This is a genomic window from Microbulbifer mixtoriginis (SeqCode) (genome assembly GCF_052466865.1).
Window position 1 is genome coordinate 3,316,875 of sequence record NZ_CP174293.1, and the last position, 57,671, is coordinate 3,374,545.

Annotated in this window: 43 protein-coding genes and 5 pseudogenes (2 of these 48 cut by a window edge); 28 read left to right on the forward strand and 20 right to left on the reverse strand. The window is 42.2% G+C overall.

Annotated elements, in window-relative coordinates; translation table 11 throughout:
- The 10 genes and pseudogenes from ahpF to ACJJJA_RS15140 form a co-directional block, all read left to right on the forward strand.
- On the forward strand, positions 1–722 hold the 3' end of the coding sequence (ahpF, locus tag ACJJJA_RS15095) for an alkyl hydroperoxide reductase subunit F (protein WP_444905185.1). The gene continues 829 nt to the left of window position 1, outside the view; the window shows 722 of its 1,551 coding nt (coding positions 830–1,551); its start codon lies off the left edge, out of view; the stop codon is at positions 720–722.
- Between the two features lie 432 nt (positions 723–1,154).
- Positions 1,155–1,373: pseudogene (locus ACJJJA_RS15100) on the forward strand (acetyl-CoA hydrolase/transferase C-terminal domain-containing protein); the annotation flags it as partial.
- Between the two features lie 652 nt (positions 1,374–2,025).
- A complete protein-coding gene (locus tag ACJJJA_RS15105; protein WP_444905186.1) occupies positions 2,026–3,546 on the forward strand; it encodes a lytic polysaccharide monooxygenase in 1,521 nt (506 codons plus the stop codon).
- 1,265 nt (positions 3,547–4,811) lie between these two features.
- On the forward strand, positions 4,812–6,125 hold the full coding sequence (locus ACJJJA_RS15110; protein ID WP_444905187.1) for an acetyl-CoA hydrolase/transferase family protein: 1,314 nt from the start codon (positions 4,812–4,814) through the stop codon (positions 6,123–6,125).
- Between the two features lie 8 nt (positions 6,126–6,133).
- Positions 6,134–6,982, forward strand: a complete 849-nt coding sequence (locus ACJJJA_RS15115; protein WP_444886594.1) for an HpcH/HpaI aldolase/citrate lyase family protein — start codon at positions 6,134–6,136, stop codon at positions 6,980–6,982.
- A 22-nt stretch (positions 6,983–7,004) separates the two neighbouring features.
- Complete coding sequence (locus ACJJJA_RS15120; protein ID WP_252082173.1) at positions 7,005–7,535, forward strand: MaoC/PaaZ C-terminal domain-containing protein; 531 nt, start codon at positions 7,005–7,007, stop codon at positions 7,533–7,535.
- A 319-nt stretch (positions 7,536–7,854) separates the two neighbouring features.
- Positions 7,855–9,285 (forward strand): alpha/beta hydrolase family protein, encoded by a 1,431-nt coding sequence (locus tag ACJJJA_RS15125; RefSeq protein ID WP_444905189.1) that lies wholly within the window; start codon positions 7,855–7,857, stop codon positions 9,283–9,285.
- A gap of 453 nt (positions 9,286–9,738) precedes the next feature.
- Entirely contained in the window at positions 9,739–11,166 is a 1,428-nt protein-coding gene (locus tag ACJJJA_RS15130) for an alpha/beta hydrolase family protein (protein ID WP_444905190.1), read from the forward strand.
- 65 nt (positions 11,167–11,231) lie between these two features.
- Positions 11,232–12,317 (forward strand): sensor histidine kinase, encoded by a 1,086-nt coding sequence (locus ACJJJA_RS15135; RefSeq protein WP_444905191.1) that lies wholly within the window; start codon positions 11,232–11,234, stop codon positions 12,315–12,317.
- Positions 12,318–12,320: 3 nt separating this feature from the next.
- Positions 12,321–13,037 (forward strand): LytR/AlgR family response regulator transcription factor, encoded by a 717-nt coding sequence (locus ACJJJA_RS15140; RefSeq protein ID WP_444905192.1) that lies wholly within the window; start codon positions 12,321–12,323, stop codon positions 13,035–13,037.
- A 353-nt stretch (positions 13,038–13,390) separates the two neighbouring features.
- Here ACJJJA_RS15140 and ACJJJA_RS15145 read toward each other — a convergent pair whose 3' ends face one another.
- Positions 13,391–14,686 carry a hypothetical protein gene (locus ACJJJA_RS15145; RefSeq protein WP_444905193.1) on the reverse strand — a complete coding sequence of 432 codons (1,296 nt, stop codon included), beginning with the start codon at positions 14,684–14,686 and terminating at the stop codon, positions 13,391–13,393.
- 530 nt (positions 14,687–15,216) lie between these two features.
- Here ACJJJA_RS15145 and tkt point away from each other — a divergent pair.
- The 5 genes from tkt to ACJJJA_RS15170 all read left to right on the forward strand — a co-directional run bounded on the left by tkt (position 15,217) and on the right by ACJJJA_RS15170 (position 22,794).
- On the forward strand, positions 15,217–17,217 hold the full coding sequence (gene tkt / locus ACJJJA_RS15150; RefSeq protein ID WP_444905194.1) for a transketolase: 2,001 nt from the start codon (positions 15,217–15,219) through the stop codon (positions 17,215–17,217).
- A gap of 384 nt (positions 17,218–17,601) precedes the next feature.
- Entirely contained in the window at positions 17,602–18,111 is a 510-nt protein-coding gene (locus ACJJJA_RS15155) for an ester cyclase (RefSeq protein WP_444905195.1), read from the forward strand.
- Positions 18,112–19,268: 1,157 nt separating this feature from the next.
- Positions 19,269–19,868 (forward strand): DUF4360 domain-containing protein, encoded by a 600-nt coding sequence (locus ACJJJA_RS15160; protein WP_444905196.1) that lies wholly within the window; start codon positions 19,269–19,271, stop codon positions 19,866–19,868.
- A 431-nt stretch (positions 19,869–20,299) separates the two neighbouring features.
- Positions 20,300–22,303, forward strand: coding sequence for a TonB-dependent receptor plug domain-containing protein (locus ACJJJA_RS15165; RefSeq protein WP_444905197.1), 2,004 nt, complete (start codon positions 20,300–20,302; stop codon positions 22,301–22,303).
- On the forward strand, positions 22,303–22,794 hold the full coding sequence (locus ACJJJA_RS15170) for a TlpA family protein disulfide reductase (protein WP_444905198.1): 492 nt from the start codon (positions 22,303–22,305) through the stop codon (positions 22,792–22,794). The genes ACJJJA_RS15165 and ACJJJA_RS15170 overlap by 1 nt, the downstream gene beginning before the upstream one ends.
- On the opposite strand, the pseudogene ACJJJA_RS15175 reads toward ACJJJA_RS15170, so the two are convergent.
- The 3 genes and pseudogenes from ACJJJA_RS15175 to ACJJJA_RS15185 all read right to left on the reverse strand — a co-directional run.
- Positions 22,772–23,103: pseudogene (locus ACJJJA_RS15175) on the reverse strand (IS30 family transposase); the annotation flags it as partial. The gene ACJJJA_RS15170 and the pseudogene ACJJJA_RS15175 sit on opposite strands and share 23 nt — an antisense overlap.
- 172 nt (positions 23,104–23,275) lie before the next feature.
- Entirely contained in the window at positions 23,276–24,124 is an 849-nt protein-coding gene (locus ACJJJA_RS15180) for a TolB-like translocation protein (RefSeq protein WP_444886605.1), read from the reverse strand.
- A gap of 489 nt (positions 24,125–24,613) precedes the next feature.
- A complete protein-coding gene (locus ACJJJA_RS15185; protein ID WP_444905199.1) occupies positions 24,614–25,033 on the reverse strand; it encodes a DUF2267 domain-containing protein in 420 nt (139 codons plus the stop codon).
- A 233-nt stretch (positions 25,034–25,266) separates the two neighbouring features.
- Between ACJJJA_RS15185 and ACJJJA_RS15190 the strand changes: the two genes are divergently transcribed.
- From ACJJJA_RS15190 to ACJJJA_RS15200, 3 genes are all read left to right on the forward strand, one after another.
- Positions 25,267–26,664, forward strand: coding sequence for an amidase family protein (locus ACJJJA_RS15190; RefSeq protein ID WP_444905200.1), 1,398 nt, complete (start codon positions 25,267–25,269; stop codon positions 26,662–26,664).
- Positions 26,665–27,519: 855 nt separating this feature from the next.
- Entirely contained in the window at positions 27,520–28,980 is a 1,461-nt protein-coding gene (locus tag ACJJJA_RS15195) for a DKNYY domain-containing protein (protein ID WP_444905201.1), read from the forward strand.
- Positions 28,981–29,012: 32 nt separating this feature from the next.
- Entirely contained in the window at positions 29,013–29,987 is a 975-nt protein-coding gene (locus ACJJJA_RS15200; RefSeq protein ID WP_444886609.1) for a hypothetical protein, read from the forward strand.
- 214 nt (positions 29,988–30,201) lie between these two features.
- On the opposite strand, the gene ACJJJA_RS15205 is transcribed toward ACJJJA_RS15200, so the two are convergent.
- Entirely contained in the window at positions 30,202–31,338 is a 1,137-nt protein-coding gene (locus ACJJJA_RS15205) for a methyltransferase (RefSeq protein WP_444886610.1), read from the reverse strand.
- 82 nt (positions 31,339–31,420) lie between these two features.
- Positions 31,421–32,014 carry a TetR/AcrR family transcriptional regulator gene (locus ACJJJA_RS15210; RefSeq protein WP_444905202.1) on the reverse strand — a complete coding sequence of 198 codons (594 nt, stop codon included), beginning with the start codon at positions 32,012–32,014 and terminating at the stop codon, positions 31,421–31,423.
- Positions 32,015–32,867: 853 nt separating this feature from the next.
- Here ACJJJA_RS15210 and csrA (ACJJJA_RS15215) point away from each other — a divergent pair.
- Complete coding sequence (csrA, locus tag ACJJJA_RS15215; protein WP_444905203.1) at positions 32,868–33,056, forward strand: carbon storage regulator CsrA; 189 nt, start codon at positions 32,868–32,870, stop codon at positions 33,054–33,056.
- A gap of 265 nt (positions 33,057–33,321) precedes the next feature.
- On the opposite strand, the gene ACJJJA_RS15220 is transcribed toward csrA (ACJJJA_RS15215), so the two are convergent.
- The 3 genes from ACJJJA_RS15220 to ACJJJA_RS15230 form a co-directional block, all read right to left on the reverse strand.
- Complete coding sequence (locus tag ACJJJA_RS15220; RefSeq protein WP_444884380.1) at positions 33,322–34,197, reverse strand: SDR family oxidoreductase; 876 nt, start codon at positions 34,195–34,197, stop codon at positions 33,322–33,324.
- A gap of 455 nt (positions 34,198–34,652) precedes the next feature.
- Positions 34,653–35,480, reverse strand: a complete 828-nt coding sequence (locus ACJJJA_RS15225; RefSeq protein WP_444905204.1) for an SDR family oxidoreductase — start codon at positions 35,478–35,480, stop codon at positions 34,653–34,655.
- Between the two features lie 160 nt (positions 35,481–35,640).
- Positions 35,641–36,483, reverse strand: a complete 843-nt coding sequence (locus ACJJJA_RS15230) for a type 1 glutamine amidotransferase domain-containing protein (protein ID WP_444884378.1) — start codon at positions 36,481–36,483, stop codon at positions 35,641–35,643.
- A gap of 126 nt (positions 36,484–36,609) precedes the next feature.
- Between ACJJJA_RS15230 and ACJJJA_RS15235 the strand changes: the two genes are divergently transcribed.
- From ACJJJA_RS15235 to ACJJJA_RS15245, 3 genes are all read left to right on the forward strand, one after another.
- A complete protein-coding gene (locus ACJJJA_RS15235) occupies positions 36,610–37,521 on the forward strand; it encodes a LysR family transcriptional regulator (RefSeq protein ID WP_444905205.1) in 912 nt (303 codons plus the stop codon).
- A gap of 934 nt (positions 37,522–38,455) precedes the next feature.
- Complete coding sequence (locus ACJJJA_RS15240; RefSeq protein WP_444905206.1) at positions 38,456–40,633, forward strand: hypothetical protein; 2,178 nt, start codon at positions 38,456–38,458, stop codon at positions 40,631–40,633.
- Between the two features lie 1,063 nt (positions 40,634–41,696).
- Positions 41,697–43,628, forward strand: coding sequence for an Ig-like domain-containing protein (locus ACJJJA_RS15245; RefSeq protein ID WP_444905207.1), 1,932 nt, complete (start codon positions 41,697–41,699; stop codon positions 43,626–43,628).
- Positions 43,629–43,867: 239 nt separating this feature from the next.
- Here ACJJJA_RS15245 and ACJJJA_RS15250 read toward each other — a convergent pair whose 3' ends face one another.
- Positions 43,868–44,710: a hypothetical protein gene (locus ACJJJA_RS15250; protein WP_444905208.1), complete on the reverse strand. Its 843-nt coding sequence runs from the start codon at positions 44,708–44,710 to the stop codon at positions 43,868–43,870.
- A gap of 157 nt (positions 44,711–44,867) precedes the next feature.
- Between ACJJJA_RS15250 and ACJJJA_RS15255 the strand changes: the two genes are divergently transcribed.
- Positions 44,868–45,308, forward strand: coding sequence for a DUF3859 domain-containing protein (locus ACJJJA_RS15255; RefSeq protein ID WP_444905209.1), 441 nt, complete (start codon positions 44,868–44,870; stop codon positions 45,306–45,308).
- Positions 45,309–45,510: 202 nt separating this feature from the next.
- Here ACJJJA_RS15255 and ACJJJA_RS15260 read toward each other — a convergent pair whose 3' ends face one another.
- Positions 45,511–46,068: a hypothetical protein gene (locus tag ACJJJA_RS15260; protein WP_444905210.1), complete on the reverse strand. Its 558-nt coding sequence runs from the start codon at positions 46,066–46,068 to the stop codon at positions 45,511–45,513.
- Between the two features lie 731 nt (positions 46,069–46,799).
- Here ACJJJA_RS15260 and csrA (ACJJJA_RS15265) point away from each other — a divergent pair.
- From csrA (ACJJJA_RS15265) to ACJJJA_RS15280, 4 genes are all read left to right on the forward strand, one after another.
- On the forward strand, positions 46,800–46,988 hold the full coding sequence (csrA, locus tag ACJJJA_RS15265) for a carbon storage regulator CsrA (protein WP_444905211.1): 189 nt from the start codon (positions 46,800–46,802) through the stop codon (positions 46,986–46,988).
- A 794-nt stretch (positions 46,989–47,782) separates the two neighbouring features.
- On the forward strand, positions 47,783–48,325 hold the full coding sequence (locus ACJJJA_RS15270) for a hypothetical protein (RefSeq protein ID WP_444905212.1): 543 nt from the start codon (positions 47,783–47,785) through the stop codon (positions 48,323–48,325).
- A complete protein-coding gene (locus ACJJJA_RS15275; protein WP_444905213.1) occupies positions 48,322–50,277 on the forward strand; it encodes an alpha/beta hydrolase family protein in 1,956 nt (651 codons plus the stop codon). Before ACJJJA_RS15270 ends, ACJJJA_RS15275 begins: the two co-directional genes overlap by 4 nt.
- A gap of 432 nt (positions 50,278–50,709) precedes the next feature.
- The gene (locus ACJJJA_RS15280) at positions 50,710–50,898 is read left to right on the forward strand and encodes a hypothetical protein (RefSeq protein WP_444905214.1); all 189 of its coding nucleotides are present in this window, start codon (positions 50,710–50,712) and stop codon (positions 50,896–50,898) included.
- Between the two features lie 173 nt (positions 50,899–51,071).
- On the opposite strand, the pseudogene ACJJJA_RS22385 reads toward ACJJJA_RS15280, so the two are convergent.
- The 7 genes and pseudogenes from ACJJJA_RS22385 to ACJJJA_RS15310 all read right to left on the reverse strand — a co-directional run.
- Positions 51,072–51,281, reverse strand: a pseudogene (locus tag ACJJJA_RS22385) (UCP019853 family protein); the annotation flags it as partial.
- A 167-nt stretch (positions 51,282–51,448) separates the two neighbouring features.
- Positions 51,449–51,733 (reverse strand): hypothetical protein, encoded by a 285-nt coding sequence (locus tag ACJJJA_RS15285; protein WP_444905215.1) that lies wholly within the window; start codon positions 51,731–51,733, stop codon positions 51,449–51,451.
- Positions 51,734–51,752: 19 nt separating this feature from the next.
- Positions 51,753–52,166: pseudogene (locus ACJJJA_RS15290) on the reverse strand (transposase); the annotation flags it as partial.
- Positions 52,082–52,549: a transposase gene (locus tag ACJJJA_RS15295; RefSeq protein WP_444905216.1), complete on the reverse strand. Its 468-nt coding sequence runs from the start codon at positions 52,547–52,549 to the stop codon at positions 52,082–52,084. The pseudogene ACJJJA_RS15290 and the gene ACJJJA_RS15295, both read right to left, overlap by 85 nt.
- Before the next feature lie 27 nt (positions 52,550–52,576).
- Positions 52,577–53,959 (reverse strand): RHS repeat domain-containing protein, encoded by a 1,383-nt coding sequence (locus tag ACJJJA_RS15300; RefSeq protein WP_444905217.1) that lies wholly within the window; start codon positions 53,957–53,959, stop codon positions 52,577–52,579.
- Positions 53,960–54,180: 221 nt separating this feature from the next.
- Positions 54,181–54,456 (reverse strand): hypothetical protein, encoded by a 276-nt coding sequence (locus ACJJJA_RS15305; RefSeq protein ID WP_444905218.1) that lies wholly within the window; start codon positions 54,454–54,456, stop codon positions 54,181–54,183.
- 540 nt (positions 54,457–54,996) lie between these two features.
- On the reverse strand, positions 54,997–55,629 hold the full coding sequence (locus tag ACJJJA_RS15310; RefSeq protein ID WP_444905219.1) for a hypothetical protein: 633 nt from the start codon (positions 55,627–55,629) through the stop codon (positions 54,997–54,999).
- Between ACJJJA_RS15310 and ACJJJA_RS15315 the strand changes: the two are divergent.
- Positions 55,598–55,705: pseudogene (locus ACJJJA_RS15315) on the forward strand (carbon storage regulator); the annotation flags it as partial. The gene ACJJJA_RS15310 and the pseudogene ACJJJA_RS15315 overlap by 32 nt on opposite strands.
- A gap of 480 nt (positions 55,706–56,185) precedes the next feature.
- Here the strand turns inward: ACJJJA_RS15315 and ACJJJA_RS22390 are convergent.
- Together ACJJJA_RS22390 and ACJJJA_RS15320 are read right to left on the reverse strand one after the other, a co-directional pair.
- Positions 56,186–56,416, reverse strand: a complete 231-nt coding sequence (locus tag ACJJJA_RS22390) for a DUF8617 domain-containing protein (protein ID WP_507021853.1) — start codon at positions 56,414–56,416, stop codon at positions 56,186–56,188.
- A gap of 1 nt (position 56,417) precedes the next feature.
- Positions 56,418–57,671: the 3' portion of an RHS repeat-associated core domain-containing protein gene (locus ACJJJA_RS15320; RefSeq protein WP_444905220.1), read on the reverse strand. 312 nt of this gene lie beyond the right edge of the window; the window shows 1,254 of its 1,566 coding nt (coding positions 313–1,566); its start codon lies off the right edge, out of view; its stop codon occupies positions 56,418–56,420.

Sequence of the window (57,671 nt, forward strand, 5' to 3'; positions counted from 1 at the left end):
AATACGGTGTAGATATTATTACTGACCAACGTGCGGCAAATTTACAGCGCAATGAACTGGTAGATATAGAACTAAAGAGCGGTGCCACCCTATCCAGTCGCTCTGTGGTGCTGGCCACTGGTGCAAGATGGAGAGAGCTTGGTGTACCTGGCGAAGCGGAATACCGTACCAAAGGCGTTGCCTACTGCCCCCATTGTGATGGGCCCTTCTTTAAAGGTAAGCACGTAGCGGTTATTGGCGGCGGTAACTCTGGTATTGAAGCGGCTATTGATCTTGCTGGAATTGTCGAACATGTCACCGTACTGGAGTTCGCTGACTCACTGCGTGCCGATGAAGTACTGGTGCGCAAGACACAACAAATGGACAACATCGATATTATCCTCAATGCACAAACTACCGAAGTATTGGGGGATGGTAACAAAGTCAATGGCCTTGCCTACACCGATCGCAAATCGGGAGAGAGTAAAAAGCTCGACCTTGCAGGAGTCTTTGTGCAAATCGGACTAGTGCCAAATACAGAATTCCTCAAAGAGAGTGATGTCGTAATGAATCGTATGGGTGAAATTCAAATCGATGAGCGCGGCGCAACTTCCATTCCAGGCGTCTACGCTGCCGGCGATGCCACTACTGCCCCCTACAAACAAATTGTGATCTCAATGGGAGCAGGGGCCACAGCGGCACTGGGAGCGTTTGACTACTTAATTCGGTCTTCTGTGGAATAAAGACAGGAATATCATACGGCCGGTCATTGACCGGCCACTCAATCTTCGCGTTCTTTTTATCCACGCCAAGCCGCTATAAGGGCTTTCCTGCCAAGTTCAATAACAATCTCGTTTTACTTACCTTTTCGTAAAACAAATAGCCTACTGCCTATTGAATGGTTTACAAGCTCATAGTGACATCAGCAACTTCCTCATGGATACGTACAAATCGGTATACATACAAGCAATTTGAGGCATTCCAACAAACAGACTGCTTTACTATTCCAGAATGAAAAATTGACAACTTGATCTCGGTTGGCCCCTTTATTGGGATCGATTTCAATGGGCTGGTTAACGTCAAATTTATTGATCATCAATTCCAGGTGTTGATGGTCAGATGGATTTTATAAAACTATATTAGCAAGTGGCTCTACCATTTAAAAAGGAAGCGTCTCAAAAATTGAGCCTCGATTAAATACACTCTCAACAGACTCGAGACTTGATGTTGACTACATTGTTACAGAATATGGCTACTGTCAATCAATGGGAAAACCCACGACTGACCACACACACGCACTGACCAACATTGCTCACCTAAGCTTTAGAGAGGGCCTGTTCAAGTGGGCAGAGAACACAACTTCAAATAAACCACCAAATAAGTGCCCTAAATAAAATTCCCACAATGCCTTTAACTCCAAGTAATTTACCTGAAGCCCCTCAAGCAAACTGAAAGCGTGTTATGCCAAAATCGTCACAGTGTGGCCCTGTGGTCATTGAGCCACGATGTTTGCAATAAAAAGAAATGACCATACAGACTATCCAGCTTTTTTATCCATCCCGGTCACTAAAACCAGATGTTCACGAAGCCACATATAAATCCGCTAAAGAGAAAAAAACCAGAAGTTTTACCCTTAACATCGTATTTTGACTTTATTTAACTGAGATATCGGGATCAAAAAAGACATATCTAGACCAAAATGGCAAATCTGGTCACCGACAATTTATCCGGAAAGAGAAACCAAGAAGTTAGATTTTACCCTACCAACGGGAACCCACATCCAAACCGAATGTCTGTTTGAGTGATGCAACTGAACAAACACAAATATTAATTCGAAATTTTTTTACATTTTTTAAGTAATAAAAAACTCAACCTTCGTCACAGTTCACACTGGATTTTAAATTTAGAGTGTCACCTAGATTTTTCGACATCATCTAAAGAAACACTCTACAAACAGATTTTTATTACAAAAATTCAACCACCGTGAAGCACTCTTATTCACGAAGTTAACGGACTCACAAAAATAGAGATACCAGGAGTAAATCCATGCTACTAAGAACAAAATGTGCCATTGCCACATTACTACTGATGCCTTTCAGCTTGCAGGTTCAAGCTCACGGCTGGTCTGAATACCCAAAGGCGAGGCAAAAGATATGCTATGACCAAGGGAATGTCTGGTCTGGAACTCCCCCAAATCCTGGCTGTGCATTAGCAAAAACCATCTCCGGGTCTTATCCATTTCAGCAACACAATGAATTTTCCATCAACATTACTGACTACAATAATTTTACGGCCGTAAAAGCAGCCATTCCAGATGGAACACTCTGCTATGCCAATGACCCACAAAAAAAGGGCATGGGTGCAGCTACAGACACTTGGAGCCGAGTTGAAGTTAACGCTGGAACTTTTGAATACGTATTCAATGCAACCGCACCGCACAACCCCTCTTTTTGGCAGTTTTATCTAACCAAACCCAACGCTGACCTTTCAAAGCCTCTCGCCTGGGATGACTTGGAGCTTATTCAGGAAGTGGGCGATGTGCCAGTTGTGAATAGCCAATACCGAATGAATGTTACGATCCCTCAAGACAGGGTAGGCAATGCGATTTTATTTGTACGCTGGCAACGAGTAGATGCAGCGGGTGAAGGTTTCTACAACTGTAGTGATATCACCATTGTAAATGGTGATGTTCAACCGCCTACCGAACCTGATCCGGGTACAACAGAGCCATACCTTATTCAAGGCAACACCTTTATCCCGCAGGGTATTAATATCGATTCAGTAGCTGTAGGGGATACTGTCAATTATACGGTCTTCAATAAAAATGGTGAGGAACACTCATCGTTTTCATTAGCAATTACTGAGGACAATAAAAATGATTGGGATAGACTGCTGGCATCTCAAGTTACTGGCTGGTATCAATCCAATCACAATGGAAATGTCTTTATCGGTCGCTGGCATGAGGAAATGAACCATTACATGTATTTCCAAGGCGACTTGCATGGCAACTATTTTAACTCTAAAGATGCACGCGCTTCAGGCCAGTTCAGCATCACAAGTAATGGCAGTGAACTGATTGCGTCTATTACGCCCAAGGTGTTAAAGCCTCTCGACATAGCCAAGGTCGAGCACGGTGAATTACTGGTGCTCTCTACAGGAGAAAGCACAGGAAACATCACTGATACCCAGTGGTCACAAGTGAGTGGCAGCCCAGTGGAAACAGCAGCCGGGCCGAGTGGTGCATTGGTTATTGACACTTCAAGTTTAACCAATGCCCGACACGAGTTGAGTTTCAAGTTAACCGTAAGTAGTAGTTCTGCCAATGATGACGAGGTCTACTCCTTTGTCGTTGAACCCTCGACACCCACAGATCCCACAGATCCCACAGATCCCACAGATCCCACAGATCCCACAGATCCCACAGATCCCACTATTCAAACCTGGGACAGTAACCAAATCTACACTGCTGGGGACACGGTAAGCCATAACGGTAAAACATGGACTGCCGGATGGTGGACCAGGGGTGAAGAGCCAGGCACAACCGGGCAATGGGGTGTTTGGCGCTAAGTAACCAATCAATAATTTATCTCACAGGCTTCGGGGGTTTATGGCAATAAGCCTCCGTTTTTTACACACCAAGAAATTAAAAAAAATCGATTGAACCTGCAGAGACCCTGACGGAATTCTCTATACAGCCCGCCTAAAACCCTATCAAATCTGGTTTATGATATTTCACGGTCGCTTTACATCGCTACAATTTATAAACTGAATTTCTAACCACCGCCAAAACCATAATCACCAAAGTAAACCAACATTTTTCTAGATTATATTCGGCCGCTCACACAAACCTGATCAAACTTCTATTCCACATCACATAAATACATGATTGTTGAATCTATTCACGATCCCATGCACAAACACAATCAAAGTAAAACATCACAATTCATTACCCGTGAATTTAATTGACATTGCCAATATTTATTTCACGGAGAGAGTCAACTCTCTAGCGAGAAATCAAATAATATTAGAAACTTTTTCATAAATTGAAATCAGTTATTCTTATGATCGAATAGAATGATAAGAACAGCAGGTGTGAGTAGAATTAAGTCAGAATTAACAGACACACAGTGGAATTTCTTGAGCCATGTCTTCCCCCAACTAAAACGTGACAAAGGTAGTCCCAACCTCGTTGATAACTCTGTTTATTTTGAAGATCTCTTGTGGATTTTGCATTCAGGGGCAAGATAGAAAACAAAGAAATGACGCCTGTTCGTACAACAAAGCTCCGGATTGGGAATCCGCTACGATACAGCCTGCCCGCCGTAAAATTGGCCTTATTTCCCCTCACCGCAGGAATAGAAAGACACCTTCGAAAAAAAATGGCAGAAGGTTTAGAAAGTATGTGCAACATCTTAAGTTTGAGCAAACTTTAACATGACAAGGAAACTGCCGTCGTTAGGTAGAATCGCTATGCATCTACTTAAAGAGCATTTTTCTATATTGCCTGCAAATCAATTAATTTAATGAAGCTTTGAAACAGTTGCTAGAAAAATAGTCGCGAAACAACCCCAACATATCACTTTATCGATCTTAGCCCTCTAAATGTCACCTATAATGCCCTGGAACAATGGCATAGATTCGTAGCAAGGCAAGGTAAACCTGCAGAATATTCATCTTCCCCAACAGGTCAAAAGTATAATTTAAACCTTACGAAATCTACTTTATTAAAAATATTTCAAACCCTACACATAAAAGTCAAGGCTCACGGAAGACAAGAAATCCACCAAAAACACGGCAAGAACCCACCTAAGGCACCGGAAATTTAGCCCACTATGAATCACGACGATGAATACCACAGAAAGCTAACCACAGCCGATAATGCCGTAGCCTCTATCCCCAGCGAGAGTATCATCTCCATGGGTATGCGCGTAGCAACCCCGCCAGCTTTACTTAAAGCTTTAGAAAACCGAGTTCGGACAGGCGACATAAAAAAACTCATGGTTTATTACATGCGTTGTGGCGGTGTCGCGATGAAAACAATCTTTCAGGAGGACTTGCTAGATCGCGTCAGACCCTTCTCATCCATGCTTACCAAAGACGAGGTCAAGCTTGCAAAGAAAGGCTTCGCCAAAGGAAAGAAGTATATCAATTATGTTCCCATTTCTTTTAGTCGATACCCGGAAATTATAAAAAGGCAAGTGAATCTAGATGCTTTCCTCGTAACTGTATCCCCAATGGATAAATATGGATATTTCAATTTTGGTACTAGTGGAGATTATGCGATTGAGTTATCCAGACATGCAGACCAACTCATCGTTGAAGTCAACAAAAACATGCCGAGAACTTCTGGGGGCACTTTACTTCACATTAGTGAGGTAGATGCAATTATAGAAAACGACACTCCATTAATTGAAGAACCGCAAAGAGAAACCTCTGAACTGGATAAGAAAATTAGCGATTATATTGCACCGCTAATACCCGATGGAGCCACAATTCAAATGGGGATTGGAGGTGTTCCCAATGCCGTGTGCGAGCAGCTGAGAAACAAGAAGGATCTAGGGATACATACAGAGGTCATCACCTCCGGAATGATAGACCTAATCAAATCTGGTGCGGTTAATAATTCACGCAAAAAACTAAACACCCACCTCAATGTGTTCACCTTTGCCATAGGGGATAGGACACTCTATGACTTTATTGATAACAACCCTTCAATGGCCTGCCTTCCAGTCTCCTACGTGAATGAACCACAAACTATTGCTCAAATTGACAACATGATCTCAGTCAATTCCTTTATTGAGATCGATTTCAATGGGCAAGTAAATGCAGAATTTATCGATCATCAATTCTCTGGGGTGGGTGGACAATTGGATTTTATCAGAGGCGTATATTACTCAAGAAATGGTAAAACCATATTGGCGAGTAGTTCTACGGCACAGGGAGGGAAAATTTCCCGGGTTGTACCGCGCCTAAATACAATCACAACAGACTCTAGACTGGATGTTGACTATGTCGTTACTGAGTACGGTTGCTGCCAGCTTATGGGTAAGTCAACCACAGAACGCACACATGCCCTAATTAACATTGCACACCCAGACTTTAGAGACAACCTGATAAAGCAGGCTAAAGAACACAACTTTATCTAACCAACCTTATGATCAACCTATACATTCATCCTGCACTGCTTTTTACGCCAGGTAATAAGCCTAATCTTTTTCAGAAAGCAACAGAGGTAGAAGCCAGCGCAATTATTATTGATCTCGAAGACAGTGTACCTGCTAGTGATAAGCAATTAGCCAGAGACAATGCTATTCACTACTGTTCCAAGATCCAAAGCGACAATACTGCCAACATTATTCGAATCAACCACCTAACGAGCAATGAAGGACTAAAAGACATACTTGCCATTACTACAACCAAGTTACAAATCGACGCTGTACTTTACCCAAAGACAGAGTCTCCTAATGATATCCAACAACTTGGTAAACTCCTCGCTCAAACTTATACAGACATAGCCATTATTGCTTTAATCGAAACTGCCTGTGGAACAATGAATATCCACAATATTGTTAAGGACAGCCCCAAAAAACTGCAGGCCTTAATGTTTGGTGCCGCAGACTATGCCAGCGACCTCAATTGTGACAACTCAATAAACGCCCTAAGCTCTGCACGTAGTAAAATCGTGGAAGCTTCAGCGGCAAACAATCTGGCCTGCTTTGACTCCCCCTATTTTGATTTCAATAATGAAGATGGACTAAATAAAGAACTAAATATCGTTAAGGGGATGGGATTCAATGGCAAGGCCGCCATTCACCCCAAACAAATTTCTGCTATCAAGTCCTCTTTTAAGCCTACTCAAGAACAATACGAAAAAGCAGAGAAAATAGTAGAAATCTATAACAATTCAAAGGGTAAAGCCTGTCAATACCAAGGGGAGATGATTGATGTACCGGTTTACTCCAAAGCAAAGCAAGTTATCTCTATATTCAATAAACTTAGCTAAAACTTAAAGGGAAGTGGTGGTCATGCAATTCCAGCCATATAAAAAAATTAACGATAATCGCTACCGGGAAGACTTTGGATTTTACTTCGAAGACTTCACAGAAGGTATGATCATTGAACATCGTCCAGGTAGGACATTAACTCGAACAGACAATACCTGGATGACACTATTAACAATGAATACGGCACAGTTACACTTTGACGCCCACTATGCACAAAAAACCGAGTGGCAGTTACCGCTAGTGGATAGTACTTTAACCCTGGCGATTATAACTGGTATGACAGTAAACACTATCAGCAAGAAGGTAGTAGCCAATTTAGAGTGGGATAAGGTACAGCTACTGAAACCTGTTTTTGAGGGGGACACCATCTACGCAGAGAGTGAGATCCTATCTAAACGAGAATCACATTCCCGCCCCACTCAGGGAATAGTGACGGTTGAGACTCGTGGCTTCAAGCAAGATGGCGAACTATTTATGCGCTTTATGAGAACAGTATTAGTGTATAAGAAAGGACACTCACCAAACTATAACATTGACGAAGCCTCAGAATAACTCCGAGATTCCCCTGACTTTTAGAGCGATTGACAGTAAGAGTGGTCCTTTTGAGCTACTTATGCTGTATGCTCAACTGCTAAAACTGACCGTCTACACAGAACCATCTTTCGCCTAGCGAACAAAAACAAGCTGAAAGGACATTACCCAAAGTAACTGGCACGATAGAACCTGTTTACTTTTGCGCAGGACCTAGCCATTCATCATCTTTCTTTACCGCTCATCCATTATATAAAACCTCCCCTACTAAATTAACTGCACAAAGTTAATCAACATCTAGAATGCCAGCCATTCAACTAACCCTATGGAATAATTACTGGTGCAAACGATCAAAACGAAATTTAGAGTTACCAAGTGGCGATTAAAGTCATTAATCCTAGCCGCTTTATTGACTTCCAATGCTATGGCCACTGACATTGAAGGCGACTGGAGATCGATGCTTAAAACAAATGATGAGAAGATCATACCAATAGTGATTCAACTAGAGGAGAATAGCGGTGAATGGACTGGCGTATTAAGTAGCCCATCTTTAGAGGAAATGAAATTAGACATTACGAGGCTGGAAGTTATAGATAATAGAATTGCTTTCGAAGTAAAATCCCTAGATATCAAATACGAGGGAAGTTACATTAATCAGGTAGACCTAATCGCTGGTGCAAACATTAAGAAAGGCGCATCATCTCTTACATTTTTTAGCAGAATAAATGACCATATTGATGGTTCTAGCAATCATTCACAAACACAAAAAAAATCTACTCCATATATTATTGAAGATGTCAATTTTAAAAATAAAGAGACAAGCAATCTAATTTCGGGAACTTTAACCAAGCCAGCATCCAGAATTAAAGCAACGGCTGTTCTTATCAGTGGTAGTGGTCCCCAAGATAGAGATGAATCTCTTTTTGGACATAAACCTTTTGCCGTAATAGCCGATCACCTAACCCGGCAAGGATATGCAGTATTACGCTACGATGACCGAGGCGTTGGTGGATCTAGTGGCAGCTATCAAACAGCAACTACAAAAGACTTCGCAAGTGACACCAGTGCAGCTGTTGACTATTTGAACAGCCGTAGCGACCTACCTCAGGGTAAAACTGGCTTAATTGGCCACAGTGAAGGCGGTATGATAGCTCCTATGGTTGCCAGTAGGCGTGATGATATTGCATTTGCCATTTTACTTGCTGGGCCTGCAGTTAAAATACCAACTATGCTTGCTGATCAGTGGTACCGTGGTCGTAAATTTAATGGTTTATCCGAAGAAATATTAAGCAAACTCAAAGAGTTAGATAAGGAAATCCTAGAGAAAATTGGTAATCTTGAATTAAATGAACCGCTTAATGATGCCATTCAGGATCTTATTTATTCCAGCATCAGGCTTGAGGGGGTGCCCGAAGAAGACATAAATACCCAATTTGAAGAGGTAAAGAAAGAGTACTCTCTTTTGATATTTCGTGATTACTTAAAGTTCAATCCAGAATTCTATTTAGAACAAATAAAAGCTCCGCTATTGGCTCTTAATGGTTCTTTAGACTTTCAAGTTGATGCAAAAATGAATTTAGGTAATATACAATCAGTGTTAAATAGAACCGGACATAAAGATTTTACGGTCATTGAACTTGACAGAATGAATCATCTTTTTCAAATAGCTAACAAAGGTTCAAGTACTGAGTATGCTGAAATAAAAGAAAGCTTTTCGCCAAAAGCATTACATGTAATTTCTGAATGGTTAAACGAACGATTCAAAATCTAGATTTGACTTGAATTTATGGCTCCAATTTGGGAGCCATTTTATTACATTCAAACGAAATGCTATTTAAAAAAAAATTAAATCGAGTGGGTATACTTAAATTAACCTAAAGATTAAAATCTATTGGGAAAACCTTATAGATATTGATAATAAACGCCCCATACTGGAGCTGATAATTAGTAAACCCTCAAAGATCTATCGGCCGACTAATTCCCTTATAGAGAGATCGATCACAGCAAAACTAGAATACTTTGCACCCTAGTCTCAAGTCTGTGGTCAACCACTTTATGAGCAAGATATCTGTTTGAATTTCCTATTCAGAGTAATCCTAGACCGCTCATCGCCCCTCCCTACCATTCATCCCCTCAGGAAGCCACTCCTACTAAATTTATAACACCAGGCTAATCGACAGGTAGAATATCAACCATTAAACAAGTAGGTACAGGAAGAGTACAAATGCAGCCTATCAAAACACTCTTTGCAGAAGCCAAGTGGCACTTGAAAACAGTAATCCTCACAACTGGCTTAATATCAACCAATGTAATGGCTTCAGGTTTAGAGGGGGATTGGAGGTCCGTAGCCCAGATTAATGGTGAAAAGAATATACCTGTAGTCATTCACCTGGAAGAAGATAACGGTATGTGGAAAGGCTCCTTAGATAGCCCTTCCCTTGGGGCTAAGGGAGTAGAAATATCTATGCTGGAAATCCGGGACAGCAGTATCACTTTCGAAGTAGAAGACTTACAGATTAACTACAAAGGCACTTACAGTGCAGCAGTTGATCTTGTATTTGGGTTTATCAGCCAGGAAGTGACATCCCCTCTGAACTTTAGCCGGGCATCTGAAGATGCAAAGAACAGGACTAGCAATCGACCCCAAACACCAAAGGGCCCATTTCCGTATGCTATAGAGGAAGTAAGCTTTAAGAATGCTGCGACAGGCAATATCATTTCGGGAACACTGACTAAACCAAAGTCTAATATCAAAGCAACTGCTGTTCTTATCAGTGGTTCTGGGCCTCAAGACCGGGATGAAACCCTGTTTGGCCATAAGCCATTTGCGGTAATCGCCGATCATTTGACACGGCAAGGATATGCAGTATTTCGCTATGACGACCGCGGTATTGGCGGCTCAAGTGGTGATTTTCAAGCAGCAACCAGCAAGGATTTCGCCAGTGACGCTAACGCAGCTGTAGATTATTTAAACAGTCGTAAAGATCTCCCAAAGGGTAAAGTTGGATTAATTGGACACAGCGAAGGCGGTATGATAGCTCCCATGGTTGCCAGTAGTCGAAGTGATATTGGATTTACCATCTTACTCGCTGGACCAGGGGTTAAAATACCTGAACTACTGGTCGATCAGTGGCAACGAAATCGTAAGTTCAATAACTTACCTGAACAAAATATGCAAAGACTTAGCCAGTTGGATAAGGAGATTTTTGAGAATATTGCTCAACTCGGAATGAATGAAAGTCTTAATGATGAGATTCATGAGCTGCTTTATGAAAGCGTGAAGCTCGAAGGCGCTCAGGAAGAGGAGTTGGATGCTCAGGTTGAACAACTAAAGAAGCAGTATACTACTCCTTGGTTCCGTTATTTTGTTAAGTTCAATCCTGAACCTTATTTGAAACAAACAAAGTCACCACTTCTGGCTCTTAATGGCTCACTTGACTACCAAGTTGATGCAAAAATGAACCTAAGTAATATACAATCAATATTGAGCAGCGCTGGACATAAAGACTTTAAAACTATCGAGCTGAATAAAATGAACCACCTTTTTCAAATAGCCAATAAGGGCTCATTTTCAGAGTATGCCGAACTAGAGGAGAGCTTTTCACCTATTGCTCTCGAAGTAATATCCTCGTGGCTGAATGAACGCTTTTGAAACTTGATAAGAATGTCAAGACATGGCTCCTGATTTAGGAGCCATCTTACTTAGATGTTTAAACTATGAATCTTTTGAAATCCCCTAGGCCATCGGCAAAATTTTTGGCCTACCATTTTGGTGGCTGGTTGATATTTTCTTTAGTTAATGTTTTCTCTTTAGGGCTACTATCTCAGAATCACATTGATAAAATTGTAATACACATTACAGCTCTAGCACTTACAGCTGGGCTTTCCACTTTGGTCATTCGGGAAGTCTTATATAGATATGAACTTTTTGAAAAAAGTTGGCGCCAGCAATGGGCACATTCTCTTTTAGCGAGCATATTCATTGGAGCTATTGGCACCTATATTGCTACTAGCCTTGTATTTTATTATTACTTATTTGTGGGACATGAAGTTCCACGCTCATTTTGGGAAACTGTTCTAGACAATTGGCTCTTCTTTATTTTTCTTATGCTCACCTGGACTTTCATATACGTTACAGTAGAAAATAAAGAGCGACTGCGAAAAACTGAACATGATGCAACACAACTTAAATTACAACTGAACGAAGTAAAAATGAGCGCTCTAATGGGGCAGTTAAATCCTCACTTTCTATTCAATGGGCTCAATAATATTCGAGGACTAATCCTTGAAGACACAGCTAAATCCAGGGATATGTTGACGAACTTGTCTGACCTTTTACGTTATACGTTAATGGCCCATAAGCATAAAACTGTACCATTAAGAGATGAATTGGAAATCGTTTGTCAGTATATCGAACTTTTGAAAATACAATATGAAGATCGATTGTCTTTCATATTGGAAGTTAACGAAGATTTAATGGGAGAGCGGATACCTCCACTCCTAATCCAGCTGCTTGCCGAGAATGCCGTTCGCCATGGAATAGAAAAATGTAAACAAGGCGGTGAACTAGTGGTTAAAATCACCAAAGAAGACAATCATATGGTAATCACTGTGATAAATCCAGGTACTCTCATCAGAGAGTCAACCAAAGAGAGTGGTAATACCGGCCTGGGGTTAATCAATATACAAAAAAGGTTAACCATACAATATGGAGACAAGACATATTTTGGAATTGAACAGCAGGGCTCCCAGGTAGTTGCTCAGTGCCATATTCCCTCCTCTCCCTTACAATTAGTGGTATAAGAAGTGAAAGCCATTATCGTTGAAGATTCTCGACTCGCACGCAATGAATTAAGAGAGTTACTCAAACCTTATAAGAATATAAACTTAATAGCAGAAGCAAAAAACTGTGAAGAAGCTATTCTCCTTATATCAGAGGAAAAGCCTGATTTAGTATTCTTGGATATCAATCTTCCTGATGGCAATGGCTTTGACATACTTGAAAAACTGGATTTCACACCTCAGGTTATTTTTACAACAGCTTATGACGAATACGCCATACAAGCTTTTGAAGTAAATGCTCTGGACTATCTACTTAAACCCATAAACCCTGAAAAACTAAAGAAAGCTCTCGATAAGACGTCAAGTGAAACACCCACCGAGCATACAAATAGCTCAACAAGCTATTTAGACTCCAACAATAAAATATTTATCAAGGATGGGGAGCGTTGCTGGTTAATCGAAATTGGAAAAATTCGATACTTTGAAAACTGCGGCAACCATGCTCAAGTATTTTTCGATGACAGCAAGCCTTTTATCTATAAATCTCTAACCAAAATAGAACAACGATTAAATCCAGAAGTATTCTTTCGTGTAAATCGACAACAAATTATCAATCTAAACTTTATTAAGAATATAGAACCGTGGGTTAATAGTGGATTAATAATAACCATGACCGATGGGAAAGAAATAGAGGTTGCCAGACGGCCAGCCACTCGGCTACGTGAAATGTTAAGCCTCTGAGAATCAGGCCTAAAAAATAGCAGTGGAGTAAAGTATCAGTTAGATTAGTTCAGACTTGGCAGGATCATTTCCTATTTAAATAAAGCGTACGGTCAAGCCAAGTCTTAGCTACTATAGATTCACTCATATTAAAATTATAGGCTCGAATTCTGCGACTTAGCTATATCTCAGATTTTCTGATATATACCCCATCAACGAATCATACTATTAACCATTTAATCAATCAGACCTGTAGGGCTAAATCATAAAATTATTGTGTTCAATAGATTGCATTGCAATATGACTGATACTTATACTTCGGAAAATATTTCAGATAATCAACTGACCAACAGTTTGCAAGACGCAATATTAAACTAACATTTAACATTAGAGATCAATCTGTTAATGATACCCATATATTCATCAATATACGCAGAGATACTATCTTCGCTAATCAAAGGCTCACAATAACCGAATACAAAAGCCGAGTTGCGATAAGTCGTATAATTTATAATCATTAAGGGGTTAATTGCAGTTTTCAAACTAATCATCCCTTTTCGAATTTCAAAATATCGCATTTCATTTGCAAGAAGGCGCATATTCCCTACATTTGAAACAAGAATACCAGCCGGAAAGCATTCTTTCGGCGCAGTGATCTCAGCAGCCATGCGGGTGACCTCCTCTATGCTATAGTCAGATCTTAAGCTTTTTGTCATTGGTTTTTGTTTGAGGAGCACTAAATTAATCTCATTGTTCAAAAGCTTGGCTACCTCGAAAATATCGGAGCTTGTTGCGTTTGGTGGTAATTTTAGGCTGGCAGTTTCTGAAAATGAACCAACATGATCACTCGGGATAATAGGGTTGCACAATAGTCGAGCATCCATCGTGAAAATAACTTCTGGCAAATTTCCACACGCCGGCATAACCCGAGCAGCAACTGATGCAACAGCACAATAAAGCGCCGTTAGCTTAATCTGATTTTTTTTAGCTAAACTAGCTAGTCTTTCAATTTTTTTTGGTGATACTAAATAGGACTTAGCACAAGCTCTTCTATCAGCGACTGACGCTTTCTTCTCAACCGCCCAACGGCTTCCCCCTTCTATTTGATGCTCAAATTTCTTCTCACCACAATATCCAGAAGCCTCTAGTTGACTAGCAATACTATTTAGCAAAGGGAGTGATTTAACTTCATGCCTTGGCTTTTCATGAAGGCATAGGAACTTGTCAAGATCAGAGAATAGCGTCATGAGGGATCTGCCATCAAGTATGGCATGTATATTTATAAAACAAATCCAATCAACAAGGCCTTGTTTATTTGTATATACCCTTAATCTATATACATGCTCCTCTGTTTCAATGAAGGTCTCAGCAAGTTCCCTAAACTCTTTCTCCAAATCAAGCTGATCAAAAATTGAAGTTACTTCTATTGGCACATCAACAAAATCAACATCACAAACCCACCTTAATCGCTCTCCCCTTTTTACACGCGCCCTCAAAAATGGATGACGCTTATGCAAGTAAGTCAACCCCTCTCGCAAGGACTCCATTTGCAAGGGCTCACAGACTTTTATAAAAGAAACAAATTGCAGGCCACCACGAGATAACCTATTCATTTCAATAAATAATGCTTCTTGGGGCCCAAGCTCTCTCGAAAATGGTTCTGGACTCATTGAAAACACCTTGTATTCATAACATTGCCTCTAACCTTTATGATGGAGACATGTAAATCAACAACTATTGATCTTTAGCTAACCTTATTTATTCCAAGAGCATCAACAGATCAATGAATGAAACATAGTATGCAATTAGACTTTTCTTACTCTTTGACATACACACTAATTTTTCCCCAAGAAATTTAGTAATGATCCCGGCGGTAGAGATATTTCAAGATATGTAATCCACAACAGATCTTTAACATACAGTCTTTATTTCTTTTTATCATGATTATTACAATTTTTTAGATTGTAAATTTCTTGAAAAAACAGGCTTTTTTTGTGAAGACGCAAATAATCTCTTATCATCACTAATGCCGCCAAATGCAGGGCAACATCTTTTACAAAGGCCAACAAATTGCTCATTGTTTATGTTATAGAAAATTAAACTGTAAAATTATTATATTACTAGTTTGTCACTCATTAAGTTGGGGATCTCCTTTTGTAAAGGTGATGCTTCGGCTTTCAAAGCACCAGAGTACATTTACATGGTCTCCTCTCCTTATAGAAGAAGCATGGCCAATGCGATTCGTGCTTTATCCATGGATGCAGTCCAAAAAGCCAATAGCGGGCATCCTGGTACACCTATGGGCATGGCAGACATTGCGGAGGTCTTATGGAACGATTACCTAAAGCACAACCCAGCTAACCCGAATTGGTCTAACCGTGACCGCTTTGTCCTCTCTAATGGACACGGTTCCATATTGTTGTATGCCCTGTTGCACCTTTGCGGCTACGACTTATCAATCGAAGAACTGATGAATTTCTGCCAATTGTACTCCAAGACCCCGGGCCATCCGGAATATGGTTGCACACCTGGTGTTGAGGCCACCACAGGCCCCCTAGGCCAGGGGGTTGCTAATGCCGTAGGTATGGCCCTGGCGGAAAAAGTACTGGCGGCTCAATTTAACCGCCCAGGCTATAAGTTGATCAATCACCACACCTATGTATTTATGGGGGATGGATGCCTGATGGAAGGCATATCCCATGAAGTATGCTCTCTGGCTGGTACTTTAGGCTTGGGCAAGTTGATCGCATTCTATGACGACAACGGCATTTCTGACGATGGGCAGATTGAAGGTTGGTTTACTGACGATACACCCAAGCGTTTCGAGTCCTACCATTGGCACGTCATCCCTAATGTTGACGGCCATGACGCAATTGCGATTAAAGCAGCAATTGAAAAAGCCCATGAATGTTCTGATAAGCCCACCATTATTTGCTGTAAAACCGTGATCGGCTTCGGCTCCCCAAATAAGCAAGGCCGAAAGGAATGCCATGGTCAACCACTCGGGGAGGAGGAAATAGCTCTCGTTCGCAAAACGATTGGTTGGAACCACCCTCCTTTTAAGATCCCTGAAGATATCTATGCATATTGGGATCAAAGGTCTAAAGGTAAAGCATTAGAGAAGGAGTGGAAGAGTCTCTTCGCTAAATACCGTGAGGAGTATCCTGAGATAGCACTCGAGTTTGTGCGTCGTGAGAGTGGAAAACTTCCACCAGATTTCCTGGTAAAAGCCGATAGCTACATTAAGCAATGTCAAAAAGATGCACTAAGAATCCCCTCTCGTAAAGCGAGCCAGAATACACTGAATGTTTACGGGCCTCTGTTGCCCGAACTCCTAGGTGGTTCAGCCGATTTAGCCGGCCCTTGTTTTAGCCTATGGTCCGGTTCTAAAAGATTGAATAAGAAAGATGCTTCAGGCAACTATATACACTACGGAGTTCGTGAATTTGGTATGAGCGCCATAATGAATGGCATTGCCCTGCACGGAGGTTTTATACCTTATGGTGCTACCTTTTTGGTTTTTATGGAGTATGCTCGAAATGCCGTGCGTATGGCGGCATTAATGAAGCAACAAGTTATATTCGTCTATACCCATGACTCCATCGGAATAGGTGAAAACGGTCCAACTCATCAGCCGGTGGAGCAACTCAGCGCTTTGCGTTCTACACCGAATCTACACACTTGGCGCCCCTGTGATACTACGGAATCAGCGGTAAGCTGGAAGATGGCTATTACACGCAAAGAGGGGCCCACTGCACTAGTATTCAGTCGTCAGGATTTAGCTCCGCAGGAACGAAATACCACGCAGATAGCACAAATTGAAAAAGGTGGTTATGTACTGTCCGACTGCGAAGGCGCTCCTGAGGCAATCATTATTGCGACCGGCTCTGAAGTCGAGCAGGCCATAGCTGCTAAAAGAAAGCTCACTAGCAAGAGAATTCGGGTTGTGTCCATGCCTTGCATAGAAACCTTTTTGGAACAGGAAGAACCGTACCGTGAATCAGTTCTCCCTAGTACTCTCCGCGTCCGGGTGGTGGAAGAGGCTAGTCATAAAGACTATTGGCACAAGTTCGTAGGCTTTGACGGTGAAATCATCGGAATGGATAACTTTGGCAAATCTGCACCCGGCCAGGAAGTCATACAGTACTTCGAGTTTACAGCTGAGAAAATTATTGAAAGTATCGAGAGGCTACTGAAGTAATTTAGTATGGACGTACACCCTTTCTGAAGAAAATACGGTGCCGAGCATTAAAAGGGCAAATATTTCATCGAATCATTGGCTATCAATACCTCTGTATTTCATAGGTATTTTGTATAACTGAAAGAATTAAATCATTTTGTTTTAGTCGCATCAATATCTGTTCAGATTATCCCACAATCCTTTTGGCATGTTCGCAATTTTTCTTGTTTGTATTCGTGAAATTTTTATAACCTAACTACCCTACAATGAAGTGAAAGTTGCCAAATTACCTTCTCACGCTACAAATCCCCAAGTTTGCCCCCATACTCTAAAGCTATTTAGGACCTATCATTTTCACACCTAACCAGCCTATCAGGTAAAAAACTTTACATTGGGAGAATTTAGATGTCCAAGCACCCTTACTCTTTGGCACTAACTGTAACTTTCTTGCTGTTAGGTATTGCCTGCAATGCGATTGCCCAATCAAATAACCTTGAAGAAAATAAAAAAATTGCCATGCAGGCAGCCGACCTATGGCACAGTGGGTCAAAGGTCAATCCTGATTCAATTTTGGCGCCTAATTATATCAACAACCTAGACTCGGCCACAAATTTAAGTACCGGCTCACAAAAACGTAATTTAAAGGAATTCAAAGCCGAAGTCGCCAAATTTCATACGGCCTTTAAAAATGTAAAACTGATTGATTCAATGCAAGTCGCCGAGGGAGATCTTGTCGCAACCCATGTAAAAGTTAGCGCCAATCATACAGGATCATTTATGGGGGAAACTCCAACAAATAAAACCATCACCTGGGATGCCGTAGAGTTTGTTAAAATCAAGGATGGAAAAATACTAGAAACCTGGGTGACCTGGGACAAATATGGTTTCTTGAAACAGATTGGAGTATTGAAATAGCTATTACAAACCCCAATAAGATAAAGCCCCTCAAGTCCCGCTAACAAAATCTGGAGATTTACCAATTGGCTTTCACTTGAATAGATTTAGCTTTCAAGTTCAGCCAAATAACTCGCACAGCAGCCATCGCCGTCTAAATTTAAGTTCAAACTTAGACGGCAAAGATTTCAAAATAATTACAACCACTCAATAACAGCCATCTTGAGTTGATTCATCTTGAGACTCCCAATGAAAACACCTGTTTTATTTTTTGCTTCCTTTTACCATATATAGTGACTGGGATAAGATCCCTAAACGATGGAACCGTGAACCAAGCAAAGAAGCCGAGAAGATCGCGAATAGAGGAAGAAAAATTCTGGCTGAAGCTTCAAAGAAAGAAAACCCTGAATCACCAGATTCGGAGGAGTAGCAGTCTTTGCACAGTTCTTTCTTAGAACTACTATATTTAACTCTAAAATAATTTGATTACTTAACTTCCCCTTTAATCAAAGGGGGATCTTACATCCATAAGATCAGCAACTTGCCACCAAAATTTCATTACGAAAGCGGCATCTGAATGACACTTCAGATCGAAGCCACAAGATTCAGCGCTACATTTAATTATTTTAATTTAATCGGCATTACCCCATCGATCAAAAGGAATTTAATTACCACCTACAAACTATCCAGTATCGAGCGTTTCATCTCACCACGATTAAAACCCTAAAAAATATCATTATCAAAAGGCCCACACTATAAATCAGCTCTCTTATAACAAATCCTACAACCCATAATGAGCCATTAAATCATCAATTAAAAAAACATTAATGAATCCCCTATAAAAACACCATCCATATAAATATTACAACGCACTCGCTGACACATATTTTTCACCCCCTATAATTAACCTCGCAAAACCTCAGACAACAACATCACTAACCTTACCGCATTAATAAATTATCGTTGAACTCAATCGTGACCCGGCTCACAAACATATTCAAAGCTAAACCACCACCAATGATTACGCCTGCAACCAATTGACATTGCAAATATGAATTTTGCAGTATGAGCCAACTAATTCATTGGGAGACGCCAGCAACAGAACGATTAATTGGGAATTAACACATAGAACTTACAAAGATTAACCGCTCACACTTTTCAAGGAATGGAGAGTATCAATGTTTAATAAAATTCTAGCACTCACACTTTGTTCAATTTTTTCTATCCCCACTTTGGCAAAAACTTTACTAATTGATGGTCAACAAATTGAAATTGGAGAAGTTGCCGTTAATGGTACAGGCTGCCCTATAGGGTCAGTAACGGCTACGGCAACAGATGATAATAAAAATATCGCTATACTTTTCAGTAAATATAGCGCCGTTACAAATTCTTCAAATCCAATTGCTAGCTCTGATTGTAACTTGGCAATACCTTTAAGTGTAGAACCTGGATTTTCAGTAGGCATATTAGATATTGATTGGCGGGGTACAGTATTTTCTGCCGATGGATCACTTATCAATTTCCATAGAGAATACTTTTTTTCTGGCAGTCAAGGCCCGAGCCATGACAACAACTGGAATAGCTCTGGGTTTGAGAACTTTATCCTGAATGATCGCCCACCATTTGCCTACTATTCCGGGTGCGATGGGGAGGCCCTTATTGCGAGAGCAGATACCGTTGCAACAGTAATCGGCGCCGATAGCCTATTTTCTTTGCGTTCTGCCGATGTTGGAGCACAGTTGCTTTTAAATATCCAAATTATTCCTTGTGATGAATAATTAGAGCAATTGTATTCACTCCCCCCTTAATAAGGTGGGGAGTATTTATTAAAATAAAATTCTTGATTTACATGGCAATATCAATATCTATTTCTTGCTTTCAATAATTGAGCAGCCAACCCAGTCAGCAGATCGAAATTCATACTGATGGCTTTATCTGATATTTCGACCATTTTCAATTATTGAACAACGAGCTACCTGAACGGCACTAGTCATAGCCCCTACCCCTCCAATCCTCAAGACGCAAAGAACTACCACCTTTGCTCACTTGTACTGCAAATACGAATCATTACCATATGAGGTAAATTCACTTCTGGGGAATCACCCATGTTTCGCAAATCTTGATTGCCATCGCCCTCTCCTCAGCAATCCCTGCCTCTTTTGCCAATGACGCGTCTTCCAGACAAAACGCTGTAATGGAGGAGACCCTAGTGATAGGTGTCCGCCAGCGATTGTATGAGCGCGGCGCTCTTTTGGACGTCATACAGAAGACTGAAGTCGTAGACGAGAGCCTGATCAAGTCCCAACAAGCGGTAAACCTGACGGATGCCATTGAGAAGTCCCCCGGTGTACGGGTTTCCAATGAGTGTTCTATGTGCGGGGTCAAGCGGGTAATGCTGAATGGTATGCGTGGGGAGCATTCCACCATCCTCACCGATGGCGTTCCCTTACACACGATGATGGCTGGCTACTACGCGGTAGATGCACTGGCCACCACCGGCATCTCACGTATCGAAGTGGCCCGCGGTGCTGGCGCATCACTGCTGGCACCCGAAGCAATCGGCGGAACCATCAATGTGATTTCCAAGGAGATAGAAGAAACTGGCGTCAATATAAATGCCTCCATGGAGGACAACGACAGTTATTTTCTTGGCTTGATGGCAGGCTATTTGAGCGATGATGAACGTACCCGCACATCGCTGGTCATCCAGGATGACAAACATCACCAGATGGACAACGATGGTAACGGCGTCAGCGAAGCGCCGTTACAGGAAAATACCAGTTACGTGATGCGTCTCTCGCAAGACCTGGGTGAACGGGACAACCTTATCCTGCGCACAGCCTACACCGACTCCAATATTTTTGGCGGCCCTCAGGGAAACAGTATTGGTTCGGTTTTACACGGATACGATGGTGTGGGATCTGATCATTTATTTATCGACGACGATGTGCGACAGCGATATATCGGTAAACCCTGGGAAACCACTGAGTGGATCGCCACCACCCGCAGTGAAATTTCCGGTAGCTGGCTACACGAATTTAACGAGTCCTATAACGCTTTGCTAACAGTTGCCTGGTCTGAGCATAAGCAGGACTCCTTTTATGAAGGGTTCGACTACAGCGCTACCGACATGCTCAATTACTTCGACCTACGCAACAACCTGATCCTGAACGACCAGCATATACTGACGTTTGGTGTCGACATCCGTGATGAATCCATGCGCTCCGACTCTACAGCAGGTGAGGAGAGCGCCAACTACATCGAAGATAGTTTCGACTATCAAACAACCGGTGTTTACCTGCAGGATACCTGGACAGTCTCACCTGACCTTGAGGTGGCACTAGCCATACGCCTGGATAATGCCAAAGCTGATTTCGTCGCCGAGCAAAAACCCGGTACCGAGATTGATGAAACTGTAGTGGCCCCGCGCATAGACCTGCGCTATCTGCACGATGATCAATGGACCTCCCGCGTAGCGCTCGGGCGCGGTTACCGAGCCCCCCTATCCTTTTTCGAAACGGATCACGGCATCCTGGATGCCGGAGATGGCTTTGCCATCGACATTGAAAGTCTGGAGAAGTCTCAATCTGCAACTTATGCGCTGAGCTTCGAAGGGGAGCGCCTTAACAGTACCCTGTCATTGGCATTTACCGAAGTAGATAACCTCGCGGCATTAAGTGAAACCGAGGACGGGGTACCGCTGCTTAGCCAAATGCAGGAAAGTGCCTCTGTAGGCGCTGCCGACATTACTCTCAGTTATGCGCTGAACGACAATCTATCCATTGGCGGCACTCTGGAGACCTACGATTACGACGATGTTTTCCGGGAATCCTTTGCCATTGCCCCAGTGGAGCAACGTGCGCTATTCAATCTGGATTACAAAACCGATTACTGGATGCTATACGCTAGCGCCACCTGGATCGGATCTCGTGACCTGGCTGAATTTGGCTACGAAGGCTTTAACCAGCTGGGCGATTCCACACTTAAGAGCACAAACGCAGACGCCTATTGGACACTGGATATGAAATTGACCTTTGATGTGAGTGAAAACCTCAGTCTGTACCTGGGCGGCAACAATCTCACGGATTACACCCAGGTCGAGGAAGGGGAAACCCCTCTGTTCTGGGATGCCAGTGGTGCCTATGACGTAGCCTATATCTATGGTCCCCTGCGCGGCCGTGAATTCTACCTGGGCTTCGACTGGAACCTGTAATGCGAGCCTGGCTCTTACTCCTCACACTTCTGTTCGCGCCAACTGGCGCGACTGAAGTTCCCACTTCCCTATTCGATTTTGAATTGCGCAGCCTTGCCGGGCCTGAGCGTATCAACTTGCAGCACTTCAAAGACAAGCCAAGCCTGATGGTACTGGTAGAACCCGACTGCCCCTGGTGCTTTCGTCAGGTTCGAGCACTCAACCGGCTTACACACAAGTGTTCACAACAGTTCCAGCCACTTGCCCTCGGTATCAACGGATCGCGCAAAGCACTATTGGCTGAGTATCGAAAATTGCGCCCGGAATTTCCCATGTTCCAGGCGAATCGAAAACTCCAGCAAGTGCTGGGTGAAACTCCCGGCACCCCCTTCAGTTTTCTAATAGCACCCAATGGCAAGCCACTGCGCCGGCTCAGGGGTTATATTCCTGATGAGCAACTGCAGCCCATTCTGGAACAAAGCTTTGGTTTTACCTGTAGTAATACTTCTTGATTTCAATTAATAACTGCAATTCCTTATGCTGTAGTAGATCATCTTGCTGTTCCTTAAATAACTCATTCGGTGACCTGTCACCCCGGCTCTCTCTAGGTTTACTATTCAGACGATCCATTACAAATTGAACCTACTCGTCTGTTATTTTATTTAAGTCGGCATCCTTTGGGAAATACTGTCGAATGAGGCCGTTAGTGTTTTCGTTAATCCCCACCATGATGAATATAGGTGGGCAAAATATATATTGACCTCTAAATCTTCTGTAATCCTTTCATAATCAGAGAATTCAAGACCATTGTCGAATGGTAATTATTTAGCCTTGTCCGCACTAAGAAAGTCAATTAAGTTTGCAGCCAAATTAAAATCAATCTTCATTCGACTTGCGTAGTTAAATGGCCGGATACTTTACCTCTAGAAATAGATAGCTCTCGCAGAAGATTTATTATCTTTGAGCGTCACTCCAGATTTAATACTATAGAATTTATTTGGGCCTAAGAGTCTCTATATACTGTGCATCTACCCACATTATTTCAAAATTCGGGGGGGTACAACGACGACAGTAGAAAAGATATTTTCCATCTGGTGTTACATATCCCCCACCATCTTCCCCCTCTGTATTGATTTTATCACCAAAGTTAATAGCTTCACCCCATGAGCCATCCTGCTGGCGAAAGCTAATATACATGTCGCTATCACCATATCCGCCCTCTCTTTCACTATCCCAGATGATGTAAGACTCATCAGGGGCAATAAAGGGGTGAGCAGTCCACTTGCCCATGTTTATCTGTTGGCCAAAAGGCTTTGGCGTTTCACGCTTACCATCTAACAGTCGTGAATAGCGAAGAATACCATCGCCGTTTTGACCTACCTCATCAAATACAAAGGTTCCTTTCGCAGAAGCAGTAAGGCGCATAATACGAATGTCTTCAAATTGTGAACCAAGACTTTTAAGCTCTGACCAACCATTAGCGGTACGCTCTCTATATTGATTTCTAGCATACATCGTTTGACCATCCGGTGAGATGGAGCCGCCCCAGGCCACTTCAGACTCATGCCATCGATTATTCTCAAGCTTGAATACAACTTTCGAGGACTTGCCACTTTGGTGATATCTTCTTGTAACGTAGTACTCTTTCATATCGGGCGTGAAGTAACCGCCCCAGTCACGATACTCTTTCGAAGGCTTAGGGGCGAACAGTTGTGGAGTCAGCCCAGGTGGCTTCTGTCCAAGGTAAGGGCCTTCAAGCACTACTGGGGTATCCTTGCTATAGCTGGTACCACTTAGAGTTAGCAGGGAAAGTAAAATGACTGACGTAGAACGATGCCTCATGACTTATCCTTATTTGATCAAGGGGTAACTGGCAATCACTGTAATCAACTTGGCTATATAGCGCCTGACGTCCTTGTGAATTTTGCCTGATTCTTATTCTGATGGCGGCAATCAGCTCACTGCATGTATAAAATATATACAAATACCACCCTCTTAGGCAGGCTTTCAGTTATGGGCAGTGGTAAGCTCAAGAAGCAATAACAATACGGATCAACCTCCATAGGCTCCTCAACTGTTTCCAATCCACCATTCTCCCTGTATCAGGATTTCTATACTTTTTACTTTGTGGCCAGCCTCTACTTCAGCGATTTCTTCCTCGTAAAATTTACTCTGCTATTTTGTGTCCTTCTGGCAATTGCATCGCCTTATCCAATAGTCATACAGTAGTCATATCCTCTGAATGCAATAAAAATCCATAGAACTCACCAAACCGTAAAGCGGACTCAATGTGTATAGACTTTCCCACCCTCCTTATGGGCATCTACCCGCTTAGGGTCGCCAAAACTCAAAGGCCCCATCCGGAAGCTTTAAAAGCAACTCATCAAATACCTCTTCATCCACATGTTTCCGTAAAGCTTTAGCAACATCTTTAATTGCTGTAACTGTTGAAAAATTATGCTCTCCTCGTAATAACCGCACCTCCCTGGTCATTTCCTCAACACTATCAAAGTCTTTCTTTTCTTCGTTAACATCCCAGTCGGCCACAAACAAAGATCTCAGGCAAACGGGTAAGACATTGGAAAACGCAATAGCATCGGCTGTAGAAATTCGACGGCGGAACACATGAAAAACGCCCTGTGTCATTGTATAGGTAACATGTGTACTCCAAAGCCCAGCTATATCTCGAGCATCAACTAAATATTCAAAAAAATTTTCAGATGCTTTCTCATATTCCAATGGCACAGTCATAATTAGTTTTACTAATCCTGATTAATATTAATTACGATTAACACCTTATATCAAACACTACTGAAGTAGCGTGATTGATGTATTCTATACTTATAATGATCTGATGTTTTTTCCTAACGATTAATCATGTATGGCAACCAAACACGCTGTCTATCATAATTCATAACCTTAAGTGTGCAGGATTATGACTGACATGTACTAAGATTGATTCAAATTTTCATAAAAACCAAATCATGACAACGTCTCTACGCCAGTTCTCTGAAATGGCCCGCAAAAGGAAGATCACAGCGACATCCTTAATTGAAGATGCCTGCGATAATGCGGTGGCCCACTCAGATCTGGATGCTTTTATCTGCCTGGATAGGCAAGGCGCATTACAGAAAGCACAGCGCATTGATAACGAGCTGAAAGAAAGCAGCAATAACTGGCCACTTGCTGGCATCCCTATCGTTGTCAAAGACAATATCAATGTGAGAGGTTTTCAAACGACTGCGGGCACACCTGGTATGAACTTCCAGGCCAAGACTTCTGCCCCAATAATTGAGAGTCTAGAGAAGGCCGGAGCTATCGTCATTGGCAAAACCAATTTGCACGAACTCGCCTTCGGCGTAACCTCGAATAACGCCGCCTATGGTGCCGTCAGGAATCCTTGGGATAAATCCTGCTTTCCAGGTGGTTCATCCGGGGGAACAGCAGTAGCCATTGCCGCCGGGATCGTATCTGCAGGCCTGGGCACAGATACCGCCGGTTCAATCAGGCTGCCAGCAGCCCTCACGGGAATTGTGGGCTTTCGACCATCCACTGGCTGCCTGAGTACCGAGGGAATAGTGCCCTCTGTACCAGCGTTTGATACCCCTGGCCCCATGGCCGCCAATGTAGAGGATACCGCTTATCTGTATGAGATATTAACCGGGTCTGCCCTACCCCAGGCAAAGCCACTTAATCAGCTGCGCCTTGGGCTTGCCCACCCGTTATTTGATAATCTCTCACCAGGTGTATACCAAGCTTTTAAAGCTGCGTTACATTCCCTTAGCTCCGCGGGAACCACCCTAATAGAAATCGATTTATCCTCGTTAGTGAGCGCAGTCCTTGATGTTGGGTTTCTTATCGGATTTCATCAAATGAAAACCGCTATGACCCAATTTCTGGCGAGCTACCAGCCTAATACCCAACTGGCTGAGTTGGTTGCAATGATCAAAAGTAATGATGTAAAGGCTGTCTATCAGGAGTCAGTACTCGGCCCCAAGGCACCATCAAATGCCGACTATCAAACCGCTTTAAAGAAGATGCCTGGAGTACGCGACAACTACCTAAAAATCATCCAGCAGCACCAACTAGATGCGATTGTATTCCCTACAGCACCGATCGAAGCTCAATCTATTAGTACTTCATCAGACCAACTTGAACTAAACGGAAAAATACTTCCAACTCTGGACACACTCATACACAACAATGCCACAGCAGCAGTCACCGGTGCTCCCGGAATAAGCATTCCTATTGGGCGAGGCAATAATGGCTTACCGGTAGGTCTGGAACTGGATGGAGTGCCCGGCGCCGACTCAACACTTCTCGCCATAGCAAAGGAAATTGAGCTTCAGATACCAACACTGGTGACGAATAGCCTGAAGTGAATTATAAGTCACACAAGCATACTATTAAAAAGAGAACTGTTAAAGTACTGGCCCTATCTTTCCAAAACTTTGAAAGCAGCTTGAAAAATTCGTTATGGGCTGAAGAGACAATATGATAATCCTAAACTCTGCTATGTAACTGTTGGATGCATGATTTTCATAACTGTTAACGATTAATTTCCCATTATTATGTTCAAGGCACTCAAAACTACCTACTAATTTTGATTCTAACTACCGACACAAATAAAGTAATTAAATATTTGATACAGATATCAAATCCCCACTTATTTATGCGCGTGGCCACGTAAAATCTTATTTATCAATCTGTATTTGATTTACTCTCAAGATATGAATATCCTTAAATGAACTGCTCATTAAAAAATTTTTCTAAACTATACTTGAGCCCACACTGACGCCTAATGGAAAATAACTTCATCGATTAGATGAGTTATATGTTTAATAAAAAACGACAACTTGTATTAATTATTAAACTAAAATAAAAGTGAGATAGCAGGACCCCGAAGAAATCTGTTAGCTTCAATTCAGGATAAGGAATGACAAACAATAAACAGAAATATAAAATAACAGACGAAAACAAATTGTTCTCGACAGTTATCCCACATGTCTTACAACGCCTTTCAGGCTGTGTTTAAGCATATAGGCTTCTTGCGATTCTGAATGAAAATCAACCATAGATTTCTTATTAAATTGAAAGTATTTCAGTCTCTCTTTGATATTTGACACTTACTGTAGAGAAACCAGTATCGGGCCTGGAGCTTACCCTGGAAATATAATATAATAGATGCTAACGATATCTGTCTATCAAAATCACAACCTTACCAATAAGAAGTATTGATGTTCCTTATTAAGAAGTACCGCCCCTGTATTAAAAAATACAAATCACCAACCCAAGTATCATTCTTAGCTACTATTTTTTTTGGATTCCTGATATCTTCGTGTTCTCAGCTTACACAAGATATAGAAATCTTCAAACCTTATATCGTTGAAAACAATAAGGCCTATTGGGTTAATTCATCGGAATCTCCAGTACATCTTAGAAGGAGGCATATATTTAGTGCAGATATCAACACAATAAAAAGCATAGATTTAAGATTCTATGGTAAGGATTTTGATAACGTATACTACAAGGGTATTCCAATACCCAAAGCTGATCCCGTAAGCTTCAGACTATTAAACGATATATATGCTAAAGACTCAGATTCAGTATTTTTTTATGGCATAGAAATAGAAGGCGCTGACGCAAAAACATTCAAAGTAATTAAAGCTGGTATAATGTCAAATTTTGCTGAGGATAACAAAAACATTTACTTGAATGGAGAGCGTATAGATACATGCAACAAAAGCTCTTTCAAACTCCCCAGGAAGTATTATCAGTTTTGGTCCATGGACTCCATGTGCGTCTACCATCAAGGAAAAAAAGTACCGAACCTTCTCACAAAGAACCTTAAAATTATAAATCCTTATTATGCTTCAGACACTAAAAATGTTTTCTGGCAAGATAAAATAATACCTGAAGCAGATCCTAAAACATTTAAAGCATCACCAAAAGGTGGATTCAATCATGCACAGGATAAAAACAACTGTTACTTTAAAAACACGGTGATTGACTGCAATAATATCAGCAAAAGAAAATCCTTTTATGATATGTCTTTACTTGACGCCCACAAGTACGGATCTAAAATTGCTGAAAACATTTACAAATCAAAAAAAAATAAGAAAGAAAAAGTTAAGAAAAGCTACAGAAATACTCTCAATCAACTTGCGTCCAAATATAAAAATATTATTCTTCACCCTGAAGATGTATCAAAGATTGATCTGCAATCTCTAAAAAATGGCTACTCTTATCATCTAGAGTCCTCCATTGACAGACATGCAGATAGTGAAGTCTACGTATTAAAATCAGTTGATGAAGATATTTATACCTTTGACATATTTAAAAGAAATATGCCTGGAGTTGGCAAACAAGTTCGATCTTCATCTGGAGCCATCCTTCAAGATATTAAAAGGTACACCAGCCGCAGGACTACAAAACAGTACTCCAAAGAGAAATGTCTTTTTAAACTTGGCTTATGCAGGGAGCGCTTTAGCTTATCGCCCAGTTCACAAAACCTGATTAAAGAACACAATGTAGAGGTCGACTTTAAAGATGGCATTTGGCAATACAAATACACCTTACCAAATAACAAAGAAGTCACATACTTCTCGATTTATGATAAAAATGGACTCCCAATCTATTACATAGAACTAATTGACAATGAAGTTAAAAGTGAATTGAAAAGAAAATTCACAAGATAAAATTCTACCTGGATAAGTATTAAGAGTATTCTATGAAAATTTTTTTTATCCTCCCTATTTTATTGCTTACTGCCTGCGCCCTAGGGCCGGCGTATGTCCCAGCGCCGACTCCAGAAGGAGATAAAGCACTAGTATATTTAATGCGGGGAGATGTTTATCTGAATGGTGGATATCCTACTGAATTTACGGTCAATGATAAAATTGCAGTAAAACTATATGATTTTGGCTATTCTTGGATCCACTTACCACCCGGAACGCACAAAATAAAAGCCAATGGTAGATTTGTAGAAGCCACTATCGAGCCCGGAAAAACCTATTACTTTGAATTTCATCAGAAACATACTCAAATGCCTTCAGGAAAGCTCGTATCTACTAACTCCTTTAGGGAGGTTCAATACCCTGAAATTGAAAAGCAACTACTGAGATCCAGATACAAAGAGTCTGCCGACCTTTCAACAGCAGAAACTGCTAAATCTAAAGATTTTATCCAGTATAACAAGACGGATAGTGCAACTATCCGATTTGACTACTCCGGGAAATCCAGAGCCACATATCCTATATTTAGCGCCTTGATTTATGACAATTATGAAAACTGTAAAGGTGGACATCAGAATTTTACAGTGCCCCACCTATCAAAAGATATTTTTTCTATAAAGGCAGGCCAACCGGCAACCTTCGCTATAAGAGCCACTGAGGCATCTTCAAATTACGTTGTCAGTTGTCGTAATATTTTTACCTTCACTCCAACAAAAGGAAAATCTTACGAAATCATAACAAAAGCTGAAAAAAATCAAGCTCTCAAGAATACTGATAGCTGTATCGTTACAATAAAAGACAGAGAAAATAACATACCAGTGGAGTTATTAACTCGCTCTGAGCCACCTCGATGGACATCAAACAGTGCGGAGTGTAAGGCATCTGACTTCAAGTTCAATCAATCTTCTACAAGTTCAAGTGTCAACTTTAACTGTCGAGTAAAATTTGGCGGAAAATGGATTGACTGCTAATAAAAAATATTTTAAAGACTGTTAGCAATGTGCAGTATGCCGTCACCATTCAGCATACTGCATTTAACAGTAAGTCATATGAGTTTAACTTACACTCGACAGGCACCTTTCTCACTGCTGTTGCGTTAATCGCTAAATATATCTACCTTCGCTAAGACAAAAATTATTTCATAGCCTGATTACTTTAAGAATTGAGAGCTCCATTAGGGGTAAATCATTTTAGCACCTGGTTCTTCTTTAAAACCATCACTTTAGCGAAAGACCGAACGCTGACAGTCTCAACCAAGTAGAAAGGGCTCTGAGCAAATAACTTATTCCATTCACTGACCGTTCGTTCACGCCCTTTTGTTCCCATTAGCATCTGCATATCCATTGCCGCTAAATTGAGATCTGCCCCTTTCTCTGGAAGTACAGCATCAACAATCGCTAAAGTAGTATTACGTTCACCCATCGCCCGATGAATATTCATTAAAAGCTCTCTAGCCCTGGAATCATTAAGCAAGTGAAAAATAGCCACACACAAATAGATGTCCTTATCACTTACTGCATCTGGAAGTGGGTCATTTAGGATATCAGTAGGATAAAAATCTAATCGTTTCTTAACATCATCACCGAGGTGACTATCCCAATACTCTCGCGCAGTCGATTCTACATTGCTCCTATCAACAACAACTGCAGTCAGGTGTTTGTACGAAGAAAGGATACTGGCACTTTTACTGCCTTTTGCACCGCCCAAATCAATAATTCGATCAAAATTCTTCCAGTTAAAGTCTTGCAGGTATTGTAAACCGGTAAGATGATCAACAGTATCCATTGCATCCGAAAATAGGTCACTAACCTTCGGGTGATCATTCATATAATCAAACATCTCCTTTTCATACACACCTTCAAAAGGCACATTGCCCTCCTTGATATGCCCCTCAAAGTTTGAAAACCATGGCCTACTAAATTCAGGTGAGTTATGCATCAGGATCATATTTTTTACGCTGTTGTCGGCGTTAGTACGAAGCGCTCTTGAATTCCTATTATGCGAAAAACATTTTGGTTCCTCTTCTTTAAAAATCCCCATTGCGCATAACATTCTCATCAATCGATAGAGGTACTGTTTATCGGCTTTACAAGCATCCGCCAACTTATCTATCGAAATGGCTTTATCTTCAATATGATCAGCAACATTAAGACAGGCAACAGCATATAAACAGCGAGATTGCCAAAATAAAGATCCTATTTGCATCAAACGAAAGGGAGCCGGGATCAGGCGATTTGGAATATTACATAAACTGTAAACCGCAATGGAAACCCTCTGAAAGACCCAATTAGAGACCCTATTCTTTTGCATAGACCCGGGCATAAGAACTCCTCAGAAAAAAATGTCTGACAAAAATATCCAACAAAATAAACATCTCTGTTATTACAAACAGAGACTTGAAAGGTTACATATTTTGTAAACCGGCCTTTAGGATTCGGCCATTAAAATCGGCAAGCTGCTTTAAAAACTCAGGCCCCATTTCCTGGCCCATTTGCTCCTCAAGAACTGGCTTGGCCAGCATGGGCAACATTGCAAGACTGACAAACGCAATCCTGAGCAAATCATATTCAGTGCCAGCGTCCGAAGGTTCAGCGCCCTGAATTTCCGCCAATCTCCTGGTCCCCCGTTGGCGCCCCCGCTCTAAGAGTTGGCGAATAACATTCTTTCCTGGCCCCTCGTTAAGCGCCATAACTTTCAAGATTAGGGCTGGAAACTTGGGATTCTCCTGCATTGTGGCATAGTAGAGGTCGAAGAAGTCACCAAAATCCCAGTCGCCATCTAGGCTCAGCTGCTCAACAGCATTAATCAGGGGGAGTAAGGTTTGACGAATCATATCTTCGTATAAGCCATCCTTACTGCCGAAGTAATACCGAATCATTGATACCGCCACCCCCGCCTTGGCAGCAATTTGGCGAGTGGTAACCCGGTGATACTCATCGTTCAAAAAGCACTCTCGTGCCGCTTCTATCAACCGATTGGCAACATCTGACTCCTGCATATTCCTTACCATCCTCGATTTGTAATGCAATGGAGGCTAACAGGGTATAGCACCACCTTCCATAATGACTGCTGTTCAATATAAGGGGTTTGTACGAACACTGAGCGCTTAACTACCTTAGACCGCTATACAGAGATAAAAGGAGCAAGCGGATTCCTCACATTAGCTTTTAAATGAATAACTAGTCTCTCTTAAGCGCGCCCATTCAGACAGACAAATTCTAAGTCATCCAGGCTGCTCGCAATGGACAAAATATCGGGTGCTAGGTAAAGCACAAGAGTCTATAAAGAAGGCGGATTTAACCTTCATTCCTTGAGAGAAAAATCAGATATATCTAGAGGAAAAAGAACAAAATATAGGCACACAAATAATCTTATTGGATTTTATTAAGTTTGTTTTAGTGTCAAAGCTGCGTAGAATTGGTAGATATTTATCGGTAATTTCGGCTGTCACTGTGCAAGTTTCAATCGGCACATAGCTCAAATTTAAAAATCTGAAAAGCTTTCCAAATGATCCATTTACTTATAGGAGAACAGTAGCGTGATATAAGAGTAAGTAAAAGGCGCTGACCCATGGTGCGGGAACACCAGAGGCCAGCTGACCAAATTGATACACAGACTATCAAGATGGCTATATGCATAGTACGCTAGAAACCCGCTCGTCTTCAATAAAGTGGAGTACATTCAGCAGCTTGGAGCGATTCCCCAAGCTCTGGGAGCGTTGCGCCCGCCTTTTCTTCTTCTATGCTACCGTTCCCGTGCCCCACCTCAAATTTCCTGCAAACACCGCCCTTCAAGCCGCCTTCCCATTACGGAATGCCTAGCCATAACTTGCATATCAGTAGGAAAAGAAAATGTTGATCTTAAAACGCCGGACTGGCGAAAATCTAAGAATTGGAACAAATGTCTCTATCACAGTATTGGAGGTTAAGGGTAATCAAGTAAAAATAGGAATACATGCTCCCAAATTCCTACCTGTGCATCGTGAAGAAATTTATATACGCATTCAAAAGAAAAGAAAATTGATAAACCGCAGCGGCTAAGAGCCTACGCCTCCAATAGAAAGGGCCCACTATGGGCCTAAAATTTTCTATTTGGATATGGTTCCGACAACTTCGTAATATAAGATTCTATATTATCCTTCTCTCTCACACTCCATATACTAGCTACAGTTAACTTCCATTGAGAAAATGTTACTTTCGGGCCAATCAAAAAAACGTACTCAAGAAGTTTTGATAGGTACATTTACAAAAAGGCACCTTTATACCTGTGAAAGTATGCAGAGTGCCCACTAATATCATAAGCCGCTTAGTACTTTTTAAGCTGGAATAAATTGCCCATTTCGTATGCTGAATAAATTTCCTGCATTGCCTCTTCGGTAACTTGATTGATCTTTTCTATCGTTGGGTTCAATCCTGTACCATCAACAGTTGTTCGAAACGGTCGACTTGAAGGCTCTGTCTTCAGTAAGTTCAGAACCGCATCTGCAACCAATTGTGGGCTGGGGGCATTCTCTGATTCATGACCCTTCTCTGTACCGGCCCACATTTGCTCCGGGGCATCTGCATACTCACCATAACTCGCAGCCACTTCTTTATCACTTGCTCTTAACAGGTTTGAGCCAAAATCGGTTCCAAATCCGCCTGGTTGAACAATCAAAGATTGAATACCAAATTGCGCCAGCTCTACGCGATAATTCTCTGCCATTCCTTCTACAGCATGTTTGGTGGCATTATAAGAACCAAGGAAAGGTAATACGAACTTACCTAAAATGCTTGATATCTGAATAAGAGTTCCACTGCTGCGCTGTTTCATCTGCGGCAACACTGCACGTATTAAACGCTGAACGCCAAAAACATTGATATCAAAAACCTTTTTGAAGTCCTCGATGGTAAAGCTTTCCTGCCACCCGAGCGTACCGACTCCCGCATTATTAATTAATATATCAATTGGGCCGACTTCTTTAGTTGCTTGAGCAATACCCTTGGCGACGCTCTCATCATCGGTTACATCAATATCGACGACAACAATACCTTTAGCAATAAGCTCATTGGCTACAGAAGCATTGCGGCCACTTGGGTCACGCATGGTGCCGATGACTTTGTAGCCATTATTTGCAAGTGTATTGGCTATTAGATAACCAAAACCACTATTTGAACCAGTAATAAGCGCTGTTTGAGTCATGATTGTCTCCTTAAATTTTGTATCACATCAACTGGTGTAAAGATTAAGACTTGTACGTGTATTAATGAAATTGATTTAATGCATATAGCAATGAATAAAAATAATAGCCACAAAGCCAGTACGCAAAAGGCTTTATAAGCTACCCTTATTGATCAAATATTCAATCAGGGGGTTTTGAGAAAAATTAAGAACAAAGGGCTTCAACACAAAGAGCCGGATTGGTTATCTATCAGATTTTGCATCTAGTTTTTTATTGAGGAAATAGCTAGACACAACGTGCAGAATAAAAAACCATAAGATACTTTGAATAAGCAGCCTAAGGAATGAAGACCTTAAAAGCTGTCATCTAGCACCATACAGGTATAGGACTTAAACAATTACAAAATTAAATTAAGCCCTACCGGCATACCATTTAGATAACTCTAGTTATTTTTTTCACAAGGAAAAATGTATTCTCATTGTTTACCCATCTCCGCCTCAAATGCCTCACGGTAGTCGGGGTGCCAACGAGAGAGTGGCGGACGATTGTTAATAATATCCCCTATCGCCCAGCTCATGCGTTTAACATCAGTTTCACGATCTACGTCATTATCCGGGCAAAGAATATAAAAATCACCACGCTCGACGCTCTCCAGCATAAAATTGACCACTTGATCTGCAGTCCATGCGCCATCTGGTTTACTAGGGCTACCAATCATACCCGTGTAAGTGAAACCAGGAATTAACAAGTGAGATGAGACCTGGCTTCCAGGTGTATTTCGAATAGAGTGCTGTAACGCCTCCGCAGTAGCTTTTACCGCAGCCTTACTGACGTTGTAAGCCGGATTTCCCGGTGGAGTGGTAATTCCCTGCTTAGATCCGGTCGTAACGATAACAGATGGGCTATTTTGACTGATCATTTCGGGGACAAATGCATGAATACAATGAATCACACCCCAAAGGTTTGTGTTGATAATCTTATTCCAACCATCTAAATTCTCCCAACTTCCATTTTTAACAGCAGTTCCTGCGTTATTAAAAAGAAAGTCGATACGACCGAATTCTTTTTTAACTTGATCTTTGAGCGCTAGTACCGAGCTAAAATCACTCACATCGGTTTCTACTATTAAAGTATCATTTGGTAGAGCGCGCTTAGCTTCTTCCAGTTTTTCTTTGTTAACATCTGCTAAACAAATCTTCATCCCTCTTTTTGATAGGGCCTTTGCTGCCGCAAAACCTATTCCGCTGGCACCACCAGTAATAACTGCAACATTATTCGGCTGAAAGATAGTAGATGTGCTCATTGGGATTCCTGGATTATCGTCAAAGACATAAATTAGAGTTTGTGGAATACGGTATTAATACTGCTCCTTCAGGCATAGGCTTTTTACCGAAATCATTCTTTACAGCCTTGGGACTCTCAATGGAGTTTTGCCTGAAGAAGCCTGCTACTAAGATAGACGACTATTTCATCAATTTTAGAAGCTCTTGAGCAACAGCAATGGAGGATTTGTTGTTCTGGCCTGTTACCAGTTCACGATCAACAACTACATGCGGCTGCCAATCTTCTTTGCTACGGGAGTAATTACCACCGGCATTGGTGAGTGCATTTTGAGGCCAGTAGAACAGCTCATCACCACCTAAGTAGTATTGAGTAGCTACAGCTTCTTCTGAGTTACTAAAAGAGGTCATTTTGTAACCGTCATATACCCAGCCCTTGGCAGCTTTAGCTTTCTTACCGGCTTTCATTTGGGTTTCAAATTCAGAGCTGTTAGGCAAAGCGGACAACAGCGCAACTGGGCCATGACACACTAAACCGGTAGGCTTGGACTCAGCGTTAAAATGACGTAAGAAACTGCCCAATTGATCATTGGATACCAAGTCACCTAAAGGTGCATGACCCCCAGGTACAAACAGCGCATCAAAATTCTCTATACCGATTTGCTCAATGCGAGCAAAGCTAACTACTGGGCTGTGATCTTTGTCAGTCAGCATTAGCTGGTTGAGTAACGCTTTATGGGCATTGTAGTTTTCTTGACTAGTATCCAAGAAATGGTCAGGCGTGTCTGAGACCGGGTCCAATGTCGGTGCCAGCCCCATCGGGGTAGCGAATGTTATTGTGTGGCCAGCTTCCATCATCAACTTGACCGGCTCCATAAGCTCATTCAAATAGAAGCCCGTTTTGTAGTCACTACCACCCTTCAGCTTCATTTCTGACACGTCTGACATCACAACCAGAACGTTATCTGCCACCGCCAGTGGGCTGACTAGCAATGCTGCCATCGCAAGCAGTTTCTTCAAGTTCATAATCACTTCCTCGAAATTAGGGTTGAATCAATTGAAGTGGCGACAGAATAGGACCCCAGGCTTCATTACTGAAATTAATTAACCTAATATAGGCATGAGCATAACTAATGGCTGAGACTGGTTAGAATGGGCAATATTTCGGACATTGAGCTGAACCAACTAAGGCTCCTGCAGATTATATTTGAGACCCGAAACCTGACCCGGGCTGGTGAGCGTGCAGGGCTAACGCAGTCTGCGGTAAGCCATACGCTGAAGAAGCTCCGCCACAGTTTTGATGACTCACTAGTCATCAGGCAAGGCAATCAACTGGTACTGACTCCAAGGGCTGAGTCCCTACAAACACCGTTAAGTCGCTGGCTAAGTGATTTTGAGCGGAATATTTTAAATCAAGAAGAATTCAACCCTGAAAGTACGCAACGCACTTTTTATATCGCGACGAGCGACCTGGTGGAGCAAAGTATCGCTCCCCCCCTAATAGCATTACTGCAAAAAGACGCTCCGAGAGTTCAGGTTATTTTTATAAAGTTAGATAAGCACAGGATCGCCAACCAAATTGAGAGTGGTGAGGCGGATCTTTCTATCAGTGTTATGGAATCAAGTCATCCAAGCCTGATAGTAAAAACCTTGTATAAAGACTCTTTTGTCTCAACGGTAAGAAATAATCATCCGTTTTTGAAAGACAAGAAAAATGTTCATAGTTTTTGTCAATATCCGCATATTATGGCAGGCACGGGGAGAGATAACCGCGGAACAGTTGACAAGGCACTAGAAGAAATTGGCTTATCCAGAAATGTTCAATTTAAAGTAGCGAATTTTTCCAGTGCGCCCTACATTGTAGAATGCAGTGACGGAATCCTCACTGCACCAAGAAAATTTATCCAGTCTATTGCCGGCAAATTCAATATTGTGCATTTTACTCCACCTGTCACCCTCCCCCAATACTCTATGAAAGCCTATTGGAACTTAAAAAATAAGGATGATCCGGCAAATAAATGGTTGAGGGAAAAGATCGTGGAAGTTGCTCGTATTGAATACTAGTTTCAAGTGAGTTTAGTTTTAACTATCTTAATTAGCGCATCAAGTATCGATGCTTTATTATGTGTGGCTACAATCAGTGAAACCTCTCAAATCTTTAGTTTATAAATTGATATCGTTATCAAGAGGCCGCCGAGAACCTTTTGGAGGCCCCCACCTTACACACACATCACCTTCCTCCAGGGTACCTTTCAGAATATCACACCTGATTTTAGGGGTCGTTATTTGCTGTCTACAATGCTCTAATGACCTATCCGGATAGGAATCTCTGCAGTATTCAGCAAGTAACTCACTTGCTTTTTCCGGTCTGGAAAAATAGACAACACCGACTATCAATATCATAACTACCACTACAACTTTCATAAATTAGGTCTTTAGAATATTGAGACTACAAATATTTCCGCTTGTGGATTGATTTTCAAATGCATAAACCAGCTGGAAAATTTGCGCTAGATATCGCTGCCTATGCAGTAATGGGCAATCACCACCACATCGCACTCTATATCGACAACGAGATAGTACTGAAAATATCAGGCACCCAGCCAAGACACTTTGAGATTCGAATTCCGCAGTTACTGGTGATTTCTCTCCCAACTAGATCGCCCACCTTTCTTTACTACCTATTGATTTTCCCACTTGGAATTGAACATATCCGAGATTGCTTAAAGCTCTGTATACGTCCTCTCTAGTTGGAGACCATCCAAACAGAGTGGATTCATATCATAATACTTTTTTAGACCTCAAGAGTTGCGTGTTCTCTAAATTTTTCAAGATCCTCGCTCAAAAAAAGGTTCAGTGGAAAATATATTAAGTACTGCACAGAAAAGTAATTAAAGGGAACTAGAATGATTCCCCAAATTTACCTTTTCAACACTGTGAAGTGGTCCACAAGTTTCCACATTGCATTCGATTTAAATAATGTATCTTCGAGCAGACTATGGATAAGCTATTTAGCAAGAAAGTTTTGGCATTGGCGCTTACTGTTGTATTGGCCTCTTGCAGCGGCGGTGGAGGCTCCTCTTCGGATTCAGACCCAGTCCCACCCACAGGGGGAGATGGTAGTGGCCAGGGCTCAGGAAGCGGCACTGGCGGCAGCGGATCAGGTAGCACTACACCACTTCCAGACAATGAACCCGGTACAGTGACTGTTGGCGATATTGAAACTGCAGACTTAGGATTTGCCCGAATCACTTCTCGGGATATCACCTTACCGAATGGCCAACCCAATGCCCAAGAGGTTCACGGGCTCCCACACTATATTGCCAGAACAGACAGCACCCAGGACGACACCCTAAAGTCGGTCCCCATGAGAAGTTACACAGCTGCCTGCGCAACTGACACCGACAAACCTCGAATGTTTGTTTCTAAGACCCTAAGCGAGGGTAGTGGAGATGATGAAGTCACTTATGGCACTGTTTATGAGCTGCAATATAACCCAGAGACTTCAAGCTTCGATCAAACCGGTAACACAACGATACTAAAACAATGCTACGAGTCGCACGGTATTGCGGCCAGCTCAGATTGCTCCCGTGTTGCGGTCTTGTGCAACACGGAATACCAAGCCAACAAGCGTTATGAGGTGCAGGGTGACTTGGTAGAGCAATACGGTAGCGATTGGATGAAAATGGAAGATAACATCAGCCCTATTGATGCCCGTATTGAAAGGGACATCGGCCTGATGATATCAACCAATCATAGTCAGTACATCGGCTACTTTACTGATCATGCCACCCTGACATTTGAGGACTTCCTCCCTGGGCTTAAAGCTAAATTCCCAGAGACCGATTTTGGTGATTCTCCATCCTTTAAGACCATTAAAGGGAAAGAGATGCAAGAGGAGATGGCTTATATCGTCGATCAGCTCTCTGAAGCCGACTATAACGCGATGGTCGAGTACATTCGTGAGAGAGGTTATAAATATAACGACCAGATCTGGCTCATGGAGTGGGACGATCAACCACTCAGTGAAAAGCCTGCGGCCTATGTTGTGAACAAGATGCACGGTGGTGGCCATGCCGGAGCCCAGGAGCTTATCTATGTGGACAATGATAGCCAAGGCCGCACCAGCTATGCCTTCTCCGTAACAGCGCGAGTATTTGACGGCAGCTATGGTGGCTCCCACTACTCTGCAGGAATGACGGTTATTGATCGGGATAACTGGTCCCTAAACATGAGTGGAAGTAATAATAGAGGTTGGTATTGGCTTTGTGGCTATGGCCACGTATTAAATATTCGCGCCTTCTATAATCCAGGTAATGAAAAGTATGGAGCAATTTGTACCAGCGATGGCGGAAAATATAATCAGTCTCGCGGGTTAAACACTATTGCGATCAAGATGGAGGATACTTCCTCTACCAGTAGATTTGAAGGAAGTTACAATTACCTTGTTCCCTCCGACAATGCATTCTTCTCCAATGGCGGTGGGCACACGGTAGTGCCGGTTGATAAAGACACAAATCTATCGCTTATCGTCTCCCCCAAGTATATTGATGACGAGGAAATGAATCGCTTCCTACAAAGCGAATACGGCATTGATACAAGTAGTGGCGGCCCCTTTGATGAGCAGTGTTCAGATAGTACGAATTGCTTCTTCTCCTATATGTCAAGCAGCAGCAACCCAACCATTTCCAGGCAGGGCCTACGCGGAGGCGATGCCTTGGACGCCTCTTCTTTAACCCGTATTGGTATCGGCAAAGTCGATGGTAACGGCAGTATCGAGGGGCAAGGCTTTAAATGGCTGGTAGAAGAGCCCGACTGTCAAATCAGTGATCCTCAACTTATTGATTTGAAAAATGGTCGCTACCTGTTTGGCTACGCACAATTTCAGTGCATCTCCGACAACCTGTCGTACAACCGAAGTTCAGCGAAGAATGGCGCAATGCGTATGCTGGTCCCCAAGGCCTATTATGTTATGGAGATTGATGCGGACCTCAATGTATTAGAAGGGCCAGTAAAACTAACCAAGTTTGGTTGGGGTGGCTTGGATGAACCCATTTTCCTTGGCAATGGTAAAGTAGCTTGGTCATATATCAAGAACCCCACCTATGATAATTACGGCGGCGGCAGTCAAAATGTTTGGCAAGCGATGATTTACCATTCAAACAGTGTTAACTAATTCAGCTATAGAGAAATCACTAACAACTTAAAAATGGAGAGCCCTGCTCTCCATTTTTATTGGATGAAAGGAATACCCTTTCAATTGGATCACTATTTGGGGCTTATGGACTGGAGTGACCGGCATTTAGACCCTAGAAAACTCGGAGCTATTGCCGAAAATACACCACCTATCCTCCAACGGCTGGGCGTATCCTCTAAACACTGGCTTTATCTCAATCGAAATTTTGAGAGCCGCTTTAAAGGTTTGGTAAGGTCAGTAGATACGGTACGGCAAGCCTGCACTCGGCTGAATAAACGCTGGGTACACGGTTTACGCGATTGCCAAGAGTTTATCTCCTCCTAATTTCAGCCACTTGAGGCTTCTCAAAGCTACACACCGACTTCTACCTCTCCTAAATACTGAATACTGAATACTGAATACTGAATAGATCTAAAATCACTTAAATATTCAGTACAATCATCCCCTACCCATTTTCAGTGACCGCAAAAAAAGTAGAAATATAATCGTTTAACCACTTTTTATGTACCATTCAATCTATGGGTGTCCAGAATTGCGCTGGCAACCACTTTTTATCTACTATTCAATCTATGAGCGGCCAGAATTGCCGACCAAGCAAATAAATGGCTTAGAGATAAGATTGTGGAAGCTCCTCACATTGAAAATGCGCATTACTTTAAACAAAAATCACTTTATTTAAATACTGAGGCGATTAGTTTTCTTCATAAGCCTTATCATACTGCAAAAATCATAAATCTAACCATCTTGAGTGGTAAGTTTCATCTCTTAAAATAGAAACTTATTACTTTTGACATCGCCTCAAAAATCTCTCTAATTATGCAATCGACTACGAACATAAATTTAGAGATATGGTAAGTAATCAACCTGAGCTTTGTAAACTTGTACTTTCAGCATGAAAAAATAACTTTTAGCTTCTATTAAAAAAGTGACTTTCAAGTGGCAAAACGGTAGTCTTGGCTCAGGAATCATCCAAATTTGGCACGACAGTTTCAATTGGAAATTTTCTCGTTGATTCCAGGAGTTTTGTAATAGGGAAGTTGGTATGAAAGATCGTATTCTAAAGTTAATACTCTGTGTCGCAATCGCCTCATCACTTTATGGCTGTAGTGGCGGCTCAGGGGGTAGTGACTCAACAAACAGCGATTCCGAAAGTAGCCATGGAAATAGTTCTGGAAATAACTCTGGGGATGGCACAGGAACTAATTCCGGCAATGGTTCTGAGGGCGTTGATACTACACCTCCAACAACGGATGAACCTGACAGTGATACCCCACAACTTTCAGTAAGCCTCAAGCCAGCTAGCGGCAGCATCATTGGGCCAAATGAGGATATTCAGCTGAACTTTAATACTTCCATTCAACTAGATAGTGTTACGTTATCTGGAACTATGGGTGAAGACGGAGTAATTACTCAGTTTGATGAAGATACACTGATAGTAAACCCAAAAGCGGGGTGGGTAAATTTATCAGAATATACCTTAGTCATTAGTGCAGAAATTGATGCCGATAACATCATGGAAGAGGTGGTTGCCTCCTATCAGATAGATATGCAGCCTCCCTCTGTTGTCAATTTTACTCCAGGGACGGTTCGATTAGAGAATGACGACATAATCAAGGTTCTCTTCTCAGAGTCTATGGATGTCGAAAGTCTTCAATTGACAGGTAGCCTTACTGAAGATGGCTATACCATTGCTTGGTCTGAAACCAATGTTAGGAATGATACCTTATCCATTAAACCCGATACCGCCTGGGAGTCTGGCCAAGACCGAGACATTAGAATTGATGTTAATGACCAGGCAGGTAACAAAATATCGCAATATAGTAGTACTTTTACTACCCCTTTATATTTTGAGAATTTTGATTCCGCAAAAGTTGTTATTGGTCAAGATAACTTTTCTAGCAGAGATGTAGGAATAAGCGCGAAAAACTTTTCATTTCAGCCCAGCGGCGATGTAAGTGTTGACAATGAAGGAAAACTATATATTTCAGATACTTCCTCTAATAGAGTGTTAGTCTTTAACTCAATCCCCACCATTAATGGCGCTCCTGCAGATATGGCGATAGGTAAGGATGGACTGGATACTCTCACCCTATCTGACAAACGACAGGAATTATTTGGCCCATCAGATGTAAGCTTTGATGGTAATAACTTTCTGATTTCACAATATAAAGAAAGACTTATCTCTATTTATGACAAAATAACGATTGGGATGGGGGCGACACCTTCTCTAACATTAACAATCGGTGAAGATGATATTTCCCCTTGTGTAAGCCTGGGACTCTGGATTAGTTGGGGAGCCTCTATTGCGGAAAAAAAAATTCTAGTTACCGACGCAGGAAACGATAGAGTTTTGATTTGGAACACGCAACCAGCAAATAACAACACGCCTCCAGATCTAGTGCTTGGCCAGACATCGTTAGTAGATTGCGTCTTGGATGAGCCTTCTGCAAATACCTTCAATACACCTACTGATGTATGGAGTGATGGAAAAAAATTAGCAATTATAGACAGCGGAAACAATCGCATTCTTCTATGGAATAATTTCCCCAGCAAAAATTTTGAGCCTGCAGATGTAGTTCTAGGACAACCGGACTTCATGAGTAGAAATAAGGAGTCAACTAATAAAGAAGGCATAGAATGGCCAGTCAACGAGTACACTTTTAACGAACCATCAACTGGCATTTGGTCAAATGGAATTCAACTCTTTGTTGCTGACAGCAAAAATAATCGAATTTTGATTTGGGACAAGTGGCCAACCACTAATTTTGAACCTGCAGACAGAGTTCTAGGTCAGAATGGATTTACTAATTTTACCGCAAATGATGCAAATCAAAACGGTATTGGGTATCCGAATGAAGCTGAATCGCCGACAGCATCTACTCTGAATGAGCCCACAGGAATTTTTGGTTATAAAAATAACTTATTTATTACTGACTCCGGAAACCATCGAATCTTAATTTTTAAATCTCGCTAATACTCACATTAAGCAGCAGGGTTACTCATCCTCTGGATAAGAGTTTGTGGCCCTGCTTTTTACCGGTCTTTTGAATGATCCATATTTGCCTTTCAATTAAATCACTATTTGGAGCTAGTGGACTAGAGTGACCGACATTTTTTCAGCAGGTTGCCGATGGCATCGTAGTTATAATCGATACCGAGACCATCAGTGCGGGTGCTGTAGTCGAGGCGATTGAAGACATTGTAGGTGTGATTCTATACATTTAACGCCGGGGATTCTGAGGGCAGTTGTACTAACTGTTGAAACAAGTTGTCAAAGGTGGTGCCGGCCATCTGCCCGGTTTCTGAATAGAAGCTGCAGCCGATGGTGTAGTTTCCGGCGGCGATATTAGCAAACTCCCATTCACCCCAGACATCCATCTGGGTGATTTCCCGATAGGAGTAGCCACTGGCGGCATTACTGGTGCGGAACTGGTAATCGCTGCTGTTATAGCCGTATTTCAGGGTCAGCCCTGAGGGATAGCTGAGGCCTTTTAAACGGCCGAAATTACTGTCGTAGTGGTTGACAGTAATAAAGTCTTCGCCATCGATAGCCGTGGTGACTTTGTAGGGGCGGCTGAGCCCATCGTAGCTATAGTTGCGCGAATAGCTGACATCGCTGCGGCTCTCCCGAGCGAGCAGGCCTTTGCCGTTGGCGGCACTATCGTATTTCCAGCTGGCTTCCTCTGTGCCGTTGACACTGCGGCTTTCCATGCGGCCAAGGCGATCGTAGGTAAAGCTGGTGACATCCAGGTTGCCGTCAATCTCAGTTTCCACTTCGCCAAAACCGGTATAGGTAAACGATTTGGAACCCATATTGGGATCGTCCACCCATTCCTTTTGACCGAGGGCGTTGTACTTGGCGGTGATGCGATTGCTGCTGGCGTCCTGCAAGACAATGGGATTACCGGCACCGTCATAGGCATAGCGGGTGGTGCCACTTAGAGCATCGACAGTTTCAGTGAGCTGCTGCAGGCCGTTGTAGGTGCGGCTCATGGTGCGGCCGTTCACCAGGATATCAGTGGTAAATCCACTGGCCTGCTCGTGGGTGTAGGTCACATCCAGCTGCTGATCGATGGCCGGACTTACCTTCTTACATGAAACAAGAAATTTTTATTTTAGGTTTCGCACCAAGCTTTTCAGATAACATTCAAAAACACCTAACAATTAATTATACTTTGCGCTATATAAACCACAAAAAAATTTGATAATGATTATGGAAATCAAGTCTTTATTATTCTTTCTAGCGATTTTACTCAGCGGCTGCACCTCAAACATAAAGACACAGCCTGAGGATAAATTTTTATACAATTTTGGCACTATTATCGAAGATGGTGAATTTTACAAAATAGATGATTACTCAAGTGAAATAGCATGGATTCCCGGAGAAAAATTTGGAGTTCGCGTAGAGAACACGTCTAGAAATGAATATGCCTTAGGCTACGAAATACTACGGAAGGATGAGTTTGATGGTCAATTTAAAGAAATAACTAACGGCGGGCACTGGAAAATTGCTCCTCCGATTAATGAGTTGTATGAAGCCTTTTTGATTGAAGAATCGACCGACTTTAATCCTGGAGACTATTTCTTTGTGGTTATGATCAATGGAGAGGAAGCACAAACCTTTTCATTTTCTATAGTTTGGCCCACTGAATAATTTATTTATATTATGTAAGCATCTCAAGATCTTGAGACTTATTCATCGAAACTCCCCTTGCAACCTTCATAGCTGAACTATGGATAAGATCTCCCCTTTCAGGTTGATTATTATTTGGAGTTAGTGGATTGGGGTATTCAAGAGGCCGTACGACAAGCGTGTATCCAACTGGTAGTGCTCAGAGTTCTGCGTCATTTCTTTACTATTGGCAAAAAGTAAATGGCTCATGACTAAACCCTCTTTCGATGTTGCCGTCAATCTCCGTTTCCACTTCGCCAAAACCGGTATAGGTAAACGATTTGGAACCCATATTGGGATCGCCCACCCATTCCTTTTGACCGAAGGCGTTGTACTTGGCGGTGATACGATTACTGTTGGCATCCTGCAAGACAATAGGATTACCGGCACCGTCATAGGCATAGCGGGTGGTGCCACTTAGAGCATCGACAGTTTCGGTGAGCTGCTGCAGGCCGTTGTAGGTGCGGCTCATGGTGCGGCCGTTCACCAGGATATCAGTGGTAAATCCACTGGCCTGTTCGTGGGTGTAGGTTACATCCAGCTGCTGGCCATTGGTCTGGTTTACCATCTTGCGTAGGGCGCGGCCGAAGGCGTCGTAGTCCAGGTAGCGGGTGCCGTAGCTGGTGCCACTGCTGGCATAGTGCGGTACCGATTCGAAGGTGGTCTGGCCCAGAGCGTTATAGGTTACCGTTCGTGCAATCCAGTCGCTGCCGTCGAAGGCTTGCACTTCGGTGCGAATCACGCGGCCGAGCTGGTCGTGGTAGGTAATGGATATAAAAATCTCGGAGGTTTTCCAAAATTGATAGGATATTTAGGTTACTGGAAAATTATTTTGATCTGTATACAGAGGCCCTTAGGAAGGTTAGCTTTAAAAAGTCTTTATTTAAAACTTAGCTGTAAAAATCAAAGAAACGCACCAATTTGAACTGCAACTCTTAATAGGAAACTGGGGATTTTCTAAGCAGCAACGCATAAAAATATAGGCACAAAAATAATCTTATTGGATTTTATTAAGTTTGTTTTCATGTCAAAGCTGCGTAAAATTGGTAGATATTTATCGATATTTTGGTCGCAATAGATTAAGCCTGAATAGGCTAGCGGCCAAAAAATCAAGAGAACCAAGAATTTCCTAAAAAATCCATCCCCTCTAAGGAGAACGGTAGCGTGACTTAAGAATAAGTAAAAGGCGCTGACCCAAGGTGCTACCAACACCAGGGGCCAGCTAACCAAATTGATAGGCAAATTATCAAAGTGGCTACATGCATAGTACGCTAGAAACCCGCTCGTCTTCAATAAAATGGAGTACATTCAGCGGCTTGGAGCAATCCCCCAAGCTCTGGGAGCGTAGTGCCCGCCTTTTCTTCTTCTGTGCCTACCGTTCTCGTGCCCCACCCCACATTTCCTACAAACGTAATCTTTCACGTTCTCCCATCACGGAAACCCCCATAGTTTGAGCATTAGTAGGAAATGTGTATGTTGATTTTAAAGCGCCGGACGGGCGAAAACTTAAGAATTGGAACAAATATTTCAGTTACAGTATTAGAAGTTAAGGGCAATCAAGTAAAGATAGGAATCAATGCACCCAAATCTCTATCAGTTCACCGCGAAGAGATTTATGTGCGAATCAAAAAAGAACAGGAAGCCGGCACTAGAAATCGTTGAAAATATTGCCGGAGGTGCTCTACCTGTCCTTTCGTACTGCGATTTCCAGCGAGTAACCGAAAGACCTGCTACCGCTTATCGGCGGCGAACGCCTTAAATATGCCTAAGGGGTTACCCTTTCAATTGGAGCACTATTTGGAGCTAATGGAATAGAGTACTCGACATTTAGAACCCTGAAAGCACGGCGCGATTTCTGAAAAGGCTCCCCCTCTCTTCAAGCGACTAGTATACTACCAAAACACTGGCTCTATCTCAGTCTCAACTTTGAAAGCCGCTTTAAAGGCCTGGTTGGATCAGCAGAGACCATACGACAAGCTTGTATCCAGCTCGATAAACGGTGGATACACGGCATCGGCGATTGCCGACGCTTCCTTTTTGTAACACCCTACTAATTCCGCCCCCTCAGCACCATCCTTCCTCCCAGCTTTCCCTAAAATCACAATTTTTGAATCCAAAGCTGAATTCTTGACTCATTCATTACTCTCTAGCATCAAGTCAAGAAAAATAGCTGCCAGGGAAAACACCTCCTTTATTGCTTGCACTTCTATCCAATCTTTGGGTGTCCTGATTTATCCACTAGACAATCACTAGAAGCAGCACCTCCATTTACCACACCCTTCACCTTAATGGTACGAACGTGCATCTTAGGCAATAAGTGGTCAGTACTTACCCACATCTTTGATCAACCAAACAGCAACAAAATAATTAAAACACTGTGGCTCAAAGGAAAATTTTACGAGAAAATATCATCAATGGATATCGTCAACACATAAGAAACGGAGATTAATACAGCAGTGAAAAAAGTAGTTTGCTATTTTTTATTTCATCTTATTAGCTACAACTGTCTAGCAGAAAACAAAGATATGATCCCCCCTCTCTCCCCTGGGGAGGGTTATGCTATTTTACCATTATCAATACATGGAACTCCACCTAAATCGGTAAAGCTACAAGATCCAAAATCATTCGGGAAAAGCTTTATCTTCAAAAGCCCCGCAACAGGAAATAACTTCAAGATTATAAAATTACCCGCCGGAAACTATAGGTGGACCAAAGTTATTGCAAACAGGAACTACCTCTTCAACCTAAAAGAGAAACAATTCGACCTGATCATACATGAAGGCGCTATTAACTATGGAGGACATCTTACTATAGATATAAATTGGACATTCGGAACAGCTACATTTGATTACCTTAACCGAAGCTCCGAAACGATAGAAGAGTTAGAGAGCTGCTGCCAAAAACTCCTAGAGCAGCACCCACTTACATTCACAGGAAACACAAAAGATCCGTTTATTAAGTTCTACCTGGAAACCATTCAGATGGGTTCAACCAAATGAAAGAGTTATTGTTTACACTTTCCGTTCTAATGTCATCGTTCGTACTTGCAGGATTGCCAGAAGATAGCAAAGCCTCTCCTAAAAAAACTCTTGAGATCGCAAAAAAATTCTTTAAGGCAAGCCAAGTCACAAAAATTAAAGTCTCTCCCAACGGAGAGAATGTTGCAATCATGAGGAATTCCGGAGAGAAAATACAAATCTCACTCCTAAATACAAATTCCTTCAAAGAAAAGCTAATCCTTCAGTATGCTACTAATGACTCCCTGGAGGTTATTGATTTTAATTGGATAGATGATAACTCTATCCTTAGCGACACATTTACAAAAGGAAAGGGTTGGGATTTATTCTTAAGTAAGTTAACCTTCAATAATTCACAAGTAGTATCCGTTAAAAATAAGCGATTTCTTGAAAACGCCTTTTTGGTAGATCCCCTCCCAGACTCTGAAAATCAATTTCTAATCGCAAAATGGAGAAATAAAAAAACTGGTATATACAAAATTGATATCTCAGAAAAAAATTTTCATAGACAATTACGAAAAGAGTTTAGATTAAACAGGAGGGGGCCAGATACACCATACTGGCTAACTAATGCGAAAGGGCGGTTATCTATTGGATATTCACTCACTAAAGCGGATTCAAAAAATGAAATTTGGGCCCGGCGCCCTAATGGAAGAAAGTGGGAAATCATATGGGAAGGGCCGGAGGATATAACTTTCACTCCCGTACTAATATCTGAGAATGGCAAAATACTACATGTCCTTTCAAACGAGAAAGATAACTTCGTTAGTTTATATAGATACAGCATCCCAGAGAAAAGGTATCTTGATAAAATATATGGGCACCCAAATACAGATATTAACTCTGCAATCATAAGCCCAAACAAGGATGGTATATTGGGTGTTTCCTTTATTGAGAGTGGTTTCCATAAACATGAATACTTGATGGAGGTAGAAGCCGTTCTTAAGGGGGAACTAGAACTTTCAGTTGAAGAATCGAAAGCTTATATTGTTGATTTTAACCAAGATAAAACCATCGCGGTAGTTCAAACTTCTAGTGCTACCGACCCAGGATCCTATCACCTGCTAAATAGAAAATCTAATGAGCTAATTAAGTTTGCATCTATAGCTCCATGGCTCAAAGAATTTAAACTCTCCGAAACTCAAATAATAAAATCAACATCAATTGACGGGCAGATTATTGAATCATACTTGACATTACCAACCTCAGATGGCACAACTCGACCACCATTGATCGTATTACCGCATGGCGGACCGATTTCAATAAGAGATACCAGGCATTTTAATGCCCATACTCAATACCTGGCCACACTAGGTTACGCAGTACTACAACCTAACTATCGGGGCTCTTCCGGATACGGAAAGAAATTTGAAAATCAAGGGATGCGCCAATGGGGACGCCTAATCGAGAATGACATTTATTCAAGTGTCGAAGAGGTTATTAACCAAAAGCTGGTGGAGCCAAGTAAAATTTGTATTTATGGAATTAGCTATGGAGGTTATTCAGCTCTAATTTCTGCTATTAATCGTCCAGACCTATTTAAGTGCGCTGCTTCCTACGCTGGAGTTACCGACTTACCATTGCTTTTTAGCAATAACGATTTAACTGGAGACGAAAGACGAAATAACTTCATCGAAAAAATTATTGGTGATCCTGATACCGACATAGATACACTTATGGAGTACTCTCCTGTTTATCAAGCTAACAGGGTGAAAATACCAATATTTATAGCACAGGGTAAAAAGGATAAAGTTGTTGATCAGGAACACTATAACAGAATAAAAAAAATTCTTGATGCTCACGATATAAATTACGATAGCATGCTACTAGAGGATGAAGGTCATGGATTTCACTACCTTAAAAGCACAACTTCTTTTTACGCCAAATTAGATTCATTTTTTCGAGAATCACTTCAGCTTGAGCCCTTACAGTAGCAGCCCAAATTAGCAATGATAGCCTGGCACCCCGCTCCGGGCTATCACTAAGCAGAGAGTAATAATAACAAAAGCCACGCCACATAAAAAATGTAAGGAACCACTACAATCTACAAATAGGATAACTTATATGACGAAAGTCAGCCCCTTACAGCCGTGAATATGCAATTAACAAAGCTATCAATTCATCTATCCAATAAAATTCATTATCACTGCTGGAAAGCAACTATATTCCGGACACCCATAAAAGCCGTAGTGATAAACGCCAAGGATATTGACACAATTAAGATACCGAGATCAAAAACTGTATATAAATACAGATAGCAACCAGCAATGACCATACCGCGCAAAGCCCAGGTTTCTCTGGATGCCACACCCTATTATCATTGTGTCACCCGCTGTGTACGCAGGGCAATTCTGTGAGGTAGAGATATGAAATCTGGTATTGACTATGAGCATCGCCGCGAGTGGATTAAGTCCCGGATGCATAAGTTGGCTGGAATATTTGCTCTGGATATCGCTGCCTATGCAGTAATGAGCAATCACTATCACATCATACTCTTTATCGATAATGCCCGGCGCGCCTTTGCAGATGATTTGAAGCCGACGGGAAGGCAGTAAAGAAGCTGGACGCCACCACCAAGCGACAGGTGATTCAGGTGATCGATACGTTTATCGAGAATGCCAAGCTGAAGAAGCAGGCTTGATAGTCCATAACGACAAAGCCCCGGCAAGTTACCCTGCCAGGGCTTCGTTTCAGGGGATGTTAAAAATAGATCCGTCCCTTTTTCTAATTATGTTAGATCAATAAATTCAACATCTAATCTGTCAACGTTAAAATTAACAAACTTAGAATTGAGCAGCGGAAAGTCCAAAAATTCCTCACTATCCAATTCGATTTCGGAAGAAACGCGCCTTCCATTAAGGCGCCCCGACACCGAGTAGGTATAACCAGGAGGTATATTTTTCATAAGCTTTGATTGTGTTTGGCATTCAGTAAGCTCTAAACCATCCCAAGATGTTAATTACAAATTAATCCGATATCGACTTCCGGCTACCAATGGAAAAGGGCAGAACGATATAAAACATTTTAAAACCACATCACCAAAATTGAGTAAAACCTCATCTTCATCAGGGCCGTCTTCGACTAATTCAACTAAAAATTCCATATTCATTGCGCCGGATAAACCACATTGTGATGTTTGTTCCTATTTAATGTTTGCCAAAGTTGCTTAGATGTCTCGACGTGCATGGTCGTTATATGTCCACCACTGTTAGTGCCTACAAATGCAAACTTAGCCATCCCCTTCCTCGTCTGCCCGATTAATTGAACAAAGCCAGCTCTCACTTCTCCCTTATATAAATAATTCACTTTGATGCCTTCTTTCATTACTTGGCGCGCGTAGGCGAGATAAGCTTCCGGTGATTTAACCCCAAATTCACCGCCATGCTTCAAGTAATGACTAGAAGCTGTTTCATAACTTCTTTAGCGTAATTAACATGCAGGCAATATAGAAAAAAGCTCTGCATGAAGATAAGTAGCGATCCCACCTGACAACTAAACGACGGTAGTTCCCTAGCCATGCAAAAGTTCGCTCAACTTTCCAACGTCGCACATATCTCCTAAGCTTTCTGCCATCTTGTTTCGAAGGTTTTCTTCTATTCCTACGATGAGGGCAAATCAGGTCAATTTCACGGCGGGCCAAACTATGGCGTAGTGGATCAGAATCTGCAGCCTTGTTGTACACTAGTCGTCGAATTTTTGTATTTTCATAGGTAACATCGAGTAGTGGATGTAATAAATTTACTTCTGCTGGTGAGGCCGAAGTAACGGTGCCTCCCAATGGAATACCTTCGCCATCGACCACCACCATCCACTTTGTACCCTTGCCTCGCTTAGTTTTTCCGACTTCTGCTCCCCTTTTTTTGCTGAAGCAAAGCTACCATCCGAAAAGACTTCTTCCCAATTAAGCAGGGATCTTTGATCGAGCTGTCCGAGAAATTTTCTCCAAGCCTCCAACCAAGCGCCTTGCTCTTCCCAAAACTGGAGCCTTCTCCAGCAAGTACTCGGCGAAGGGTAAGATGGGGGGAGATCCTTCCATCGTGCTCCTGAGCGCAAAATCCACAAGATACCTTCAAAACATGCACGGTTATCAATGGGTTTGGGACCTCCTTTTCCACGTTTTAGCTGGGGTAGGCAAGGCTCAATCAATTTCCACTGAGCGTCGGTTAATTCTGACTTAAATCTACTCACACTTACTGATCTTATCATTCCATGAGGTCGCAAGAATAACTGATTTCAAGTTATGAAACAGCTTCTAATTAATTTCGCTTCATCTGCAAAACTACCTAAACTTTTCGCGACTGAAGTCGCTACCCGGATTGCAATTTGTTCAGTCGTAATCGCAACTGTTTGGCCTACAGAAACAGCTCCTATAGTACCTCCAGTAAGATTGGAGAAATTATCGGCAATTTCAGGCGTGATACTCGTGCCATTGCAATTTCCGCTTAGACTTTGAGCCGCACAACTAGCCGTTAGCTCTGCGTGTTTTTCTTTCAGATTGTATTCGGAGAAAGGATTGATCTTATCCAAAAACCCTGGATTTCCAGTCCCTTCACCACTCTGCCCAGAATCGGTAGCACCCTGATCCCCCTCCAAATTCTCCCGACTAGCCTGACTCCCAATATCGGTCGACTGTAGACCAACACCCTCCAAAACTGCAGTGACTGCGCCATTTAAAGGATTTTCAAACTTCGCGTGATTAAATCCATCACTACGCTTTTTAGCTCTCCCTCCTCCATTACCGCCCCAATGGCTAGGGAGACTTCCACAAACACCTTCAAGAAGCGACGCAGCGCAAACATACCCACTCGGATCAGTCCCCGCCAGCGGATTATTCATAATATAGCTGTAGGGGTTCAAGCTCTGGCTGTTGCCTGGACTTTGTATGATCGGGTCCACAGAGAGGAACCGCCCGAGATTATAATCATAAGCCCGCCCATTCATATGGATCAACTCTACATCATCCAGATGCTCATGATCCGTAAAGCCTCGGGTGCTGTATTCACTCTCCAGAATCGCGGTGTCTTTATCGAGAATATTGCCCTGGCGCGGTTTGCCGAAGGGATCGAAGCTGTGGCTTTCCTTAAGGTTACCCGCTTCATCGGCCACGGCAGCGGCGGAGCCTAGGCGGTCGCGGTGGCTGAAGCCGATTTTGTGGGTGGTCTCACTGCCGTTATCGGTGGTAGTGAGCACGGCGATGTCGCCGATAAAGTGGCGGTATTGGGTTTCACCGCCGCCGGTAATCTTTTCGAACAGCTTGTCGATATACAGGGTGGTCTTACCGCTGGTTTGGTTCACCTGCTTGTAGCGCATCTGGTCGGCGCCGTAGTAGAAATATAGGTTGGCGCCGTTGCGGTTGATGCGGGTGGGCTTGTTAAAGGCGTTGTACCAGATCTGCTGCGCGCCGTTTTCATGGGTGCGGTTGCCGTTCTTATCGTATCCGTAGGTCTTGGTACCACCGTTGATCAGGCTCACGCTCTTCACTGCGCTGGGGCCGCCACTGCTGCCGCCGGTGTAGCTGTAGCTGCTGGCGAAATCGTCTTTTCTCAGCAGGTTGCCGATGGCATCGTAGGTGTGGTTTTCTACATTAGGTGCCGGATTTTTTGAGGGCAGCTGCACAAATCTATGGGTGTTCTGAATTATTTTAACACCCCCGCTAATTCCGCCCCCTCAGTACCATCATGACACCCAGTTTCTCTTTGAATTCACAACTTTTGAATCCAAAGCTGAATTCTTGATTCTTTCATTACGTCTCGGAAAAATGGCCGCCAGGGAGAACATCTATATTACCGCTAGCACCTCTCTTCAAAATTTGGGTGCCCTGGATTATTCACTTGCTTTTACTTTTGACCTTGGGCAATCACCCTCTCCTCTAAATCTTTTCTTCTATGTAAAGTTCCCTTGAGTTCTTCAAACAGCCATATTCTTTCATTAACACTTAAAATTCCTTCCACATCATTAGAACATTGGTATTTCTCATCCTCATCCATTATCGACAAATCTAATCGAACCGAATCTCCAAAAACTGATACCAAAGTCGATACGAGACTATTCAAATCAACTGTTAAAAGCATTTTTAAGGAATAATATTTGAGAACAATCTGGGGTACTTTCATTTTTCACCTAAAAACGACGCCTGTTGCCATATTTGTAAATGTCTCTATTGATTGACTTCGCATTACTCCTCCCGATGGGTCCCAGTATTGAACAAAGCCCTTAGAAACCGATTCTACAGTAACGAAATGTCCAGGGTTACCTCCAATTGGAACTATATATTTACCATCAGTAGAATAAAGTCCTGCAATATCCCCCTGAGCTACCCAGGCTGGCGCAGCTGTTCGGGGTCAGCGTGGATGAGTTGGTAGACTGAACGACACGGCAGCCAGGCGCGGGGCGGTACCCAAGCTACAGCGGCAGATCGAACATGTAGTTGCTGCCCAAGACCAAGCAGAAGTTTGTTAGTGAGATGTTGGAGACGGCTATTCAGCAAGCTGCTCACTGATTCTACACAGCCAGATATGACAAAGCCCTAGCAGATTAGTCTGCCGGGGCTTTCCTGCTGCTGCAATTGAAAATAAACCAATGATTGAGCGTCAATATTTCACTCCGATCCAGGTATTTTCGTTACGTTAGCTTACAATGCTCCAAACCTTCCTTTATTCATTTTTAGAGTGATCTCTTTGACCTTTCGATTTAACACGCCTTACTCTATCTTCATAAGCATCCAGGGTAAGCTTATCATTAGCATACATTTCATAAACAGCCGACTTTGCTTTTTGCTGATTCGATAGAACAATCAACAATAGTGAGAGCTGCTTAACCCCTTCTACCTCTTCTCCTTGCCCTCTCTTTATTAGTGGGACCAGCTTAGAATAATCAAACCCATATGAATTATTTCTCTCCAAGAGGTCAAGCTTAAGAAGCTCCAGAGCATTATACTTATAATCAGAAGAATTGAAGTGCCCCGCCCCTTCAAAAACAAAATTAATATAAGAACTTCTCACACCTGAAGGCAACCGATCCACAACATTAATATAAAATGTTTTAGATGCACGCAAAGATAGCTCACCCAAAAACAAGAAAAAAAAAGCAAATAGCAAAATTAACACGGCTACTACCTTTTTATTAATACCCCTAGGATCATAAAGTGTATCCTTCATCTGTGAAATTTGTGGTTCTGCACCCTTTAACTCAAACTGTTTTACTGAATCAAGTTCACCGTGAGTACGAATAAAATCACCTTTAAAATTATACTTCAGACAAGTAAAGATAGGAATAAATGCACCCAAATCCCTAGCCGTTCACCGCGAAGAAATTTATGTGCGGATCAAAAAAGAACAGGAAATGAACACTAGAAACCGTTGAAAGTATTGCCGAAGGTGCTCTATCTATCCTTTCATACTGCAGTCTCAGGCGAACAGCCTAAAGACCAGCTACTGTTTGTGGGCGGTGAGCGCCTTAATATGTCGAAGGGGTTGGCCTTTCAATTAAATCACTATTTGGAGCTAGTGGACTAGAGTGACCGACATTTAGATCCCAGAAAGCGCGGTGCCATTTCTGAGAACACTCCCCTACTCTTCAAGCAACTGGGTATACCACCGCGTGCATCCCTTTCTCAAGATGCTCCTCCGGTAAATCAACCTTTAGTACTACGACATTATTTATATCTATGCACCATACCTTTACTTAACAAAAAGAGTCGTCATTTCAGGGGCATCTGATCTATTTTTTTAAATCCAGCATCAAGTCAAGAAAAATAGCTGCCAGGGAGGGCACCTGCATCACAGCTAACACTTTTCTACAATCTGTGACTACCCTAAGTTCACTCCCTGAATTTTAATATTCTTACTCAGGAGCATAAGAGATCGGCTCGGAATCGAAACCATCCCAAAATATCCAAAGCCTCCCACAGGAAGGACATTTTAAAATACTTTTCATTTCTTTATATAAAAATTCGGAGTCAATAAGCCCCTCAAAATTATCATATTCCACATCCGAAATTGTCAACCACTCAATCGGATTTGGAATGTCACCATATCTTAACCTTTCACCACACTTACAATTAATAGATGGCATTTTAATTACCTATAATTACTATATCTTTAATATTTACAGCCCCTGCACCATTAACCCTACCAAGCGCATCTCCTAATTGAGTCGGCGTGACTTTAGTATGAGAAAGATCTAAAACAATACCTTCTGTCTGAGAATTTTTCTTCGCCATCGCGCTAATAATACGAGAAGGGTTACCAGTTGTTGGGGTATAAACATCATACCTAACTCCATCAACCAGTAAGTCCGACGTTCCTCCGCCGGCACGAGTGCCCTGGGGTTGCCTTAAGTGAACTTTTTTACCTTGGCTAGCCATAAACCAAGCTGCATATTGTTCACTTTGAGAGAACTCACCGCTGTCAATTCTCAGCCTGCCCTTTGGAGCAACACTAGGAATCCTGTTCATAGACATCATTGGATTCCTTGCAAGTAACCCAACCGCTATCACAGCCGGCAAAGCTAAATCGTACGCAAACTGTGCTTCTGGAGAGACCGGCGCCTCATAAGGGGAGCTATAATCTGCGCCCATTAAGTTTGCTGGAGACAACTCCCCAGGGTATAACTCAACAAATGGATTCGTTGAACTATACCAAGCGGAGGAGGCAAAATTATCAAATATCCCCTTAAAAAAACCACTACTTATTCCATCAGAGCTGTCATCGCCCTCGCCAGAATCAGCAGTACTCTGATCTCCTCCTTGTAAATTCTCCCGACTAGCCTGACTTCCAATATCGGTCGACTGTAGACCAACACCCTCCAAAACTGCAGTGACAGCGCCATTTAAAGGATTTTCAAACTTAGCTTGGTTAAATCCATCACTGCGCTTTTTAGCTCTCCCTCCTCCATTACCACCCCAATGGCTAGGAAGACTTCCACAAACACCTTCAAGACGAGATGCCGCACAGACATACCCACTCGGATCAGTCCCCGCCAGCGGATTATTCATAATATAGCTGTAGGGGTTCAAGCTCTGGCTATTGCCAGGACTTTGTATGATCGGGTCTACAGAGAGAAACCGCCCAAGATTATAATCATAGGCCCGCCCATTCATATGGATCAACTCTACATCATCCAGATGCTCATGATCGGTAAAGCCGCGGGTGCTGTAGGCGCTTTCCAGGATTGCGGTATCTTTATCGAGGATATTGCCCTGGCGTGGTTTGCCGAAGGGGTCGAAGCTGTGGCTTTCTTTTAGGTTACCGGCTTCGTCTCCCACGGCAGCAGCAGAGCCGAGGCGGTCGCGGTGGCTGAAGCCGATTTTGTGGGTGGTCTCACTGCC

Bases quoted from the DNA above. Each gene is read 5' to 3' on its own strand.
- ACJJJA_RS15235 (WP_444905205.1), top strand. From the start codon at position 36,610: ATGGGCAATATTTCGGACATTGAGCTGAACCAACTAAGGCTCCTGCAG.
- ACJJJA_RS15230 (WP_444884378.1), bottom strand. From the start codon at position 36,483: ATGAACTTGAAGAAACTGCTTGCGATGGCAGCATTGCTAGTCAGCCCA.
- ACJJJA_RS15160 (WP_444905196.1), top strand. From the start codon at position 19,269: ATGTTTAATAAAATTCTAGCACTCACACTTTGTTCAATTTTTTCTATC.
- ACJJJA_RS15255 (WP_444905209.1), top strand. From the start codon at position 44,868: ATGGAAATCAAGTCTTTATTATTCTTTCTAGCGATTTTACTCAGCGGC.
- ACJJJA_RS15115 (WP_444886594.1), top strand. From the start codon at position 6,134: ATGATCAACCTATACATTCATCCTGCACTGCTTTTTACGCCAGGTAAT.
- ACJJJA_RS15275 (WP_444905213.1), top strand. From the start codon at position 48,322: ATGAAAGAGTTATTGTTTACACTTTCCGTTCTAATGTCATCGTTCGTA.
- ACJJJA_RS15245 (WP_444905207.1), top strand. From the start codon at position 41,697: ATGAAAGATCGTATTCTAAAGTTAATACTCTGTGTCGCAATCGCCTCA.
- ACJJJA_RS15180 (WP_444886605.1), bottom strand. From the start codon at position 24,124: ATGAGGCATCGTTCTACGTCAGTCATTTTACTTTCCCTGCTAACTCTA.
- csrA (WP_444905211.1), top strand. From the start codon at position 46,800: ATGTTGATTTTAAAGCGCCGGACGGGCGAAAACTTAAGAATTGGAACA.
- ACJJJA_RS15145 (WP_444905193.1), bottom strand. From the start codon at position 14,686: ATGAGTCCAGAACCATTTTCGAGAGAGCTTGGGCCCCAAGAAGCATTA.
- ACJJJA_RS15105 (WP_444905186.1), top strand. From the start codon at position 2,026: ATGCTACTAAGAACAAAATGTGCCATTGCCACATTACTACTGATGCCT.
- ACJJJA_RS15225 (WP_444905204.1), bottom strand. From the start codon at position 35,480: ATGAGCACATCTACTATCTTTCAGCCGAATAATGTTGCAGTTATTACT.
- ACJJJA_RS15220 (WP_444884380.1), bottom strand. From the start codon at position 34,197: ATGACTCAAACAGCGCTTATTACTGGTTCAAATAGTGGTTTTGGTTAT.
- ACJJJA_RS15210 (WP_444905202.1), bottom strand. From the start codon at position 32,014: ATGCAGGAGTCAGATGTTGCCAATCGGTTGATAGAAGCGGCACGAGAG.
- ACJJJA_RS15135 (WP_444905191.1), top strand. From the start codon at position 11,232: ATGAATCTTTTGAAATCCCCTAGGCCATCGGCAAAATTTTTGGCCTAC.
- ACJJJA_RS15185 (WP_444905199.1), bottom strand. From the start codon at position 25,033: ATGACTGTGCCATTGGAATATGAGAAAGCATCTGAAAATTTTTTTGAA.
- ACJJJA_RS15110 (WP_444905187.1), top strand. From the start codon at position 4,812: ATGAATCACGACGATGAATACCACAGAAAGCTAACCACAGCCGATAAT.
- csrA (WP_444905203.1), top strand. From the start codon at position 32,868: ATGTTGATCTTAAAACGCCGGACTGGCGAAAATCTAAGAATTGGAACA.
- ACJJJA_RS15240 (WP_444905206.1), top strand. From the start codon at position 38,456: ATGGATAAGCTATTTAGCAAGAAAGTTTTGGCATTGGCGCTTACTGTT.
- ACJJJA_RS15295 (WP_444905216.1), bottom strand. From the start codon at position 52,549: ATGATAAGATCAGTAAGTGTGAGTAGATTTAAGTCAGAATTAACCGAC.
- ACJJJA_RS15130 (WP_444905190.1), top strand. From the start codon at position 9,739: ATGCAGCCTATCAAAACACTCTTTGCAGAAGCCAAGTGGCACTTGAAA.
- ACJJJA_RS15120 (WP_252082173.1), top strand. From the start codon at position 7,005: ATGCAATTCCAGCCATATAAAAAAATTAACGATAATCGCTACCGGGAA.
- tkt (WP_444905194.1), top strand. From the start codon at position 15,217: ATGGTCTCCTCTCCTTATAGAAGAAGCATGGCCAATGCGATTCGTGCT.
- ACJJJA_RS22390 (WP_507021853.1), bottom strand. From the start codon at position 56,416: ATGCCATCTATTAATTGTAAGTGTGGTGAAAGGTTAAGATATGGTGAC.
- ACJJJA_RS15190 (WP_444905200.1), top strand. From the start codon at position 25,267: ATGACAACGTCTCTACGCCAGTTCTCTGAAATGGCCCGCAAAAGGAAG.
- ACJJJA_RS15200 (WP_444886609.1), top strand. From the start codon at position 29,013: ATGAAAATTTTTTTTATCCTCCCTATTTTATTGCTTACTGCCTGCGCC.
- ACJJJA_RS15205 (WP_444886610.1), bottom strand. From the start codon at position 31,338: ATGCCCGGGTCTATGCAAAAGAATAGGGTCTCTAATTGGGTCTTTCAG.
- ACJJJA_RS15170 (WP_444905198.1), top strand. From the start codon at position 22,303: ATGCGAGCCTGGCTCTTACTCCTCACACTTCTGTTCGCGCCAACTGGC.
- ACJJJA_RS15305 (WP_444905218.1), bottom strand. From the start codon at position 54,456: ATGAAAGTACCCCAGATTGTTCTCAAATATTATTCCTTAAAAATGCTT.
- ACJJJA_RS15155 (WP_444905195.1), top strand. From the start codon at position 17,602: ATGTCCAAGCACCCTTACTCTTTGGCACTAACTGTAACTTTCTTGCTG.
- ACJJJA_RS15280 (WP_444905214.1), top strand. From the start codon at position 50,710: ATGAAATCTGGTATTGACTATGAGCATCGCCGCGAGTGGATTAAGTCC.
- ACJJJA_RS15195 (WP_444905201.1), top strand. From the start codon at position 27,520: ATGTTCCTTATTAAGAAGTACCGCCCCTGTATTAAAAAATACAAATCA.